Source organism: Streptomyces coeruleorubidus, from assembly GCF_008705135.1.
Taxonomy (GTDB): domain Bacteria; phylum Actinomycetota; class Actinomycetes; order Streptomycetales; family Streptomycetaceae; genus Streptomyces; species Streptomyces coeruleofuscus.
The window spans coordinates 4,340,530-4,395,936 of sequence record NZ_CP023694.1 but is presented as its reverse complement, the minus strand read 5'-3'; the positions used below and the strand labels follow the sequence as shown (position 1 = coordinate 4,395,936).

Genomic DNA, 55,407 nt, shown 5'->3' with positions numbered 1-55,407 from the left:
TGCCCGGCAGGCGGACGTTTGACGGGTTCTGTTAATTGAGTGGCCTCCGTCAACCGCGGCTTTGTAATTTGTGCCTGCTGGTTGTGCCACTTACAGCGTCGCGTTGTGCCACTTACGCGTCGCGTCGTCCTCACACCCTTACAGTCTTGCGCCCGGGGGAGCCCATGCCGTCCATGCCGTACGCCCTGCGTGCCAGACATGCCGTCCAGGAGACCGTCTCCGGACTGCCCCGCGAGTTCTGGTGGCTGTGGACCAGCACCCTCGTCAACCGGCTCGGTGCCTTCGTCGCCACCTTCATGGCGCTGTACCTGACACTCGACCGGGGCTACTCCGCCACGTACGCCGGCCTGGTCGCCGCCCTGCACGGGCTCGGCGGCGTGATCTCCTCACTGGGCGGTGGCGTGATGACCGACCGGCTGGGGCGGCGGCCGACGCTGCTGATCGCGCAGGCCTCGACCGCCGTGTCCGTCGCGCTCCTCGGGTTCATGCACCACCCGGTCGCGATCGCCGGCGTCGCGTTCCTCGTCGGCATGGCCAGCAACGCGTCCCGGCCCGCCGTGCAGGCGATGATGGCCGACATCGTCCGGCCCGAGGACCGTATCCGCGCCTTCTCCCTCAACTACTGGGCCATCAACCTCGGCTTCGCCGTGTCCTCCATGGCGGCCGGGTTCATCGCCGAGGTCAGCTATCTCGCCGGGTTCCTGATCGAGGCGGGGATGACGATGGTCTGCGCGATCCTCGTCTTCCTGCGGCTGCCGGAGTCCAGGCCCGCCGAGACGGTGAAGACGGCCGCCGCCTCTGAGACGACGGGCGCCGCATCCGAGAAGACGGCCGCGGCCTCCGACAGCTCCGTCAGCCTGGGGACCGTACTGCGCGACGGGCGCTTCATGAGCGTCGTCGGGCTGTCCTTCCTCGTCGCGCTGATCTTCCAGCAGGGGGCGATCGGGCTGCCGGTGGCGATGGGCGAGGCCGGATTCACCCCGGCCGAGTACGGCATGGCGATCGCTGTGAACGGCGTCCTGATCGTCGTGCTCCAGATCCCGGTCACACGGTTCATCGAGCACCGCGACTCCCGCCGGCTGCTCGTCATCTCCTCGCTCCTCGCGGGCTACGGCTTCGGACTCACCGCCTTCGCGGGGTCGGTCGGCGTCATCGCCCTCACGGTGTGCGTGTGGACGCTGGCCGAGATCGTCAACACGCCGACGCAGACGGGTCTCGTCGTGCGGCTGTCCCCGCTCCACGGACGCGGGCGCTACCAGGGGATGTACACCATGTCCTGGTCCGTCGCCGGCCTGGTCGCCCCGCTGATGTCCGGCTTCGTCATCGACCGGTTCGGGGCGGAGTGGCTGTGGGGGCTGTGCGCGGTGGTCGGGACGGTGGCTGGGCTGGGGTACGGGGCGTTGATGCGGCGGGTGCCGGAGGAGGAGCCGGCTGAGCCCAGGGAGTCCGCTGAGCCGACTGAGCCGACTGAATCCGCTGAGTCCTCCGAGCCCAGTGAGCCCGTTGAGCCCGCTGGGCTGGGCCCGCTGCCGGGGCCCTAGGGCAGGTCCCGGAGCGTTCCGCCTCCGCTCCCTGATCCGTGCCCGGGACGTTCCCGATGGTGTGGCGATACGGCGCTTGATGAGCTGTTCCCATGGGAGGAGAAGGCGGCGGCGGCACCGCGATTACGGCCGGAGGGCCAGGCCGCCGCCCATGCCACGACCCAGGCCGTGCTGAACGAGATCGTCGTGCGGGGCACCCCCGGCGTCATCGCCCAGGTCCGCGACCGGCACGGAGTGTGGAACGGCCGGGCCGGTGTCCAAAAGCTCGGTTCGGAGCGGAAGCGGAGTACCCACGAGAGGTTCCGCGTCGCCAGCGTGACCAAGACCTTCACCGCCACCGTGCTGCTCAAGCTCGAAGCCGAAGGGAAGCTGTCGCTGGACGACAGCGTGGCCAAATGGCTGCCGGGAGTGGTGCGCGGCAACGGGTACCGGCCCGGGCACATCACCGTGCGGCACCTGCTCAACCACACGAGCGGGATCTTCGACTACAACATGGACGCCGGCTTCCGGGCCAGGTACGCGGGCGACGAGTTCGACCGGAACCGGTACGCCAGGTGGTCCCCCCGGGAACTGGTGGACATCGCGCTCGCCCACCCGCCGAACTTCCAGCCGGAGCAGGGCAGCAGGCCCGGCCGACCGGGCAGGTGGGACTACTCGGACACCAACTATGTCCTCGCCGGCATGGTCGTAGAGAAGGCCACGGGCGGCAGTTACGCGCACGCGGTCGAGCGCCTCGTCATACGGCCACTCCGTCTGCGCGGCACGAGCGTGCCGGGCACCGCGCCCGGACTGCCCTCACCCCACGCGCGGCACTACTCGACGCTCTTCGAGGACGGGCCGCAGGCAAAGGTGCGCGACGTCACCGAGTTCAGTCCCACGGTCGCCTTCTCCGCAGGGCAGATGATCTCGACCGTGGGTGACGTGAACACCTTCCTGTCCAGCCTGCTGGCCGGTGACCTGCTGCCGCCCGCACAGCAGCGGCAACTGCTCGACGCCGTCCCCGTCGACGGGGACAAGGGCCATGGCGGCCCGCAGGACGTCTACGGCCTCGGCCTACGGCACTTCAAGCTCGCGGAGGGCTGCCGGGCCTGGGGGCACGGCGGCATGATCCCCGGCTCCGCGACCCGCACCCTCGCCTCGGCGGACGGCCGGCAGGTCATGACCATGAACCGCAACGGCGACTGGGGCGAGCAGCGACTGGAGGACGCCGCTGTCGCATCCGAGTTCTGCCGGAGCGCTCCCTGAAGCCGGCTGAACGGCCGACCGACCGCACCGCTCACTTCACGTGACGGTCAACGGCACCGGATGGACCTCGTCGGCCTTGTGCCCCGCGCGTTCGTGGATGCGCTGGACCGCCTCGGCCGACGGGGCCTCGGAGAGGCAGTAGACGACACCCGACTCCGGGTCCGCCCAGGCCGCCTCGAAGTGGACGCTCTCGTCCTTCTCGATGGCGAGGTCAGCGTTGTGCGCCTCGCGCAGCTGCTCTTCCGTGATGCCCTTCATGCTGTGGTGGACATCCATGAACTTGGCCATGACGTCGTACCTCCTTACCAGTGCGTACTCCCATCGTCCGCCCGTACGCGCACGGAGGCGACCACAACGCCGCAGGGCCCCGGTGGCGAAACCACCAGGGCCCTGCGGGTCGTACGAACGTGCCGGCGTCAGCCGCACTGGCAGGGGCTGCCCGACTGGCACCCGCAGCCGCAGCCCGAGCCGCAGCCGCACGCGGCGACCAGGGGCAGGCTCCTGATCTCCACGGGCTGCTCGGTCTCGCGCTCCTGCGTGGGGTCGGGCGTGGTGCTGGGGGATTCGGCCATGGGTCCCTCCTCAAGGCTGGTGCCTGTGCCCATTGGACGCCCGTTCCGCTGGGCGCATCAACGGCGCACAGAGGCGCCCGCGCGCCCCGGCCGATCCCGCCCGGCCCTCTCACGCCGGAGCAGGACCGGGCGTCAGGCGCTCTCCGACCCCGCCACCGCCTGGATCTCCGGCTGCGAGTCCGCCTGGAGCTCGTCGGCGTGCTCACCCGTCACCAGGTACACCACCCGCTTGGCGACCGAGACCGCGTGGTCGGCGAACCGCTCGTAGTAGCGGCCGAGCAGCGTCACGTCCACGGCCGTCTCGATGCCGTGCTTCCAGCGGTCGTCCATCAGGTGCCGGAAGAGGGTGCGGTGCAGCAGGTCCATCTCGTCGTCGTCCTGCTCCAGCTGGAGCGCCAGGTCGACGTCCTTGGTGATGATCACCTCGGCGGCCTTGGCCATCAGGCGCTGGGCGAGCTGGCCCATCTCCAGGATGGTGGCGTGCAGGTCGCTCGGGACCGCGCGGTCCGGGTAGCGCAGGCGCGCGAGCTTCGCCACGTGCTGGGCGAGGTCGCCCGAGCGCTCCAGGTCGGCCGACATGCGCAGCGACGTGACGACGATGCGCAGGTCCGTCGCCACCGGCTGCTGCCGCGCCAGCAGGGCGATGGCGCGGGCCTCCAGGTCGTGCTGGAGCTCGTCGACCTTCTGGTCGGCCTCGATGACGTTCTCGGCCAGCTTCAGGTCGGAGTCGAGCATGGCGGTGGTGGCGCGCCCGATCGCCGAGCCGACCAGCCGGGCCATCTCCACCAGACCGTCGCCGATCGAGTCCAGTTCCTCGTGGTACGCGTCCCGCATCAGGCTTCCCTCTCGTGCGTCTGTGTCGGGGGTTCATGGGCCGGGGCCCACCGAACAACCGGCGGTACGACCGTCGTATGACCAACGGTCCGAACCCCACGCTCCCACGTTCCGGCCCGTACGCGTCCGTTTCCGTCATCCCAAATGAACCAATACTGGCTCCAAGGTGAACTCTGGGCGACGAGTGTTCGAGCTCGCAGCCCGACGGCTGTGGCCCGTGCCCGACCCATGCCTAACCTGGGTGCATGGACGTGAACGCGGCGGTCGCCGCAGCGGCTGCGATCGCCGGAGTGCTCACCGGCGTCATCGCCATGCTGGCGTTCCGCTGGAGCGAGCGCGAACAGAAGCGCCCCACTCGGACCTCCCTGCACACGGATCCCGTGCTGCCACCGGGCGTGGACACCGTCCTGTCGGTCCTCAGGTCCTCCGCCGTCGTGCTCGACGAGGCGGACGCCGTGGTCAAGGCCAGCTCGGCGGCGTACGCCCTCGGCCTGGTCCGCGGCGGCAAGCTCGCCGTCGAGCCGATGCTCCAGATGGCCCGGGACACCCGGCGCGACGGGGAGATACGCCAGGTCGAACTGGACCTGCCGCGGCGCGGGACCGGACGCGGGGAGGCCCTGGCCGTCTCCGCCCGGGTCGCGCCGCTCGGCTCCCGGCTGGTGCTGCTGCTCGTGGAGGACCTCACCGAGGCCCGCCGGATCGAGGCGGTGCGGCGCGACTTCGTCGCCAACGTGAGCCATGAGCTGAAGACGCCCGTCGGCGCCCTGTCCCTGCTGTCCGAGGCCGTCATGGACGCCTCCGAGGACCCCGAGGCCGTCGAGCGGTTCGCCGGGCGCATGCAGATCGAGGCGACCCGGCTCACCAGCCTGGTGCAGGAGCTCATCGACCTGTCGCGGGTGCAGAACGACGACCCGCTGGAGGACGCCGAGCCGGTCCGCGTCGACGAGCTCGTCGCCGAGGCCATCGACCGCTGCCGGCACCAGGCCGGCACCAAAGAGATCACCATGGCCGCGGGCGGCACCGCCGACCTGCATGTGTGGGGCAACCGCGGCCAGCTCGCCGCCGCCCTCGGCAACCTCGTCGAGAACGCGGTCAACTACTCGCCCGCCCGCACCCGCGTCGGCATAGCGGCCCGCAAGGTGAACGCGCCCGGCGGGGAACACATCGAGATCGCCGTCACCGACCAGGGCATCGGCATCTCCGACAAGGACAAGGAGCGCATCTTCGAGCGCTTCTACCGCGTCGACCCGGCCCGCTCCCGTGCCACCGGTGGTACGGGACTGGGGCTGGCCATCGTGAAGCACGTGGCCGCCTCGCACGGCGGGGAGGTCACCGTGTGGAGCGCCGAAAACCAGGGCTCCACCTTCACCCTGCGGCTGCCGGAGGCCGGTGCGGCCCGCGACCGCGCACATCAGCAGCCCGCCCGATCAGAACGCGCAGGAGGCGCGGGCCTCGACGAAGAGGCCGGGCGGTCCACCCCCACATCCCCCGATTCAACCGCGTACGAAACGCTTCCTGCCCCGGAGGTCCTTCCGTGACCCGAGTGCTCGTCGTCGAGGACGAGGAGTCCTTCTCCGACGCCCTGTCGTACATGCTCCGCAAGGAGGGCTTCGAGGTCGCCGTCGCGACCACCGGGCCCGACGGACTCGACGAGTTCGAGCGCAACGGCGCCGACCTCGTCCTCCTCGACCTGATGCTGCCCGGCCTGCCGGGCACCGAGGTCTGCCGCCAGCTGCGCGGCCGCTCCAACGTCCCCGTGATCATGGTGACCGCCAAGGACAGCGAGATCGACAAGGTCGTCGGCCTGGAGATAGGAGCCGACGACTACGTCACCAAGCCCTTCTCCTCCCGCGAGCTGGTCGCCCGGATCCGGGCCGTGCTGCGCCGCAGAGGTGAGCCGGAGGAGGTGACCCCGGCCGCGCTGGAGGCCGGCCCGGTCCGTATGGACGTGGACCGGCACGTGGTCACCGTCGGCGGCACCAAGGTCGACCTGCCGCTGAAGGAGTTCGACCTGCTGGAGATGCTGCTGCGCAACGCCGGCCGCGTGCTGACCCGCATGCAGCTCATCGACCGGGTCTGGGGCGCCGACTACGTCGGTGACACCAAGACCCTCGACGTCCACGTCAAGCGCCTGCGCGCCAAGATCGAGCCGGACCCGGGCGCCCCGCGCTACCTGGTGACGGTCCGCGGCCTGGGCTACAAGTTCGAGCCGTAAGCCGGCCGCGTACGACGAACGCGAAGGGCGGGGCCTCCTGAGAGGTCCCGCCCTTTCGTACGACTGCCTCGCGCGGGCTCAGTGCCCGGCGCCCGCGCCCGCCGAGGCGCTCGCGGAGGCCGCGTCGGTCGGCGTGCCCGGCGACTCCTGGCCGCCCGGCGTCTCGCCCGCGGCGGGGCTCTCGGTGCCGGCCGGCGAACCGGAGGGGCTCCCCGACGGCGAACCGGACGGGGACGCCGAGCCGCCCGGCGCGGCCGGGACCTCGGTCGGGCCCCACTCGGTGAAGTGGTGCTCGGCGGGGACGACGAACGCGCGCAGGCTCACGTCACCGGTCTCGCTGAAGGTGAAGGTGACCTTCTGGGCGTTGCCGTCCTGGGCTGCCTCGCGGCCGCTCGGCAGCACGGCCGTGGCGTTGTCCTTGCCGCCCAGGACCAGGCTGCCGCCGGCCGGGATGCTCAGGCTGCCGCCCTTGGCGGGCTTGAGCTCGGCCTTCTCACCGGTGCCGGGGAGGGTGATGGACTCCAGCGTCTCGGCGGTGCTGCCGGAGTTGAAGAAGGTGGCGGAGATCGCGGCCGGGCCGGTCGACTCGAGGTCGGGCTGCGTGATCACGATCGCGTTCTGGACCTTGATGTTGCCGACGCTCGTCGCCGCGTGGTCCGGCTGGATCTCGAGGGTCTGCGCGTTGTTGCCGGCACCGCACGCGGCGAGCGAGGCAACGGAGAACGCGATGGCGGCAGCGGCGAGGACGCCGCGTCGAAGGCTGCTGCTCACGGCGGCGGCAACTCCTTGACTCGAGAGCGGAGCGGCCGATAAAGCCGCCCTATGTGTCTGTCAGCGGGCCTTAGGTTACCGAGCCGTTCCCGCGTGGCCGCACCCGACCCCCCGGCACCTGCGGCCTCGCTGAGCCACACGTGACTGCTGGGTCACATTGCGGGGTGCTCGTCCGGCATTCACATAAGAGCCTCGGGCGGCACCGCGAAATTTCCGTGAAGGAATGTGCGGACCACCTGGGAATTGATCACCGTGGGGCTCACCCGGCCGCCCGGTGATCAATTCCGGATTCGACCGGAACCCGGCTCGGGCCGCCGAACGGAGTAGCGGAAGTCGATCATACGGAACCGGACATTTGGGGATGTTCGGCCGCTTGGGGGAGGCTCCGGATGTGTGTAACGTACGCGTTTCGCTCGGCCCGGAGAGCCGCTCCGACCTGCGAATACCTTCTTCCACTCCCTGTCCGAAGCACGTTCCTGTTGGACTTGTCAAGCCCCGAGATATGCCCTGACCTGCGAAAACGCCATTCAGAACCCGCAGTTTCCGTGTTACCCTGGATAGCCACGGAAGGGGTACCTGTCACATGACGTTCAAGGTTGGCGACACCGTGGTCTATCCCCATCACGGGGCCGCGCTGATCGAGGCTATCGAAACTCGCCAGATCAAAGGCGTGGACAAGACCTACTTGGTGCTGAAGGTCGCCCAGGGTGACCTGACAGTGCGTGTGCCAGCGGACAATGCGGAGTTCGTCGGCGTGCGTGATGTGGTCGGTCAGGACGGGCTGGACCGGGTCTTCGAGGTGCTGCGCGCACCGTACGCCGAGGAGCCCACGAACTGGTCCCGTCGTTACAAGGCAAACCTGGAGAAGCTCGCCTCGGGCGATGTCATCAAGGTCGCGGAAGTCGTGCGTGACCTGTGGCGTCGTGAGCGCGAGCGCGGACTCTCCGCTGGTGAGAAGCGCATGCTCGCCAAGGCCCGCCAGATTCTGGTGAGCGAACTCGCTCTCGCGGAGAACACCAACGAGGACAAGGCCGAGGCCCTGCTCGACGAGGTTCTCGCCTCCTGAGGCGAAGCCTGTCGCTCAGCACTCAGCAACATCGAAATGCCGCGGTGCCCGATGACGATTCTTCTGTCGCCGGGCGCTGCGGCATGTTCGCATTCGGACGCCGAATGCGCCGTCATCGCCGGATGTGTTATCACTCACGATCCGGTGCTTGGCGTGCCGGGCCCGGGCAGCCGGCTCGACCAGCGTCACGGAAGGGTCCGGTCGAGCGCGTCGCGCCCGGCACTCCTCCAGGCCATACCCACGCCAGGGCAACACACAAACCTGACAGGAACCGATGTCTGACGATTCGCGCCCTTCGCCGTCGGCCACCCCTTCGGCAGCCCGTACGGCGGCCGTGATCCCGGCCGCCGGCCGTGGTGTACGGCTCGGCCCGGGCGCCCCCAAGGCGCTCCGCGCGCTGGGCGGCACACCCATGCTCATCCACGCGGTCCGCGCGATGGCCGCCTCCCGCGCCGTCTCGCTGGTCGTCGTCGTGGCCCCGCCCGACGGCGCCGCCGAGGTCAGGTCGCTGCTCGACGCGCACGCGCTGCCCGAGCGGACCGACTTCCTCGTCGTGCCGGGCGGGCAGACCCGCCAGGAGTCCGTGAAGCTCGGCCTGGACGCGCTGCCGGCCGGCCACGACATCGTGCTGGTGCACGACGCGGCCCGGCCGCTGGTGCCGGTGGACACGGTCGACGCCGTGATCGAGGCCGTACGCGAGGGCGCCCCGGCGGTGGTCCCGGCGCTGCCGCTCGCCGACACCGTCAAGCAGGTCGAGCCGGCCGGGACTCCCGGCGAGCCGGAGCCGGTCGTCGCCACGCCGGAGCGCGCGCGGCTGCGGGCGGTGCAGACGCCGCAGGGCTTCGACCGGGCGACCCTGGTGCGGGCGCACGAGACGGTCACCGGAGACGTCACCGACGACGCCGGCATGGTCGAGCAGCTCGGCCTCACGGTCGTGGCGGTGCCCGGCCACGAGGAGGCGTTCAAGGTGACCCGGCCCCTGGACCTGGTGCTCGCGGAGGCGGTCCTGGCCCGCAGGAGGCTCAACGATGGCTTCTGACGCGATGCCCGGGATGCCGCTGCCCCAGGTCGGCATCGGCACCGACATCCACGCCTTCGAGGAGGGCCGCGAGCTGTGGTGCGCCGGCCTGAAGTGGGAGGGCGAGGGCCCGGGCCTGGCGGGCCACTCCGACGCGGACGTCGTCGCGCACGCCGCGTGCAACGCGCTGTTCTCGGCCGCCGGCCTCGGTGACCTGGGACAGCACTTCGGCACGGGCCGCCCCGAGTGGTCGGGCGCGTCCGGCGTCACGCTGCTGACGGAGGCCGCCCGGATCGTCCGCGAGGCGGGTTTCCGCATCGGCAACATCGCCGTACAGGTCGTGGGCCCGAGGCCGAAGATCGGCAAACGGCGGGACGAGGCGCAGAAGCTCCTGTCGGAGGCGGCGGGAGCACCGGTGTCGGTGTCGGGCGCGACGACGGACGGACTGGGCTTCCCGGGACGCGACGAGGGCCTCATGGCGGTGGCGACGGCGCTGGTCGTACGGGTCGGGTGAACGGCGCTGCCCCACACACCCCCCACGGCCTACTACCCTGGTCCCGTGACTATTCGCCTGTACGACACCAGCGCCCGGCAGATCCGTGACTTCTCCCCGCTCAAGCCGGGTTGCGTCTCGATCTACCTGTGTGGCGCCACCGTGCAGGCGGCACCGCACATCGGGCACATCCGGTCCGGTCTGAACTTCGACATCATGCGCCGCTGGTTCGAGTACCGCGGCTACGACGTCACGTTCGTGCGGAACGTCACCGACATCGACGACAAGATCATCGTCAAGTCGGCCGACCAGGGCCGCCCCTGGTGGGCCATCGGCTACGAGAACGAGCGGGCGTTCAACGACGGCTACCACGCCCTCGGCTGCCTGCCGCCGACCTACGAGCCGCGTGCCACGGGCCACATCACCGAGATGGTCGAGATGATGCGCGGCCTCATCGAGCGCGGGCACGCCTACGAAGCGGACGGCAGCGTCTACTTCGACGTGCGCTCCTTCCCGGGCTACCTGCAGCTGTCGAACCAGGACATCGACGATCTGCGCCAGCCCGACGAGGGCGTCTCCGGCAAGCGCGATCCGCGGGACTTCGCCATGTGGAAGGCGTCCAAGCCGGGTGAGCCGGACTGGGAGACGCCGTGGGGCCGCGGCCGCCCGGGCTGGCACCTGGAGTGCTCGGCCATGGCCCACAAGTACCTCGGCACCGCCTTCGACATCCACGGCGGCGGCCTCGACCTGGTCTTCCCGCACCACGAGAACGAGATCGCCCAGGCCAAGGCCTACGGCGACGACTTCGCGCGGTACTGGGTGCACAACGCCTGGGTCACCATGAGCGGCGAGAAGATGTCGAAGTCGCTCGGCAACAGCGTCCTGGTCAGCGAGATGGTCAAGGCCTGGCGGCCCATCGTGCTGCGCTACTACCTCGGCACCCCGCACTACCGCTCGATGATCGAGTACAGCGAGGAGGCGCTGCGCGAGGCCGAGTCGGCGTTCGCGCGGATCGAGGGCTTCGTGCAGCGCGTGGTGGAGAAGGCGGGCACGGTCGAGCCGGCCGCCGAGGTGCCGCTGGCCTTCGCCGAGGCGATGGACGACGACCTGAGCGTGCCGCAGGCGCTCGCCGTCATCCACACCGCGGTCCGGCAGGGCAACAGCGCGCTGGCCGCCGACGACAAGGAAGCCGCGGTGGCCCGGCTCGCCGAGGTCCGTGCCATGCTCGGCGTCCTCGGGCTCGACCCGCTCGACGCCCACTGGGCCGGGGAGAGCGACCGGGGCGCCGACCTGCACGGCGTGGTCGACAGCCTCGTACGACTCGTCCTCGACCAGCGCGAAGCAGCCCGGGCCCGCAAGGACTGGACGACCGCGGACGCCATCCGCGACCAGCTGAGCCAGTCCGGTCTGGTCATCGAGGACAGCCCGCAAGGGCCGCGCTGGAGCCTCGGACCGCGCTGACCCGGCCGCGATCCGGAAGATCGATTGTGCCGCCCGGGCCTCCGGGCGGCACACTTCATAGACGTACGTACGTACCGCACCCACAGACAGGTAGGTCATGGCAGCCAACAACCGCCGCATGTCCGGCAAGAAGGGCGCGCAGGTCGGCAGTGGCGGCCAGCGGCGCAAGGGTTTGGAGGGCAAGGGCCCCACTCCGCCCGCCGAGATGCGCAAGGGACACAAGAAGAACCGTGTCGCCGGCGCCAAGGCGCGGCAGACCGCGCGCCGTCCCGCGCCCCGGGGACGCGGCGGCAAGTCCACGTCCGAGCTGGTCGTCGGCCGCAACCCGGTCTACGAGGCGCTGCGCGACGGCGTGCCCGCCTCCACGCTGTACGTCCAGCAGTTCATCGACAACGACGAGCGCGTCCGTGAGGCACTCCAGCTCGCCGCCGAGCGCGGCGGGATCAACCTCATGGAGGCCCCCCGCCCCGAGCTCGACCGGATGACGAACGGGCTGAACCACCAGGGGCTCGTGCTCCAGGTCCCGCCGTACGAGTACGCCCACCCGCAGGACCTCGCCGACGCCGCCCTCGGCGACGGCGAGGACCCGCTGATCGTCGCGCTCGACGGTGTCACCGACCCGCGCAACCTGGGCGCGGTCGTCCGCTCCGTCTCCGCCTTCCGCGGGCACGGCGTCGTCGTACCCGAGCGCCGGGCCGCCGGGATGACGGCGGGTGCCTGGAAGACGTCCGCCGGTGCGGCCGCCCGTACGCCCGTCGCCCGCGCCACCAACCTGACGCGCGCGCTGGAGGCGTACAAGAAGGCCGGCATCGTGGTCGTCGGCCTGGCCGCCGACGGCGAGGTCGAACTCGGTGAGCTGGAGGCCCTGGGCGGGCCCGTCGTCATCGTCGTCGGCAGCGAGGGCAAGGGGCTGTCCCGGCTGGTCGGGGAGACCTGCGACCACCGGGTGCGGATCCCGATGCCGGGCGGCGCCGAGTCGCTCAACGCCGGTGTGGCGGCGGGGATCGTGCTGTACGAGGCGGCTCGCCGGCGCAGCTGAACAGGCATCCGCCCACCTCACCCGTACGGGTTAATTCCGGGAGCATCGGGGCGACAAGGTCAAGCTTGACGGGGTCCGGACAGATCCGGCGAGTCAAAGCAGTGTCCTATCCCGACGTCACTCGGTTAGTTGAGTGTGGACACCAGAACACCCCGCACACCCACGGGGGACCGCTCGTCGGGACTCGACGACGCTCCCGCGCTGAGCATGGTGAAGGTGCCGAGCGACCCGGCGCAGGTCATCGTCAATCACGCGAGTTTCCGCGTGCAGTTGGGCGTCTCGACGCGTCGCGTCCAGTCCCCACGGGTCGCACGGCACCTGACCGCCAGCGAGGACACCGCCCGCATCCCCGTCGTCACCGCCGGGGGCGCGGCGGACGGGGCCACCACCCGCCGCCGGCCCGTCGTCTGGAGCGGCAAGTCCGCGCCCGACGACACCGGCGCCCACCGGCTCCTCCAGGCCGTCCGGCACGAGAGCGTCCGCCACCCCGACGAGTCCGCCACGGACGCCGGGGCCACTCAGGTCATCTCCCGCGTGGGCACCGACCCGCAGGGCCCGGGCTACGGCGCCGGGTACCAAGACGGCGGCTACGGCGGCACCGGCTACGAGGGTGACGGCTACCAGGACGACCTCACCCAGACGGTCGAGACCCCTGTCGTAGGCCGACAGCGCACCCACGATCCCGCCGACGGCACCCGGCTGCTGCCGCCCATGCGCACGGTCGGCAGCGCCTACGACGAACCCGCCTACACGGAAGAGGATTTCGAGGACCTCGTCGAGGCGGACGACACCGAACGGTCCGTCAAGCGCCACGGCGACGACCCGGCACGGCACGCCTACTACCCGGGCCGCCGGATGAACCTCGGCGTCGTCCTCCTCCCGCTGCGCGTCTTCCTCGGCTTCATCTCCATCTACGCCGGCATGGGCAAGCTGTGCGACCCCGTCTACTTCGACGGCGGCAAGCGCGGCTCCATGGTCAAGTGGCTCAACACCCTGCACCCCTGGGAAGTCGCCGAGCCGCTGCGCCAGTTCGCCTTCGAGCACCCGGTCGGCACCGGACTGGCCATCGCCTTCGCCCAGGTCATCGTCGGCGTTCTGACGGTCCTCGGCTGCTGGCAGCGCGTCGCCGCCTCCTTCGGCGCCCTGCTGTCGGCCGCGCTGCTGGTCACCGTCAGCTGGAAGAGCGTCCCCGCCTACGAGACCCCCGACATCATCTACCTCGCCGCCTGGTCCCCGCTGATCATCGCCGGCGCCCCCGTCTACTCCGTCGACGGCCGCCTGGCCGGCAGCGCCTGGCGCCGCCTCGGACCCCGCGCCGACATCTGGGACCTGCGCCGCTACGTGCTGCGCCGCGGCGTCCTCGTCACCGCCGTCACCGTCGGTCTCACGCTGCTGGTCGGTTCGCTGCTCGGCGGCGCCGTCCGCGACGCCGACCGGGTCGTCGTCCCCGGACCCGGCGAGGCCCCGCGCAACGAACTGCCCGGCTCCCCGCTCCCGGACGCCCCCGGCAAGCGGCAGGACAAGCGGACCCCGTCGGCCTCCACCTCGCCCACCCAGGGCGCCACGGCCGGCTCGGCCAGCCCCAGCGCGGGCACCACGACCAGGCCGGGTGCCACCCAGGACACCGGCAGCGTCACCGGCGGCTCGCCCAGCCAGACCCAGGGCAGCGCGGGCCAGGCCCCACCCCAGCAGTCCTCCCCGGCCGACCAGGCCCCGAGCACCACCTCAGGCCCGACCTCCGGCGGCACGGCCACCGGCGGCTCCGGCTCGACCGGCGGCTCGGGCGACGGCGGCTCCTCGTCCACGGACCGACCGGGCCTGGTGGGCGGCCTGCTGGGCTAGTCCTCCGACCTGATCGGTGCCCACTCGCCCTGCGCCGGGGGGATGTGACGACACGTCCGACCGGCGCGGCGAGACTGGGTGCGCTCACGGCGCTGGGTGGCCGGCGCGTCGGGGGGTCGGGCCTTGGCGAAGCCGTAATTCGTTTGACCGGGCCACGGGTCGACGCTGCACTGTGGCGGGACACCACGCGTCGTGGTGCCGGTATCCCGAGGAGGCAGCGGCCGCGATGGAGATCCGTTCCACGACCGACAAGGATCTCGACGTCTTCGTCGACACCGTCCATGCCGCGTTCGGGCGCTTCCCCGAAACCCCGGTCGAGGGCGGCGGGCTCTGGTGGTCGGCGCTCGAAATGGACCGCTGCCTGCTCGCCCTGACGGCGGACGGGCGGCCCGTCGGCACCGCCGCCGAGCACCCTTTCGAGCTCACCCTGCCCGGTGAGGCCATCGTCCCGGTCGCCGGGGTGACCGCCGTCGGCGTCCTGCCCTCCCACCGGCGCCAGGGCGTGCTCAGCACGATGATGCGGCACCAGCTCACCGCGTTGCGGGCCCGGGGAGACTTCCTCTCCGTGCTGCTGGCCTCCGAGGCCCCGATCTACGGCAGGTTCGGCTACGGACCGGCGACCTACACGCAGCGGCTGACGGTGCCGCGCCGCCAGGCCGCCCTCGCCGTTCGCCGGGCCCGCACCGCGGCGGGCGCCCCAGTGGCCGGCTCGGACAACGACTCGGTCGAGGTGCTGCGGCGGGCCGAGTGCGGCGAGATCCTGGAAGAGGTCTACGACCGGTATCGCCGCGCCCAGCCCGGCGCGCTGTCCCGGCCGCACCGCTGGTGGGCCCTGCGCGCGGGGCAGCCCCCGATCTCGCCGGAGCCGCGCTACGTCGCCGTCCACCGTGACGCCGACGGTGTCCCGGACGGGTACGCCAGCTACTCGATCGGCGAATCCAACACCCTGACGGTCGACGAGACCATCGCCACCGACGACGCCGTCTTCACGGCCCTGGCCCGGTTCGTACTCGGACACGACCTGGTCAGTCAGGTCGTGTTCAAGCACGTCCCGCCCGGGCACCCGCTGCGCTGGCAGCTCGCGGACTTCCGCGCCGGCCAGGTGAGCGACGACATGGACTGGCTCTGGGTACGGCTCCTCGACATCCCGCAGGCGCTGACCGCACGTGGCTGGTTCACGGACGGCGAACTCGTCCTCGACGTCGACGACCCGTTCCTCGGCGAACACGGCCGCTACCTGCTGACCGTCCGGGAGGGCAAGGCCGACTGCATCCCGACGGACCGGGAGCCCGACCTGTCCCTGGACGTGCGCGACCTGGGCTCGGTCTACCTCGGCGGCACCGCCCCGAGCACGCTCGTGCGCGCCGGACACATCCGGGCCCACCATCCGAGCGCGGCCACCCTCGCCGACGCCCTCTTCCGCGCCGACCGTCCCCCGCACTGCCTGCACTGGTTCTGACCGCGCGTTCGCCGGCGCTGTACACGTCCCGTCAGGGGCGTGGGGCGCTACGGCTCTCAGCGCCCCAACGCGGCCAGTTCCTTCGCGGCCTCCGTCAGATCCTTCGCCGTGTCGATCGCACGCCAATACGACCCCTGGGGGATCGTGAAGCCGGCCAGCTTCCGCTCGCGGGCCAGCCGGGGGAACGTCGTGCGCTCGTGGTCCCCGCGGTCCGGCAGCAGCCCCGCGAACTCGGGGGAGAAGACATACACGCCCGCGTTGATCTCGAAGGTCGACGGCGGGGCCTCGATGAAGTCCGTGATACGGCCGAAGCCGTCCGTCTTCACCGCGCCCCACGGCAGGCGCGGCCGGGCCAGGGCCAGCGTCGCGAGGGCGTCCCGCTCGGTGTGGAAGTCCGCCATGTCACGCAGGGAGAACCGGGTCCAGATGTCGCCGTTCGTGGCGTACCAGGGTTGGTCCGGGCGAGGCAGATGTGCGGCGGCGTACTTGAGGCCGCCGCCGCGGCCGAGGGGCTCGGACTCCACGACCGTGGTGACGGAGACCGGCAGATCGGCCGTCTGCAGCCACTTCTGGAGCACCTCGGCGAGGTGGCCGCAGGAGACCACCACGTCCGTCACGCCCTCCTCGGCGAGCCAGGACAGCTGATGGCCGATGATCGGAGTCCCCGTCCCGGGGATCTCGACCATCGGCTTGGGCCGGTCGTCGGTGTACGGACGCAGCCGGGAGCCCTGGCCTCCGGCCAGAACGACGGCTTGAACGGGGCGGGACGCGGCGCTCGGATCGCTCATGAGACCGAACTGTACGTGGCGTCCCGCCCGGTACCGCGGCGGACGAAGATTCCCGCGTCGATCGCTGCCGGCTTCCCACCCCTCTCGTTCGGCAGGGCCGTCTGCTCAGCCGTGCGCGGCTGCGACGCCCGTGGCGAAGGCGGTGTCGCAGACGGGGCGGGCGTAGGACTGGGCGCGCGTCGGGCCGTAGACCCGGACGGCGGCCTGGCCGAGGGCGCGGGCGATGGACGCGCAGTGCTTCGCCAGCGACGGGCGGCCGTTGACGGCCTGCTGGAGGTGGGTGAGGGCGACGCCCGGGTTCTCCTCCTGGAGCTCGGTCAGCAGCCTGTCGCGCAGGACGTCCTGCGGGGCGCGCTCGGCGGCCCGCGGCGTGCCGGCGGATGTGCTGGTGTCCGCTGCGGTGAGCACCGGGTCGGAGGGGCTTCCCGACCAGTTGACTCGGGTGACCGCGAGGGTCCCGGAGAGCACCAGGACGACGGGCAGGACGAAAGCGAGGGTGCGGCCGATCCGGCGGGCGGGGCCCCGGCCGCGTCGCGTCTGTTGGTTAGTGGAGTGCTTCACGCGTGTGAGGGTAGCGCGGGGTAATGGTTTGTAGACATTGAGTCACCGGTTCGGGGGATGAGAGAGTGCCCTTTTTTGGGTAAGGCGTTGACGCACACCGCTCGAAACGTCCGGTCTGCCGGGGTATTTGTCGACAACGAGAAGGGCCCCGCAGCGCGCTGCGGGGCCCTTCTCGTCAACTTGGGTGATTCACCCGGGGTTGTGTGTTTGCCGAGGGGTCAGTCGGACAGGCGCTCGCCCGTGGAGGTCGAGAACACGTGCGTCTCGCCGGAGCGCGGGACGATGTGCAGCGTGCTGCCCTTCTCCGGGACGTCACGGCCGCTGACGCGGACGACGAGGTCCTTGGAGTCGTCGCCGACCTTCGCGGTGCCGTAGACGTAGGCGTCGGCGCCGAGCTCCTCGACGACGTTGACGGTGACCGCGAGGCCCAGCTCGGCGTCCGGGCCGGCCACGTCGAAGTGCTCGGGGCGGACGCCGACGGTGACGGTCTTGTCGGTGGTGGCGGCGAGCGCGTCGCGCTGCACCGGCACGACCGACTTGCCGAACTTCACGCCGCCGTCGGTCACCGGGACCTCGACGAGGTTCATCGCCGGGGAGCCGATGAAGCCGGCCACGAAGAGGTTGGCGGGCTTGTCGTACATGTTGCGCGGGGTGTCGATCTGCTGGAGCAGACCGTCCTTGAGGACCGCCACGCGGTCGCCCATCGTCATGGCCTCGACCTGGTCGTGGGTGACGTAGACGGTGGTGATGCCGAGGCGGCGCTGGAGCGAGGCGATCTGCGTACGCGTGGACACACGGAGCTTGGCGTCCAGGTTGGACAGCGGCTCGTCCATGAGGAACACCTGCGGCTCACGCACGATGGCGCGGCCCATGGCGACACGCTGGCGCTGACCACCGGAGAGGGCCTTCGGCTTGCGGTCCAGGTACTCCGTGAGGTCGAGGATCTTCGCGGCCTCCTCGACCTTCTGCCGGATCTCCGCCTTGTTGACGCCGGCGATCTTGAGCGCGAAGCCCATGTTGTCGGCGACGGTCATGTGCGGGTAGAGCGCGTAGTTCTGGAACACCATGGCGATGTCCCGGTCCTTGGGCGGCAGGTGCGTGACGTCGCGGTCGCCGATGCGGATGGCGCCGGCGTTGACGTCCTCGAGCCCCGCGAGCATCCGGAGCGAGGTGGACTTGCCGCAGCCGGACGGGCCGACGAGGACGAGGAACTCGCCGTCCTCGATGTCGATCTCCAGCGCGTCAACAGCGGGCTTGGTGGAACCCGGGTAGATCCGGGTCGCCTTGTCGAACGAGACAGTGGCCATGATGAGTGAACCCCTTCTACCGGCAGGAACGTGCCGGACGATCCGAGTAGGAAGGCGGTGCCACGACGGGTGTTCCGTTGTGGTGTAGTCCACGCGTGTGAACTGGCTCAGGACGGTACCTGGCGTTCACCTGTCTGTCAGTACCTCCGGGCCTGTGAACTTCGCGGAAATTTTCGAAGGGGCTTCAGGGCTGCCCGTACCGGTCCGCCAGCGCCGCCGCCGCCCGCGCCACGGCCTGACGCAGTCCGGGCGGCCCGAGAACCTCCGCCTCCGGACCCAGCCGGAGCAGGTCCCCGACCGCCACTGCCTCCGCCTCCACGGGCAGTTCCACCTCCACCCAGTCGTCCGCGTCCGGCGCACCCGCGCTCTGAAGGGCCCGTGCGCCCGCCGCCCCGAACTGCATCGGCAGCAGCCGCTGTCCCCGCGGTGAGAGACGCAACCGGGCGACACCCTGATGCAGGGCGGCCTCCAGCCGCCGGGACGACTCCTCCCAGTAGGCGGCCAGGTCGAAGCCGGCCGGACGGTCGAAGAGCTCCCCGGTCTCCTCCACGGTCAGCAGGCGGGACACCCGGTACGTCCGCACGGTCTCCTCCGCCAGGGCGACCAGGTACCAGATGCCGCCCTTCAGGACGAGCCCCAGCGGCCGCACGTCCCGGCGTACCTCGCCCCGCCACCGCCGGTAGTGCACGCGCAGCACCCGCCGCTCCCACACGGCTGCCGCCACCGGCTCCAGACACGGCACCGGATCGGCCTCCCGGAACCACGCCGGCGCGTCCAGATGGAACCGCTCCTGTACCCGCCGCGCCTGCCCGGCCAACTCGGCCGGCAGCGCGGCCTGCACCTTCAGCTGGGCACTGGCCAGCACCGCCCCCAGCCCCAGATCCCGCGCCGGACCGGGCATCCCGGCGAGGAACAACGACGCGGCCTCGGCGTCGGTCAGTCCGGTCAGCCGGGTCCGGTAGCCGTCCATCAGCCGGTAGCCGCCCTCCGGCCCGCGATCCGCACACACCGGTACACCCGCCGCGCCCAGCGCCTCGACGTCCCGGTAGACCGTGCGCACGGACACCTCCAGCTCGGCGGCGAGCTCGGGCGCGGTCATCCGCCCGCGGTTCTGGAGCAGCAGGAGCAGGGAGAGGAGCCGGTCGGCGCGCATGGTGGCCATTGTCCGGCGTACCTTCCCTGTACCTGACAGGAGATGTCAGGTACAGGGAAGAGAGTGGTGGCTCCAGACGGCCCGCACGGCCATCGGCTGATCGAGAGGACCCACCCATGCCCGCCACACGCACCACTACCGGACACTTCACCTTCGCCGACTGGCAGGAGCACGTGATCGGCCCGGGCGAGGAAGCGAACCCCCGGCTCGCCCACGCCTCCGTCCGGAACACCTTCAGCGGCGGCATCGAGGCGGCCGGGACGATCTGCGAGTACACCATCGTCTACGTCACCCAGAAGACCGGTTCCTTCGCCGGCATCGAGCTGATCACCGGCCGGCTCGACGGGCGGGAGGGGAGCTTCGCCGTGGAGGAGCGGGGGTGGTTCGGCGAGGACGGGGCGGTGCACTGCACGTTCGAGGTGGTGCGGGGATCCGGGAGCGGGGAGCTGGCCGGACTGCGGGGGAAGGGCGGCTTCACCGCGCACCACGGGGAGACGACCGTGGCGTACCGCTTCGAGTACGAGGTGGAGTGAGACCGGGCGGAGCGGAACTTCGTGGCTCGGGGTAACGGGCTCTGTGTACAGTGGTGCCGCCTTCGCGTACGGCGTTGTAGTACGCGGTGCCTCCTTAGCTCAGCTGGCCAGAGCAACGCACTTGTAATGCGTAGGTCGTCGGTTCGAATCCGACAGGGGGCTCCGGTGGAAGCCCGGGTCAGATCGTCTCTGGCCCGGGCTTTTTTCTGTTCTGGACGTCGCTGAGGGCGTCGGTGCTGTCCACCCACTGGTCGATCGCGCCGGTGTCGGGCAGACAGCGGAGTGCCGGGTCCGTGATGTGGGCGCGGAGTGCCGCCGTGAAGCGTTCCGCGTGGAGGACCTGGAACGGGCGGCTGTGGTACGGGCGGGTGGTGGGGTCGACGGGGGCCGTGAGCGCGAGGTCGTTGTGGTGCGTCGCGATGGCCTCGTAGGCGTGTTTGAGGTGGTGCTCGCGGGTGGGCCAGTCGGGGGCCGCCAGCGCCGCCGTCAGGGTGGGGGTGAGCGCCGCGCCCCGGGGGGTCGCCGTGAAGGCGGTGCCGAGCCACTTGCTGTAGGGCGGGTAGCGGCGGTGCATGAGGAGGCTCAGGCGCATCAGGTCGCGGATCAGGCGGGCGGCCACGATCGCCGAGCCGAGTTCGTCGCCCACCTCGCCGCAGCGGCCTACGAAGGCCTCCTCCTGGGAGACGCGTTTCCACTGGCAGGCCAGGACGTACAGCCAGATCTCGTGCGGGTACCAGCTCAGGGCGGTGCGGGCCGGGGCGAGTCGGCCGAGGCCGTCGTGGAAGACGGCGCCCGCGGTGACCTCGGCCAGGCGCTGGGTGGGCGTGGCCAGCCAGTCCGCCGGGGTGATGCCCTGGGCCGGGTCGAAGCCGAGCTGGTCCGTGAACCAGGTGGCGGGGTCCGTGATGTCGACGCGGTGGTGCACCGGGCCGTCGGTGCCGGTCATGACGCGGATGTCGGTGCCCGGGTCGTCGCCGGTGCGGGCGAAGTGGGTGGGGTGGCCGAGGAAGGTCTTCGGGAGGCGGTGGGAGAGGAGGGCGCTGAGGCGGGGGCCGTGGGTCTCGGTGTCCTCGGGGCGCAGGAAGAGCTGGAGGCGTGGGCCCCACTCGTGGTCGGCCGAGCGCGGGGTGTCGTAGCCGAGTACCTCGGAGCCGCTGCCGAGGCGGGCGGCGGAGTGGGGGATGCCCGGGAGGGCCTCGTCCAGGAGGGGGCGTACGGCCTCGGTGTAGAAGCGGCGGGAGAGCTCCAGGCCGGGGAGGAAGGAGGGCATGGGTCAGGCGGTGTGGGCGCGCAGGCGGCGGGCGATCTCGAGCTGGTCGTCGTCCAGGGGGCGGCCGTCCTCTATGTCCCACAGGGCGTTCTGGAGGAGGCGGCCGAGGGTCCAGGCGCGTGCGCGGGGGCGGTCCAGGGCGAGGACGTCGGTCATGGCGTCGAAGCGCCAGAGGATGTCGTCGGGGTCGTAGCGGTTGTCGATGGCCGGCCACAGTTCGAAGCCGGGGTCGCCGGCGAGGGGCTTGGGGTCGATGGCGAGCCAGGGCGCGCGGTCGGAGGCGAGGACGTTCTCGTCGTGGAGGTCCCAGTGGAGGAGCCGGTCGCCCGGTTCGTCGACGACCTCGCGTACGGCGGCGGCGCAGTCGGCGACGAGGCGGCGTGCCTCGCGGTCGGGGATGCGGTCGAGTGCCCGCGGTGTGCGGTCCAGCATGGCCCGGGCGATGTCGCCGAGGTGGCGCATGCCGGGCGGGGCGGGGAAGGAGGTGAGGTGGGCGAGGAGTTCGGCGATGGTGACGACGGCCTGGCGGGTGTCCGGGACGTGGGACAGCATGCGGGTCTCGTCGAGGCGTTCCAGCAGCATCGTGCCGGTGGGCTCGTCGTGGTCGAGGAGACGGACGGCTCCGTCGCCGTCCCAGGCGCGCAGCGCGACCGGTTCGCCTTCGCTCTCCTCGTCGAGGAGCTGGAGCTTGAGGACCGCGGGGCCGCCGTCGGCGCGGACGACCGGGAGGACCAGGGCGGACACGCCGTGCATGGGCGGTCCGTCGGGCTCGAGTTCCCAGTGGTCGAGGAAGCCGGCCGCCAGGTCCGGCAGTTCCTCGATGAAGGCGCGGCCCGCCTCGCCGTTGTACTTCTCCTGTGATGCCGCCAGTTCCCCGGGAATGTCGATCACTTTCGGCACCGTAGTGGGGCGGGCCGGGCGGGTCATGTGAATTAACCCGGGCCGGGTCGGGGCCGTGACCGGGCCCGGGCGGCGTCTCGGCTTTCTCGCGGGCGTTGTGTCGTACCTGTGTGCGAGCATTTCGCCAACGACCACTGATCCAGGGGGGATTGCCATGTCGGACACGGACGCCTGCCCGAGAACGAGACAGAGACACAGATGGCGAGTGAGACGGGGGCGAGCCGGTGCGTCCGCCGTCGTCGTCTCGCTGTTCGCCTCACTGCTGAGCCTGACGGGGGCGGGCTCGGTCCAGGCCGCCGCCGAACCGGAGTGCGCGCCGCTCGCCCTCGCGCCGTTCGGGGATCCTGGCGACGCCGTCGGCAAGGCCACCGTCCCGGCCCAGAGCAGCGCCTGCTTCACGGTGACGGCCGGCTCGGCCGGTCTGCATCTGGTGACCCTGGACGACAGTCAGAACAATGCCTACGCGCAGATGCTCGACGCCGACGGCGCCGAGGTCGACTGCTTCGACGACGAGTACCGCGCCGAGGGCTGGTGCCAGGTGCCCGCAGCCGGTACGTACACCGTCAAGGTCGTCAACAGCGGCTGGGTCGACGACGAGCAGACCGAGCTCACCGTCGTCCCGCTCGGCTCGGGCACCCGCGGCTGCGCCGAGCCGGTCGGCACCGGCTGGGACCGGCCGGCGGTGATCCGGAGCGCGGCGAGCCCGCTGGCCGTGGACTGCCAGGCCTTCGAGGGCCGGCCCGGTGAGCGGATCCGGCTGACGGTCGGCACCAAGGTGTACGGCGAGTCGGTCGCCTGGATCACCGACGCGACGGGCGCCCGCATCTGCGAGCACTTCCCGGAGGACGGCGAGGACAGCTGCGTCCTGCCCGGCGACGGCCCCTACCGGGTGCTGTCGAGCGTCTCCCGCGCGGAGAGCGGCTTCCCCGCCGAGTACGCGCTCCAGGTGCGCCGCCTGAACGACCCGCAGGGCTGCGCGACCGCGTCGGTCCTGCCCTACGGCCCGATCGAGCCGCGGGACTTCGGCACGGACGCCTGCTACACCTTCTCCGCCGCGAAGGCCGGGCCGTACACCGTGCACTCCGTGGACGAGGACCGGTCGGCCGGGGCGGTCCGGGTGTACGACGCCGGTGGCAGGACCGTGTGCGAGTCCGGCACCGACCCGTGCCGGGTCCGTGAGGCGGGCACCTACACGGCGGTGCTCGGCACCAACGCCTTCGCCCCGTCCCGTGACCGGCTGGTGGTGTTCGACCGTGCCTCCGACGCCGGCTGCGCCGCGATCGAAACCGGCCTGTACAAGGGGAAGCTGAGCACCGTCGGGCAGTACGACTGCCTGACCCTGCCCGTGCCGAAGGGCGGCCGGATCGCCGCACTCACCTCGCAGACCTCCGCCGGGCTGACCCCCGAGGTGGAGGTCCTGGACCGCGACGGCACCCCGCAGTGCGACGGGGAAGCGCTCCAGGGCGGTGACTGCGCGCTCACCGGTGAGGCGCCGTTCCGCGCCCTGGTGCACACCGAGGACAGCGGCGACACGGCCACGGGCCCGTACGCGGTCGCCTTCCACCGCACCGACGTCGCCGAGGGCTGCCCCGTCCTGCCCGCGGGCAGTTTCGCCGCGGGCGGTGCGAAGGCCACGCTGACCACAGGCGACGGCGTCTTCTCGCACTGCCTGGGTATTCCGGCCGGCGCGCACTCGAACACCGAGCTGCTCCAGCTGACCGCGACCTCGGGGACCGCGCCGGCCGGGTTCTCGGTGCTGGACTCCGACGGCAAGCGGGTCTGCGAGCGCTACGCCACGACCGACGGCTGGTCGGTCTGCTCCCTGACCCCGGGCAAGGCCCACACGGTGCTGGTGACCGGCCGGGACGCGGCCGCCACGTACTCCCTGACCCGGCGTGACGTCACCGCGAGCGCCTCCGCCGCGGGCTGTGCGAAGACCCCGGCGGTGAAGGTCGGCGGGGCCTCCCTGAAGGGCGCGTCCGGAGCGCCGGGCACCATCACCTGCCACCAGGTGACCACGGGCGCGGCGACCGACGTCGTGCACGTCAATGTGCGGGACGCGCTCGGCACCGCCAACAGCGCGGTCGTCGCCGGGGACGGCCGCGTGGAGTGCTCCTTCCGCAACTCGCCCTGCGCGGTGAGCGGTTCGACCACCCACCAGGTTCTCGTGCAGACGCCGACCCGTCTGAAGGCGGCTCCCGAGTACCGCCTGGACGCCCTGCGCGTCGCGACCGCCGACGGGCCCGCCGCCGAGTGCGCCAAGGTGCCGTCCGTGGCGTTCGGGTACGGGCCGGTCACCGGCACGCTGGACGAGTCGCGCACCGCGATGTGCGCGGCGCTGCCCACCGCCGGGTTCGACCGGTTCGAGACCGACATCAAGGACACGACCGGCGCCGCCACCACGGCGGTACCCGTGCTGTACAATACGTCCACCTGGACGAACGGCTGCACGCACTTCATTCCGGAGGGCTACGACTGCGCTGTGCTGGGCTCGTCCTCCGCGAGTACGCCGTCGCTGTTCCTGCTCGGCCTGCCCGAGAAGGCGGCCGGCACCGCCTACAGCGCCAAGCTCACCTGCACCTCCACGCCGTGCGGCACGGAGAAGACGGACGTCACCGCCGTCAGCCCCGACACCGGGGCGGCGGGCACCAAGGTGAAGCTCACGGTCACCGGCACCGCGCTGGGGCCGGACGTCAGGGTCCAGCTCCGCCAGGCCGGAAAGACGATCGACGCGGAGACGGAGTCGGTCTCCCCGGACAACCGGACGGTGACCGCGACCGCCGACCTGACGGGCGCGGCGACCGGCACCTGGAACATCAGCGTGTACACGCGCGGCTCGGAGTTCCAGCGCGGCACCTTCACCGTCACCCCCCAGCCCGCGCTGGAGAACACGGCCGCCCCGAAGGTGACCGGCACGCCCAAGGTGGGCGCCAAGGTCACCGCCGCGCCGGGCACCTGGTCGGCGGCCCCGTCCTCGTACACGTACCAGTGGAAGGCGGAGGGCACGGCGATCGGCGGCGCGACCGCGTCGGCGTACACGATCCCCGCGGCGCAGGCCGGCAAGAAGCTCTCCGTGACCGTGACGGCGGTCAAGGCGGGCTGGCGCAGCGGGTCCGCGTCCTCGGCGGCGGTGACCGTGGCCAAGGGCGACGCGCCCAAGGCGACCAAGCCGCCGGTGATCAGCGGGACGGCGAAGGTCGGCCGGACGCTGAAGGCGTCCACCGGGACGTGGAGCCCGGCCGCGACCTCGTACGGGTACCAGTGGTACGCGAACGGCACGGCGATCAGCGGGGCGACCAAGTCCTCGCTGGTGCTGAAGGCGGCGCAGCAGGGCAAGAAGATCACCGTGAAGGTGATCGCGCACCGCACCGGGCACAAGGACGGCTCGGCGCTCAGCGCGGCGACGAAGGCGGTCGCCCGCTGATCCGTCCCGGCCGGCCCCTTGGAAGAGGAGGTGTCACGGCTCCAGGACGACCTTTCCGATCGTCCCCCGGCTCTCCAGCGCCCGGTGCGCGGCCGCGGCCTCGCGCAGCGGGAAGCGCTGTACGGCCGGGGTGAGCCGGCCGGCGGCGGCCTCGGTCAGGGCGCGCAGTTCGAGGGTGCGCACCGGGTCGGGGCCGCCGGCCTTCCCGAGCATCACGGGGCCGAGGACCTGCTCGGAGACGCCGTCGACGAGGTAGGGCTCGCCGTCGTGGATGCCCTCGGCGGACCAGCCGAAGACGACGTGCTTGCCGCCGGGGCCGAGCAGGGCGACGGCCTCGCGGGCCACGTCGCCGCCTACGCCGTCGAAGACCACGGTCGCGGCCCGGCCGCCGAGGTGGGCGCGGACCTTCGCGGGCCAGGCCGGGTCCTTGTAGTCGACGGCGAGGTCGGCGCCGCCCGCCTGCACGCGGGCGACCTTCTCCGGCCCGCCCGCGAGGCCGATGACGGTGGCGCCGGCGTTCTTGGCGTACTGCACGAGGAGCGTGCCGATGCCGCCGGCCGCGGCGGGGACGACGGCCACCGAGTCGGGGCCCAGCTCGGCGAACTGGAGGATCCCCATCGTCGTACGGCCCGTGCCGATCATGGCGACGGTCTCGGCGAAGTCCAGGCTTTCCGGGATCTCGTGCAGCCGTTCGGCTTCGGTGACGGCCAGTTCGGCGTAGCCGCCGGGGACGAAGCCGAGGTGGGCGACGACCCGCTTGCCGAGCCACAGGTCCGCGACGCCCTCGCCCAGGGACTCGACGACGCCGGCGACCTCGCGGCCGGGGATGGTGGGCAGGGGAGTCGGCTCGGGCGCCGGTCCCTGTGCGCCCTCGCGCAGGGCGGTGTCCAGGAGGTGGACGCCCGCCGCCCGTACGGCGACACGGACCTGGCCGGGGCCCGGCCGGGGGTCCTCGACCTGCTCGTAGGTGAGGTTCTCGGCCGGGCCGAAGGCGTGCAGGCGGATGGCGTGCATGGCGGCTCCTCATGTCGTGGTGGTCTGGGCCCAGCCTCCAACCTCAAGCTTGCTTGAGGTCAAGCTCCCGTCGGCCGAGCGCCAACGACACCGCCGTCAGGGCGCTGTTGAAGGAGACCTCCGACAGCACGCCCGGGGCCGCGACCTGGTCACCGGCGAGGTAGACACCGTCGCCCCGGTCCACGGCGGACCGGTCGCGCCAGCTCGTGCCGGGCAGGTCGACCGCGCCCGTACGGCCGTTCGCGACGGCCACGCGCCGCCAGGTGACGCGCTCGCGCCAGGCCGGGAAGCCCAGGTCGAGGAGCTGCTCGGCGCGGGCGGTGCCGTCGGCCTTGGACTCGTGCGGGGCGATGGGGATCTGACCCTGGATGAGCTGCTCGCCGGCCGGGGCGAGGCTGCGGTCCTGGGCGGTGAACCGTTCGAGCCAGCCCGGCGCGTCGAGGTCGGACACCGCGAACGCGTCCCCGCGCCGCGTCCGTACGGCGAGGTCGACGAGGACGGTACGGCCGCTCGGCCAGGTCAGGGAGTCGTCACCGAGCAGGCGCCGGGCGGCGTCGAGGGACGTGGCGACGACGACCGGCGTGTCGGTGGGGAGGGTGTCGACCCGGGACAGGGTCTCCATCCGGACGCCCAGGTTCCAGGCGCGGGCGGCCATCCGGTCGATGAGGCTGGCCCAGCCGCCGCGCGGGTAGTGCGCTTCGGGCGGCAGCTTGGTGGCGCGGCGCAGGCGCTCCTGCACGAACGCGGCCGACAGGGAACCGGGGTCGTGGTGGAAGAGGGCGACGGCCGAGTAGTGGGCGGCGGCCCGGGCGCCCTCCTCTCCCGCGATGCCGGTCGCCCAGGTCAGGAAGTCGACGTCCACGGGCGCCTGTTCGGCGGTCCGGCGCAGCAGCTTCAGCATCGGGAAGGGCGGGGTGCGGCGCAGCACGCCATGGTGCCGCAGCCGTAGCCGGGCGGCCTCCAGGGGCGGGATCGGGGCGAGCGGCCCGATGAGGTCGCGCTGCTTGAGCCAGGACCAGTGCGGGCCGCCGTTGTAGAGGGCGTGCGGGCCCTCGTTCGTGCGGTAGGGGCCCTCGGCGGTGCGGGCCCGGCCGCCGAGCGTGTGGTGGGCTTCATGGACGGTGACCTTGGCGCCCGCCTCGGCAGCGGTGATGGCGGCGGTCAGTCCGGCGAAGCCGCCGCCGATGACGGTGATGCGGTGCATGGCTGAGGGTCTCCCTGCGCTCGACGACACTCTTCTGGGAGTACGACCGGCCGAGGGGCCCGGAATGTGACATCGCCCGTTGCCTCGCAGGTCAGGGGCTGTTGTCAGTGGTGTGGTGCAGCATGGGCGCATGGCGAGGAGCGCGGCGGGCGGTACGGGTGCGGGCGGTACGCGGGTGAAGGCCGCGCGGAGACCGGAGATCCGGCTGCCGGCGCTGGAGCCGTTCCCGGGCGGCGAGCTGGAACCGGACGGGGACTACGACGGGCTGGAGTTCAGGGACGCGGATTTCGCGGGGCAGGACGGGTCGGGCTCCCGCTTCCTGGACTGCGCCCTGACGGAGTGTGCGCTGGACGAGGTCCGGCTGCGGCACGCCTCCGTCCTGGACTCGACCCTCACGAGTGTCCGGGGCGTCGGCACCAACCTCGCCGAGGCGACGCTGCGCGACGTCGAGCTGATCGACGCCCGCCTCGGCGGCACGCAGATGCACGCGGCGGTGCTTGAGCGGGTGCTGATCCGCGGCGGCAAGATCGACTATCTGAACCTGCGCATGGCCCGGCTCAGAGACGTCGTCTTCGAGGGCTGCGTCCTCGTCGAGCCGGACTTCGGCGGCGCCCGCCTGGAGCGCGTGGAGTTCGTGGACTGCGCGCTGACGGGCGCCGACCTCCACGCGGCGACCCTCAAGGACGTCGACCTGCGCGGGGCCGCGTCTCTGGAGATCAGCCGGGGGCTGGACCGGCTGGCCGGGGCGGTGATCAGCACGACCCAGCTCCTGGACCTGGCACCGGTGCTGGCGGCGCAGTGGGGGATCAGGGTGGAGGACTGATCACCCGCTCACCTCCCGTACCAGCCCCAGGTTCCGGCCCGTTCCGGGCAGTCGTAGGACTGGTGCAGCGCGATCAGGGCGTTGATCAGGCGGGGGTCCACCTCGTGGCTCAGCAACTGGTAGTCCTCGGCCACCGCGCGGAAGACGAGATGGGCGCGGCGCGATGTGTCGCGCCAGATGACGCTGCGCGGCGGTCCAAACCCGTCGCCGTCTCCCGCCACTAGAGCCCAGACCAACAGCAGCAGGTACACCGGAAAACCCACAGGCCACCACAGCGCCCACCACACCAGCCGGCCCTGGTACCCCTGGAGGGCTGGGCCGGCCACCGGCTCGACGGTCCAGCGCTCGCGGCCCCAGCGGAAGGCGCGGCGGGGCCGCAGCGTGATCCGCCCGAGCGGCGCGCCGTGGGGATCCAGCACGTGGTACACCGCCGGGCGCCCGCTCAGCCGGGAACCCAGGGCCTGCTCCGTGACCACGCGGGCGACCGGCGCCCCGTCCTCGGCGCGCAGATGGAAGGCCCGCAGCGAGCGTAGCCGGTCGGGAGCGGGACTGTCGGGGTCACGGCACAGCCGGACGGAGGTGCCCTGCCCCGGTCCGTCGCCGCTGACGACGGCCGGCGGGTGCACCCTGTAGTCCAGCCCGTAGGTCACACGCCCCTGCGTCATGCTCCCGCTCTCCCCGTGTCAGGTACTGATCACGGACAAGGGTGTCACCGGGGTCGTCGGCGCCCGTCAGCGCCCGTCAGGGAATCCTGGGAAAACGCGCCTGGAGCGTCCAGATCGCCGGATTCTCGGCGAGGTCGTCGTGCAGGTCGGTGAGATCGGCGATCAGGTCGTGCAGGAAGTCCCGGGCTTCTCGGCGCAGTTCGGTGTGGGAGACGGTGAGCGGGGGCTCCTCCGCGGGCATCCAGTCGGCCTCGATGTCCACCCACCCGAAGCGGCGCTCGAACAGCATCCGGTCGGTCGACTCGGTGAAGTCGAGCTCCGCCCGCTGCGGCCGGGACGCACGTGAGCCCGCCGGATCCCGGTCGATCCGCTCCACGATGTCGCACAGCGCCCACGCGAAGTCGAGCACCGGCACCCATCCCCAGGCTGTGGACACCTCGTGGTCGGTCTTGGTGTCCGCCAGGTAGACGTCACCGCAGAACAGGTCGTGCCGCAGGACGCGGACGTCCGCGCGGCGGTAGTCGGTCTGCGGCGGGTCGGGGAAGCGGTTGGAGAGGGCGTAGCCGATGTCGAGCACGGATGTGATGGTGTCACGCGCCCTCAGGGCCTGCCTGACCAACCCCCGCCTGCTCGGCGGCGTCTGGCACGCACTCCCCCAAGTTCTCGGCTGCGCTCGAACAGGGGGGACCCCCATGCCGCGTTGCCGAACCGCCCACGTGGCTCCGCCACGAGGGCGCTCCGGCGCCTTGCGATCGCACGCACCAGACGCCGCCGAGCCCGCCCTCCGGGCGGACGGCGGGGGTTCGTCAGGCAGGCCCTAGGATCGCGATCGTGGCCCGATCTGTACGTCTTGTCCCCGCGCTGACCGCCGTCCCCGTCGCCCTCGCCCTCACCGCGTGCGGCGGGGTCCACGGCACCCCGGGCGGCTCCGGCGTACGCGACCCCTACTTCCCGAAGGCCGGCAACGGCGGCTACGACGTCACCCACTACGGCCTGCGCCTCGACTACGACCGGGACGCCCACCACCTCACCGGCACGGCCACCGTCACCGCCCGGGCCACCAAGGCCCTCTCCGCCTTCAACCTCGACCTGGTCGGCCTGGACGTCGGGAAGGTAACCGTCGGCGGCGAGACCGCCCGCTGGAACCGAGCCGGGCAGGAGCTCACCGTCCGGCCGGGCGAGGACATCGACCGGGACGAGACGTTCCGGGTGACGGTCCACTACTCGGGGGCGCCCGAGACCGTCACCGACCCGGACGGCTCACAGGAGGGCTGGCTGCGCACCTCGGACGGGGCGCTCGCGCTCGGCGAGCCGACCGGGTCGATGGCGTGGTTCCCGGGCAACCACCACCCCTCCGACAAGGCGTCGTACGACCTGACGGTGACCGTGCCGCAGGGGCTGCGGGCCGTCTCCAACGGGGAGTTGCGGAGCGAGAGGACAGAGCGGGGCCGTACGACGTTCGTGTGGCGCACCGCCGAGCCGATGGCGAGCTACCTCGCCACACTCGCGATCGGCGACTTCGGGATCAGCCGGTCCACCGCCCGGGACGGGCTGCCCGTGTACACGGCCGTCGACCCGGCGGAGAAGGAGGGGAGCCGCGCGGTGCTCGCACGCATCCCCGAGGTCCTGCGCTGGGCGGAGCGGCGGTTCGGCCCGTACCCCTTCTCCTCCACCGGCGTCATCGTCGACCGCGCGGCCGACATCGGCTACGCCCTGGAGACCCAGAGCCGTCCCGTCTTCCCCGGCGCACCTGACATGACCCTCCTCGTCCACGAACTCGCCCACCAGTGGTACGGCGACTCCGTGTCGCCGGAGAGCTGGCGGGACATGTGGCTCAACGAGGGCTTCGCGACGTACACGGAGTGGCTCTGGGAGGAGGACCACGGCGACGAGACGGCGCAGGAGACGTTCGACGCGCTGTACGACCACGGGGAGAAGACCTACGAGGACCTCTGGTCCTTCCCGCCCGCGAAACCCGTGGACGCCGCGCACATCTCCAGAGCCCCCGTCTACCGGCGCGGCGCCATGGTCCTCCACAAGATCCGCCGGACCGTCGGCGACGAGGCGTTCGGCGACATCCTCCGCGGATGGGCGGCGGACCGTCGCCACGGGAACGCCGACACGGCGGACTTCACGGCGTACGTCGAGGAGCAGGCGCCCGGGAAGGACTTCGACGGTATCTGGGAGGACTGGCTGTACGGGGAGGGGAAGCCGGAGCGGGCCTGAGGGCGTGCCCGTGCCGGGGGTCGCGGGGCAGGCGGGACTTTGCGACACCCCCTAGGTCGCGGTGAGTTCCTTGCGGAGCACCGCACACGGGCGCTTCAGCTGCCGGTCCTCGCGATGGTCGATGACCTCGTAGCCGAGGGCGGTCCAGAAGGCCATGGCCTTCTGGTTGCTGTCGAGGACGGCGAGGCGTGCGGCGGTGCGGTGCGCCGCGCGGAAGCGGTCCTCCACGAGTGTGGCCAGGCGGCGGCCGTGGCCCTGGCCGTGCAGGCCGGCGTCCACCAGCAGGAGGCCGATCCACGGGTCCGGGTCGGCGGGGTCGGGGTGATGGGCGAGCGTGATCGCGATCCCGGTCAGATGGCCGAAGCTGCGGGCGAGCAGGACGTCGGTGCCGGGCTGGGCCCATTCCTCCGACAGGGCGTGTGCCACCTGCTCCGGGCGGATGTCGTGCGGGTCGGGGAAGTCGCCGGTGAGGGTGTGGAACGCGTGGTTGGACGCGTAGAGGGCCGTGAGTTCCGCGAGGAGGGGTTCGGGGAGGGGCCGGCCGGGGGGAGGCGGGAGCAGGAGGTCGAGGATCACGCCGGGAACGTATCGCGGGCGGGGCGGGGACGGGGAAACCCCCGGGCCGTTGGACCGGCGCCGGGGGCTTCTGCCACAGGTGTGGGCGTCCGTCAGACGTTCACGCCGAAGTCCTGGGCGATGCCGACCAGGCCCGAGGCGTAGCCCTGGCCGACCGCGCGGAACTTCCACTCCGCGCCGTTGCGGTACAGCTCGCCGAAGACCATGGCCGTCTCCGTGGCCGCGTCCTCCGACAGGTCGTAGCGGGCGATCTCGGCGCCGCCGGCCTGGTTGACGATGCGGATGTAGGCGTTGCGCACCTGGCCGAAGTTCTGCGAGCGGTTCTCGGCGTCGTAGATGGACACCGGGAAGACGATCTTGTCGACGTCGGCCGGGAGGGCGGCGAGGTTGACGTTGATCGCCTCGTCGTCGCCGGCGCCCTCACCCGTGCGGTTGTCGCCGGTGTGGACGATCGTGTTGTCCGGGGTCTGCTTGTTGTTGAAGAACACGAAGTGGGCGTCCGAGTAGACCTTGCCCTGCGTGTTGACCGCGATCGCGGACGCGTCGAGGTCGAAGTCCGTGCCGGTGGTGGTGCGGACGTCCCAGCCGAGGCCCACGGTGACAGCGGTCAGGCCCGGAGCCTCCTTGGTGAGCGAGACGTTGCCACCCTTGGACAGGCTTACAGCCATTGTTGGGAGTCCCTTCCCTCGTTTACGTACGGCAAAGAAGCTACAGCTACCCCCATGAACGTGGAGAGGGGTACGCGAGGTTCCAGCTCCTTTACTTTCTTTACGCGCGATTATTCGGATGACGTGGACGGGACAGGAGCGGGAACATGGACGGCATGTCTGGTCCCCACGTCATCCGCGGCTCCGTCTCCCTGCCCGAGGCCGAGCTCATGTGGCGTTTCTCGCGGTCCTCGGGGCCCGGCGGACAGCACGTCAACACCAGTGACTCGAAGGTCGAGCTCAGCTTCGACCTGGCGAGGACCGAGGCGCTGCCCGAGGTGTGGAAGCAGCGGGCCCTGGAGCGGCTGGCCGGTCGCCTGGTCGACGGCGTCGTCACCGTACGTTCCTCCGAGCACCGGTCCCAGTGGCGCAACCGCGAGACCGCCGCCGTACGCCTCGCCGCGCTCCTGGCCGAGGCCACCGCGCCGCCGCCCAAGCCCCGCAGGCCGACCCGGATCCCCCGGGGGATCAACGAGCGGCGGCTGCGGGAGAAGAAGCAGCGCTCGGAGACCAAGCGCGGCCGCAACGGCCAGAACTGGGGCTAGGCCAGCTTGAGCACCCCTACCGTCTGGCCCCCGCTGGTCTCCCCGTTCGTCTGGAAGCCGAGCCCCAGGTAGAAGCCCTCCGGGCCGTCGGGGCCGGGATGCCAGGTGACGTAGAACTGCTTGGTGCCGCGCCGGCGGAGTTCCTCCGCGACGGACTCGACGGCGAAACGGCCGTAGCCCCGGCCCTGCTCCCCGGCCGCGATGTTCAGCCGCCACAAGCCCGAGCGCAGCACGCTGCCGTCCTCGTACCAGTCGATGTCGAGGAAGGCCATGAGGAAGCCCACCGGGCGGTCGCCGTCGACGATCAGGCGGGGCCAGGCGACACCGGGATGCACATAGGCCTCGGCGAGGGACTTCACGACCGGAGCGACCGCGTGTTCCTGGTCGGGGCGGACGCGGATGCCGAGCGCGGCGTCGAGGTTCCCGGCGGTGATCTCTTCGAGGCGAGGGCCCGTCGTTGTCATGCGCGCACCCTAGGCGCACCGATCACCCCGGGCCACCGGGTTTCCGCCTCACTTCAAGTGCCGGTACCGCCCCCGGAAGTAGGTCAGCGGCCCGCCGTCGGCGCTCGGGACGCGGGCCGTCAGGACGCGGCCGATGACCAGGGTGTGGTCGCCGGCGCGCACCCGTTGCTCGGTGCGGCACTCCAGTACGGCGAGGGCGCCGCCGACCAGGGGCGCGTCGGTGTACTCGCCGCGGGTGTAGGGGATGTCCGCGAAGAGCAGGCGGTCGCTGACGCGGCCCTTCATGGCGAAGCGGCCCGCGATGTGCCGCTGGCTCTCGGAGAGGACCGAGACCGCCCACAGCTCCTGCTCCTCGAGCAGCTCGTCCATGCGGGAGCCCTCGCGCAGGCTCACCAGCACCAGGGGCGGGTCCAGCGACACCGACATGAAGGCCGTGGCCGTCATGCCCACGTCCTCGCTGACCGGCGCCGAGGGGTCGTCCGGGTCGAGCGGCGGCTCCTGCGCGGTCACCAGGACCACGCCCGAGGCCAGCCGGGACATGGCGGCGCGGAACTCGTCGTTGCTCACCCCCTCAGCATGCCCGGAGGCGGGCGGCGGAATGATCGCGGACGTGGCGGTGGGAGTCTTCGGCACATCCGAAACGCTAATCTCCGTCCCGGGCGCCCCGCATCGGGCTCCCGCCCGATCACGGTCCTAGGACTCGCGACGGATTCCCGACGGCTTCTCACGGACTCCCGACGCTCCCCAGGGACCTCCGACGGACCCGGGGCGAAATATATGTGCGCAACCTGACAAAGTTTGCGTTCGGTAGACGCACGTGAAGAACGCAGAAACTCCACTCAATTGTTCAGGTTTGCCTGTGACTTGAGTCACAAGGGGCAGGAATTGTTGACCCTGTGTACCGAGTGGGCAGCGCGCTGTGATTCAGTGGCTGGGAAGCTGCCAGGACGATACGCCGATGAGAACCCTTGATTCGCTGCGAGGTCTCGGGGGGAGGGCGAGCATGGAGACCGAGTCGGAGCCCTACGTCCGCCTTGCGTCCCTGCGACAACTGCACCAGGTCATGGCCGACATGAACACGGCCCGCAGCCTGGCGGACACCCTGCAGACCGTCGCGGAGGGCGTGGTCGCCGCCCTCGGGTACGAGCTGGCGTGCGTGAACCTCGTACGGCCCGACGGCGATCTCGTCGTCGCCGCCTTCGCCGGGAACCCGGCCGCCGAGGCCCTCATCACCGGCCGTGTCGGCTCCCGCGAGTCCTGGGAGCGCCGCCTCGGCATGGGCGAGCACTGGGGCGACCTGGTGTTCATACCGCACACCGAGGGCTGGGTCCTCGACGACGACGACGTCCCGCAGTGGTACACCGACGGCCCCGCCCCCCGCTTCGAGGACGAGTGGCACCCGGCCGACCGGCTCTTCGCGCCGATGTACGCGCCCGGCCCGCAGGGCAACGCGGCCTGCGGCGAGCTGATCGGCGTGCTGTCCGTGGACCGGCCGCGCAACGGCCGCCGCCCCGGTGCCTGGGGCCGCGAGGCGCTCCAGATGTACGCCTTCCAGGCCGCCATCGCGATCAGCAACGCCCGGCTGCGCGCCAACATGCAGCGGGCGCTCGTCCGGCTGGAACGCGAGCAGCAGGCGCTGCGGGCCAGTGAGGAAAGCTTCAGGCAGGCCTTCGAGTACGCCCCGTCCGGCATGGCCATCGCCGAGATGGGCGGCGACCAGCACGGCCGGATCCTGCGCACGAACGACGCCCTGTGCCGGCTGCTCGGCCGGCCCGCGTCCGCGATGCGCCGCTACTCGTTCTCCGACCTGGTTCACCCCGAGGACATAGGCACGCTCCTGCGCACGTCCGCCGAGGGCGGCCGCGCCGAGCTCCGCCTCGGCCGCCGGGACGGCACCTACGTCTGGGTCAGCCTGCGCAACAGCGTGGTCGCGGACGCCGCCGACGGCCCGCGCTTCCTCCTCACCCACGTCGAGGACATCGAGGAGCGCAAGCGCCGCGAGCTCCAGCTCGCCCACCGCGCCTCCCACGACTCGCTCACGGGCCTGCCGAACTCCGCCGAGCTGCGCTCCCGCCTGTCCGCCCGGCTGTGCCAGCGCGCGGCGGCCCCGCACCCCGGCGTCGTCGAGTCCCACGACGCGGCCTACGGCCACCCCGCCTTCGACGCGATCGGCCACGCGTTCGACTTCGGGCCGAGCACCGAGCCGTTCGACGCCTACGACCACCATGTGCACACCGTCGCCCCGGACGGCGACCACGACGACGGCACCAAGGGCCTCGCCGTCCTCTTCTGTGACCTCGACGGCTTCAAGTCGATCAACGACCGGTTCGGGCACAACGCGGGTGACGCGGTTCTCATCGAGGTCGCCCGCCGGCTGAGCAACGGCGTCCGCGACGGCGACACCGTCGCCCGGCTCGGTGGTGACGAATTCGTCATCCTCGCCGACGGGCTCGGCCGCGCCGACGCGCAGGACCTCGCGGTCCGTCTGCGGAACGAGATCATCCAGCCCATCCGCGCCGAGGGGCGGGCCGTCCGGGTCGGCGCCAGCTTCGGCATCGGATGGGCACACTGTGGAATGACGGCGGACGAAGTGTTGAAATCCGCTGACGAGCGGATGTACGTCGAGAAACGATCTCGTCCCAAACAACACAGACGCGCGGGCTGAGCCCCAGGTCAGCGAGTGGATGCGGTCTGAGTCACCCGTTTGGGTCACTGGGAGCGGGTAGGCTCGCTCTCTCACGACCCGTACCGCATGCACCGCACCTGACTGAGGAGACCAAGGGATGACGCCCGGCAACAACGGCGCGAGCACGCCCGAGGACGACGACCCGTTCGGTTATCTCTACGCCGACGGGCAGGCCAACGGGGCCCAGCCGCCGTCCGGGGGCTACGGCTACCCGAACTCGGTCAACCGGGTGCGGGCGGTCGGCACACGCCAGTACGGCCAGCAGCCGCAGCACGCGCAGACGGCGCCCTACGGGCAGGTCCCGCAGCAGCAGGGCGGCTACAACCAGCCGAACGCGCACTACGCGGCACCGGAGACGCTGCCCGGCGGTGCCCCCACCACCCAGCAGCAGATGCAGGGCGGCGGCGGTGGCCGGGGCGGCCGTGGCCCGAACACCAAGGGCCTCCTGATCGGCGCGATAGCCGTGGTCGCCGCGGTCGTCATCGGCATCAGCGTGGCCATGCTGGGCGGCGACAAGGACAAGGACGACACCGGCAACGAGGCGGGCACGGCCCCGACCCAGTCCCAGGAGTCGAAGCCGAGCCCTTCGACCAGCAAGGCCGGAGCGGCCAAGCAGGATCTCCCGGAGACCGACGCGAAGGCCCTGCGGCTCAGCCCCGGCATGACGACGGCGTCCGACTTCAAGGGCGCGAAGGCCGACGGCGGGGTCTATGTGACGGGCTTCAACCAGGTCGGTGCCAAGGTGACCTGGACGGTCGACGGTATCGAGAAGGCTGGCAGCTACCGGCTCAACGTTTACTACGGCGTCCCCGGCACCGACGCCGACGCGACTGTGGTGGTCAACGGCAAGGCCAACACCCAGCCCCTGGACATGGGCAACTTCGGGAACACCCCCAAGGGCAACTGGGAGCAGGGCTGGAAGAGCACCTGGGCCATCGTTAACCTGACCAAGGGCACCAACACCATCGAGCTCGCCTGCAACGAGGGCAACAAGTGCGATGCGGTGCTCGACCAGTTCTCCCTGGCCCCGCCCAAGGGCTGACACGATCGGCGCTTCACCACGGCGGCCGTCCTCCCGCACGACGCGGGAGGACGGCCGCCGTCGTTCTGGCGCGACGGGCTCAGGTCACGCGACCCGGCCCCACTCCAGGCAACGCGTCGCCGCGTACCTCTTCTTGCCACCCCAGTTCACCTCGTGCCAGCGGTTCTCGGTGGGCGAGCTGCTGGTGCACTTGTAGTTGCCGCCGTCCACCGCGCTGCACCCGGCGACCCAGCACTTCACGATCTTCCCCTTCTTGAGGGTGCCGACCTTCCGGGACGTGGTGCTGGGCTTCTCGCGGATGGTGACGTCCCTGACGTCACTCCAGCCACCGCCCCAGTCCTGCGCGACCGCCGGGCCCGTGACGACCGAGGCGGCTGCCGGAGCGGCCGTGGCCGCCGAGTTCATGGTGGCGACGAGACCCACGGAGGCAATGCCGGCCATGGCAAGCCTTGCGATCTTGTTCAACGGTAGTTCCCCCAACAAAAGGTCGATCTTGGTCGCTTGTGATCCTAGGCGACAAGGGCGGTATAACTAAGCGATTTCGAGCGGGTGTTCGTCAGGCCGCCGACGCCTCGCCGGTCACCGTCACCCGCCCCAGCAGCTCCTCGTACGTCGCCCGGTCGAACTCGCCCGCCACGGGTGCCAGGACCGTCGCTGCCGACAGCGCCACCGCCCGGATCAGACGATCCGGCCACGTGAGGTTTTCGACCAGGCCCGACAGCAGGCCCGCGACCGCCGAGTCGCCCGCGCCCGTCGGGTTGCCTCGGGCGGAGGTCGGTGGGGTGGCTCGCCAGCGGCCCTCTCGGGTGGCGGCGAGGAGGCCCTCGGGGCCCAGGGACGCCACCACCGCGCCCGCGCCCCGGCGGCGGGCGTCCTGTGTGGCGCGCAGGGGCTCGTGGGAACCGGTGAGTTCCGCCAGTTCGTCGGCGTTCGGCTTGATGATGTCCGGGCGGGCCGCTACGCCCCGGCGCAGGGCTTCGCCGCTCGTGTCCAGGAGGACCGGGACTCCGGCGGTACGGGCGGTACGGACCAGGCCGGCGTACGCACCGACCGGCACGCCGGGGGGCAGGCTGCCGCACAGGGCCACTGCCGAGGCGGACGGGAGCAGGTCCTCGTAGGCCTCTTGGAAGGCCGACCACTCGGTGGGTGTGACCATCGGGCCCGGTTCGTTGAGCTGCGTCGTGTCGCCGGTCTGCTCGTCGACCACGGCGATCGTGCGGCGGGTCGAGCCCGAGACCGGGACCAGCGCGTCCGCCACGCCCGGCACCGCCGCGAGCAGCTCCTGCACGACCTGTCCCATCGCCCCGCCCGTGAAACCGGTCACCGTCGCCTCGTGCCCGAGGGCGGCCAGGACCCGGGCCACGTTGACGCCCTTGCCGCCGGGGCGTTCCGTCACCTCGGAGACGCGGTGGGAGGCGTGCGGCCTGAGGGACCGTACGCGGTACGTGATGTCGAGAGCGGTGTTCAGCGTGACCGTGAGGATCACCTGGGCCGACCTCCCCCCGGACGCGCTTATTCCGTGAACGTTCCCTGATCATGCCAAAGAGACGGCGGTCGGCCCAGTCCTGGAGTCGGCCACCGTCTCCCGACTGGGGGATGGATCAGCCCAGTTGGGGACCGACCACCCATTCACCCCGGCGCATCACGCCCTTGAGGTCGTATGCGGAGTCCATCAGCAGCAGGTCGGCGTACTTCCCGGGCTCCAGTGAGCCGATCGTGTCGGTCATGCCGAGCAGGCGGGCGGGGGTCGCCGAGAGCGCCTGCACCGCGTCCTCGACGGACAGGCCGTCGACCGTGACCGCCCGCTTGAAGGCGCGGTCCAGGGTGAGGGTGGAGCCGGCGATCGTGCCGTCCGTCAGCAGGCGGGCCACGCCGTCCGCGACCTCCACTTCCAGCGGGCCGAGCCAGTAGCGTCCGTCGCCGAAACCGGCCGCGTCCATCGCGTCCGTGATGAACGCCACCCGGTCCGCGCCCGCGCGGTGGAACGCCAGCTGGAGTGCGGCGGGGTGCAGATGCGTGCCGTCGTCGATCAGCTCGATGGTGATCCGGTCGTCCTCCAGGAGCGCGGCGATCGGGCCGGGGGAGCGGTGGCCGAGCTGCGGCATCGCGTTGAACAGGTGGGTGGCGACCGTCGCGCCCGCGTCGATCGCCTCGACCGTCTGCTCGTACGTCGCGTCGGTGTGGCCGATCGCCGCGATCACGCCGTGTTCGGCCAGCAGGCGAACGGAGTCGATGCCGCCGGGCAGCTCGGTGGCCAGCGTGACCATCTTCGCCCTGCCCCGGGCCGCGTCGATCAGCTTGCGGACCTCCGCCGGATCCGGGTCGCGCAGCAGTTCCTCGGAGTGCGCGCCCTTGCGGCAGGGGGAGATGAACGGTCCCTCGAAGTGGATTCCGGCGATCTCGCCCTGCTCGGCCAGCTCGCTCAGCAGGCCCGCGCGCTCGGTGAGGAAGTCCATGTCGCCGGTGACGGTCGAGGCGACCAGGGTGGTCGTGCCGTGCAGGCGGTGGGTGTGGATGCCCTTGAGGACGTCCTCGACCGACCCGGAGGTGAAGGAGGCTCCGCCGCCGCCGTGGTTGTGGATGTCGACGAAGCCGGGGAGTACGTAGTGGCCGGTTACGTCGATGACCTGGGCGCTTTCGGGGGCCACTCCTGTGATGCGGGTGCCGTCGATGGTCACCTGGCCGTTTTCGACGGTTCCTGTGGGGAGGACGACGGTTGCGCCGGTGAGGACCGTGGGGTGTCCGGCCGTTGCGGGGTGCGGGTGGTTTGTGGCTGGTCGCGCAGTTCCCCGCGCCCCTGGGGGCGTTGCCATCAGGTGGTTACCTCCGAACGGTCGGTCGGCAGCAGAAGATCCCAGGCCAGCAGGCCCGCCCCCAGACAACCGGCGCTGTCCCCCAGCGCCGCGGGGACGATCGACGGCTGTTTCTGGAAGGTGATGCGGCGACGGATGGCTTCCCGTAGCGGCGTGAACAACGTCTCCCCCGCCTCCGCCAGCCCGCCGCCGATGATCAGGGTGCGCGGATCCAGCAGAGTCAGGGCCGTGACCAGGCCGTCGGCCAGGGCGTCGACCGCCTCCTGCCAGACCGCCCGCGCCTTCGGGTCGCCGGAGTCCACCGCCTTCGCGCAGTCCGCCGCGTCCGCGCCCGGGTCGCCGGAGGCCGTCGCCCAGGCCTCGCTCACGGCCGCCGCCGAGGCGAAGCGCTCCAGGCAGCCGCGCTGCCCGCAGGGGCACTCGGCTCCGCCCGGGCGTACGACGATGTGGCCGATCTCGCCCGCGAAGCCGTGCGCGCCCGCCTCGACCCGGCCGTCGGTGCCGATGGCGCCCGCGATGCCGGTGCCCAGTGCCACGAACAGGAAGCGGTCGGCGCCCCGGCCCGCGCCGACCCGGCCCTCGGCGAGGCCGCCGGTGCGCACGTCGTGGCCGAGGGCGACCGGGACGCCCAGCCGCTCCGCCAGCAGGTCGCGCAGGGGGACGTCGCGCCAGCCGAGGTTCGCGGCGTAGGCGGCGACGCCCCGCGCCTCGTCGACGATGCCGGGGACGGCCACGCCGGCGGCGGCCGCGGGCGTGCCGAAGTGCTCGGCGCCGTACGCGCGCAGCTCGGCGGCGAAGTCGAGGATGCCCGCGACCACGGCGTCCGGTCCGTGCTCGCGTCCGGTGGGGCGGCGGGCCCGGTGCAGCAGCTCGCCCTCCGGTCCGGCCAGGGCGGCCTTCATTCCGGTGCCGCCCACGTCGAGGGCGATGACATGTCTCACGGGGACAGTGTGACCCGGGGACCCGCGAGAGGTCTAGTCCACTCACGTGGTGTAGACCTTATTCCGATTATCGAAAGCTTTCGTTGGCGGTTCACGCCAGGGTTGGGGAAGAACAGCGGTGCAGCGGCGGCGGATGGCAGGAACGATCGCGGTGGTGTCCGCACTGGGCATGACGGCGGTCATCGGCGGCTGTGGCGTGACGGGCGGCTCCGCCGACGTGACCCTGAAGCTGGTTGCCGCCGACTACGGCGACAGTGCGGCCAACAGCTCCAAGAAGTACTGGGACAAGCTGGTGGAGGAGTACGAGGCCGACAACCCCGGGGTGAAGATCGACGTCAGCGTCTACTCCTGGAACGACGTCGACCGCAAGGTCAGGGAGATGGTCGCCGCCGGTGACCCGCCGGACATGGCGCAGATCGGCGCGTACGCCGACTACGCGGCGCAGAACCAGCTCTACAAGGCCGACGACCTGCTCTCCATACCCGTGCAGGCCGACTTCGTCGGGCAGCTGGCCTCCGCGGGACAGGTCAAGGGCGTGCAGTACGGCATGCCGTTCGCCTCCTCCACGCGCGTGCTCTTCTACAACAAGTCCCTCTTCGCCAAGGCCGGCATCACCCCGCCCAAGACCTGGGACGACCTGGCCGACGACGCCGAGGCGCTCAAGGACGAAGGCGTGAAGTATCCCTACGCCCTGCCCCTCGGCCCGGAGGAGGCCCAGGCCGAGACGATGCAGTGGATGCTCAGCGGCGGGGGCGGCTACGCCGACACCGTCGGAAGCTACGGCATCGACTCCCCGGAGAACATCGACACCTTCACCTGGCTGAAGAACGAACTGGTCGCCAAGGACCTGACCGGGCCGGTCGCGCCCGGCGAGCTGAACCGGGCCGCCGCGTTCTCCGCCTTCGCCGAGGGCGAGGTCGGCATGCTCAACGGCCACCCGTCCCTCATGAAGATCGCCGCCAAGCGGGGCGTCGAGTACGGCATGGTGCCGACGCCGGGCAAGGAGGGCCCGAGCAAGTCCACGCTCGGCGTCGCCGACTGGATGACGGCCTTCCGGAAGAACGGCCACCGCGACCAGGTCGGCGACTTCCTCGACTTCGTCTACAGCGAGAAGAACGTGCTGGCCTTCTCCCGCGAGTACGACCTGCTGCCGGTCACCAGCTCCGCGTCCGCGACCATGGCCGCCTCCGGCCGGGACCGGCACCTCAAGCCGTTCCTGGAGGAGCTGGTGGCCTCCGAGCTCTACCCGGTCGGCAAGACCTCCTGGGCCGACGTCAGCGCCCAGGTCAAGAAGCAGATCGGCAAGGCCGTCGCCCCCACCGGCAGCCCCTCGGGCGTCCTGGGCCACCTCCAGGCGGCGGCGACCCGGGCGGAGAGCGCGGAGTAGTCCCGCTGTCGGTGGCGGGCGTTACGGTGCCTGGCATGGACGAGGACACGGGTGACGAGCGGCTCGGGCGCAGGGAGCGGGACATCCTCGCGCTCGAACGCCGCGGTTTCTCCGGGCCCGGCGCGAAGGAACGGGCCGTACGGGAGGAGCTGGGCCTCGCCCCCGTGCGCTACTACCAGCTCCTCAACGCGCTGCTGGACGATCCCCGGGCCCTGGCCCACGACCCGGTGACGGTGAACCGGCTGAGGCGGATACGGGAGACGCGCCGGGCGGAGCGCTAGGCCTTGGCCTAGGGACCTCAGCCGAGCCGGTCCGCCAGTGCGCGCAGCAGGCGTACGACACCCTCCGGGCCGTCCACCACCACGTCCGCCCGTTCCCTCAGCTCGGTCACCTCGTCGCTGCCGCTGCACACCAGCAGGCCCGGGGTGCCGTCCGAGCGGAGCTTGTCGACGGCCGAGTAGGCGGGCAGGTCGCCCAGGTCGTCGCCCGCGAAGAGGACGGATCCGGCGCCGATCTCCCGGGCGAATCCGGTGAGGGCGGCGCCCTTGTCCATGCCGGGCGGGCGGAGTTCGAGGACCAGGCGGCCGGGTTCCACGATGAGGCCGTGGCGGCCGGCCAGGCCCGCGAGCGGTTCGCGCAGGGAGTCCAGCGCGGCCTGCGGGTCGGCGGCCCGGCGGGTGTGCACGGCCACCGCCCGGCCCTTGTCCTCGATCCAGGTCCCCTGCGACGCGCCGAACCGGTCGAGGAGCTCGGGCAGCTCGGTGCGGACCGCGGCGACGCCGGGATGCGGCTCGGGGGCGCTGACCTCGCCGGTCCGGGCGTCCCAGCGCTCGGCGCCGTAGTGACCGAGGACCACGAGGTGCTCCAGGCCCGGGACGTCCGCGAAGCCGCCGTTGCGCACCGCGACCTCGGCCGGCCGCCCGGTGATCACCGCCACGGCGGCCACCTTCGGCGCGAGCGCGGCCAGCGCGGGTACGGCTTCCGGGTGAGCCCGGGCCTGCTCGGGGTCGGCCACGATCGGCGCGAGCGTCCCGTCGAAGTCGAGGCCGATCAGGGCCTTGCCCGGGTGGGCGAGGAGGACGTCCAGACCTTCCTGGCCGGCTTTCGTGGCGGGCGCCGGCAGTGCGGAGTCCGTGGGACCGGTCATCGGCGATCAGCCCCTCAGTGCGTCGAGCTGGTCCAGGAACCACTGCGCCGGCGGCAGCGCGGTCGCCGCCGCGGACAGCCGCTTGCTGCGTTCGGCGCGTTCCTCCGGGCCCATCGAGAGCGCCTCGTGCAGGGCCGCCGCCGTCCCCGTCACGTCGTACGGGTTCACCACGATCGCGTCCTCGCCCAGTTCCTCGAACGCCCCGGCCTCCCGCGACAGCACCAGCGCGCAGCCCGCGTCGGAGACGACCGGGACCTCCTTGGCGACGAGGTTCATGCCGTCCCGGATGGGGTTGACGAGCGCCACGTCGGCCAGCCGGTACGCGGCCAGGGAGCGGGCGAAGTCGTCCTTGAGGTTGAGTACGACCGGGGTCCACCCCGGCGTCCCGTACTCGGCGTTGATCTCCTCCGAGACCCGCCGCACCTCGGCCGTGTAGTCCCGGTAGACCGCGAGGTCCTGCCGTGACGGATACGCGAAGGCCACGTGCACCACGCGCTCGCGCCACTCGGCGTGGGTCTCGAGGAGCCGGCGGTAGGCCAGCAGGCCGCGCACGATGTTCTTCGACAGCTCGGTGCGGTCGACCCGGACGATGGTGCGGCGGCCCTCGCCGATCTCCTCCCGGAGTGCGGCCATCCGCTCCTCGACGTCCGCCTCGTGCGACCGCTTGCGCAGGAAGTCCGCGTCGGCCCCCAGGCCGTGCACGCCGATCCGCGTGCCGCCGAGCCCGCCGGCGAACTGCTCGGCGCACGCGGTGAACGCGTCCGCCCAGCGCTGTGTGAGGAAGCCCAGCCGGTCCGCGCCCAGCATGCCGCGCAGCACCTGCCCGGCCACGTCGTCCGGCAGCATCCGGAAGTACTCGGGCGGCGCCCACGGCGTGTGCGAGAAGTGGCCGATCCTGAGGTCCGGCCGCAGCTCGCGGAGCATGCCCGGCACCAGCGTCAGGTGGTAGTCCTGCACCACCACCGCCGCGCCCTGCGCCGCCTCCTCGGCCAGCGCCTCGGCGAACGCCCGGTTGTACGTCTCGTACGACGTCCACTGGCGCCGGAACTCCGCGTCGAAGACCGGCTCCAGCGGCGTCTGGTAGAGCATGTGGTGGACGAACCACAGCGCCGAGTTCGCGATGCCGTTGTAGGCGTCCGCGTGCACGTCGGCCGGGATGTCCAGCATCCGCACGCCGTCCTCGCCGACGCCCCGCCGGACCGCCTCCCGGTCGCCGTCGGACAGCGCCGAGCACACCCACAGCGCGTCCGCGTCCGAGCCGATCGCGGACAGCCCCGAGACCAGCCCGCCGCCGCCCCGCTTGGCGTCCAGCGAACCGTCCTCGCCCACCGTGTAGGAGACCGGGCCACGGTTGGAGGCCACCAGCACCTGTGCAGCACCGTACGTTGAAGCCATAGCCCTCAACCTAGCCCGGCCCGGAAACGCTCAAACGTACGGACCTGACCCACCCGGCCGAAAACGGCCCCGGTCAGGCCGCCCTCCGCGCCTGGTACTCGGCGATCTCCGCCATCGGCGGACGTTCCTCGGTGTCCACGGAGTAGGTGCGCGGCTCGAAGCCGTCACCGCCCCGCTCGAACTGCGTCAGGGACGGCCGGATCAGATGCCCGCGGGCCAGCCGCAACTGGGCCGTGCGGTAGATCGCGGCGGCCATCCGGCCCAGCGCCTGCCCGTCCTGGTGCCGGTGCTTGCGCACGCCGATGTCCACCTGGGCGAGGGCGTCCAGGCCCACCAGATGCAGGGCGTCGACCAGCATGCCCAGCTCGACGCCGTACCCGACAGGGAACGGCAGCTGCTCCAGCAGCGAGCGGCGGGCCGCGTACTCGCCGCCGAGCGGCTGCACGAAGCCGGCAAGCTGCGGCCAGTGCATGTTGAGCAGCGGGCGGGCCATCAGCTCCGTGACCCGGCCGCCCTGCCCGGCCGCGCCGCCGAGCGGACGGTCGTACATGCCCTTCACCAGGTCGATGTCCGGGTCGGTGAGCAGCGGGCCCACGATCCCGGAGACGAAGTCGGACGAGAAGTCCCTCAGGTCCGCGTCGATGAAGCAGACGATGTCCCCGCTGGTGACCAGGAGGGACCGCCACAGCACCTCGCCCTTGCCGGGCACGGCCGGGACGCGCGGGAGGATCTCGTCGCGGTGCACCACCGTCGCGCCCGCGGCGGCGGCCACCTCCGACGTACGGTCGGTCGACCCCGAGTCGACGACGACGAGCTCGTCGACGAGCGGCACCTGCCGCATCAGGTCGTGGCGGATGACGGCGGCGATGTCGCCGACCGTCTCCTCCTCGTTCAGCGCGGGCAGCACGACGCTGACCGTCCGGCCCGTGCGCTGCTTGGCGGCGAGGATCTGGTGGAGCGGGCGATCGGTCGCGGACCAGGAACGGGTGCTCAGCCAGCGCTCGACTTCTTCCAGCACCGTGGCGGCTCCTCTGCGTACTCTCGGCGGGACGGACTGTGAGCCATCTCGCGGTTCGGACGACTATCTCAACTGTCCTGGTCGTCGGTTACAGTCTTGAACAACGCGGATGACCATCGCATGTCCGGGGTCAGCCGTTGTTTACAACCGAATACAGCTCATCCAGAGGGGCAGAGGGATACGGCCCGATGAAGCCCCGGCAACCCTCCAGCCGATACTCGTAGGTCACTGTCGACCGCTCCGCGAGGTCCCGGCTCGGGAAGGTGCCAAATCCGTCTCACGGCGAGATGCGTCGTGAGGAAGATGAGGAAGGGCCTCGCCTCACATGGCTGTGCAGACTGTTGCAAGCACCACTGACTCCACCGTAGACCTCGGTCCCGCCGCGGCGCTGAGCTGCCGCGAGTGCGGTCACCGCGTACCCCTCGGCCCGGTCTTCGCGTGCGAGGAGTGTTTCGGCCCGCTGGAGATCGCCTACGACTTCTCGGCCTACGACACCGAGGAGCTCCGCAAGCGGATCGAAGCGGGACCCGCGAACATCTGGCGCTACGCCCCGCTGCTGCCGGTTCCGGCCGACGTGGCGACCAAGCCGAACATCAACCCGGGCTGGACCCAGCTCGTCAAGGCCGACAACCTCGCGCGCGAGCTGGGTGTCGACGCCGGCAAGCTCTTCATCAAGGACGACTCCGGCAACCCGACGCACTCCTTCAAGGACCGTGTCGTCGCCCAGGCCCTGGAGGCCGCCCGCGCCTTCGGCTTCACCACGCTGTCCTGCTCCTCCACCGGCAACCTCGCCGGCGCCGTGGGTGCCGCGGCGGCCCGCGCCGGCTTCCGCTCCTGTGTGTTCATCCCGCACGACCTGGAGCAGGGCAAGGTCGTCATGGCCGCGGTCTACGGCGGCGAGCTCGTCGGCATCCAGGGCAACTACGACGACGTGAACCGCTTCTGCTCCGAGCTGATCGGCGACCCGGCGGGCGAGGGCTGGGGCTTCGTCAACGTCAACCTGCGGCCGTACTACGCCGAGGGCTCCAAGACCCTGGCGTACGAGATCTGCGAGCAGCTCGGCTGGCGGCTGCCCGACCAGATCGTCGTGCCGATCGCCTCCGGCTCGCAGCTCACGAAGATCGACAAGGGTCTTCAGGAGCTGATCAAGCTCGGACTGGTCGAGGACAAGCCGTACAAGATCTTCGGCGCGCAGGCCGAGGGCTGCTCGCCGGTGTCGACGGCCTACAAGGCCGGCCACGACGTCGTGCGCCCCCAGAAGCCGGACACGATCGCCAAGTCGCTGGCGATCGGCAACCCGGCGGACGGGCCGTACGTGCTCGACATCGCGCGGCGTACGGGCGGTGCGGTGGAGGACGTGAACGACGAGCAGGTCGTCGACGCGATCAAGATCCTCGCCCGGACCGAGGGCATCTTCGCGGAGACCGCCGGTGGTGTGACCGTGGGCGTGGCGAAGAAGCTGATCGAGAACGGGGTGCTCGACCCGTCGTTGACGACCGTGGTGCTGAACACGGGCGACGGTCTGAAGACGCTGGACGCGGTGGCCGGGACCGGGCTCACTGCGACCATTCGGCCGAGCCTGGACTCCTTCCGGGAGGCTGGGCTCGTCTGACCGTCGTTCGCTGCGGGCCGGTGGGGGCTGGTCGCGCCCACGCGGCGGAGCCGCACATCGACACAGCCCCGCGCCCCTGAGGCCTGAATCCCACCGGAGGTTTTGAAGTCATGAGCGTCACCGTTCGCATCCCCACCATCCTGCGTACCTACACCGGCGGCCAGGCCGAGGTCGCCGCCGAGGGGGCGACCCTCGGCGAGGTCATCGCCGACCTGGAGAAGAACCACACCGGGATCGCCGCCCGGGTGCTGGACGACCAGGGCAAGCTGCGCCGTTTTGTCAACGTGTACGTCAATGACGACGACGTGCGGTTCGAGCAGGGCCTGAAGACGGCGACGCCGGACGGTGCCGGGGTGTCGATCATTCCCGCCGTCGCGGGTGGCTGAACCGGTCGACCGGCTTGATTATTACCTTCGGTAACGGCGGTTACTGAGAGCTCATCGAATTGCCCCCTCCGTGAGAGAAGCGGAGGGGGCAATTCTGTGTGATTGAGCGCGGTACAGTTGGGGAACGCAGCGCCGATCTCCTGATCGGAAGCCCTTAATTCCTGCCGCGCGCCCGACAAGATGTAGCCAAAGTGTGTGCGTCTTTCGCGGCTTTTGTTCCTTTTGTGTGGCCCGACTTGCCCTGAAGTCGGGCGAATTCTCCCCACATTCCGGATCCTGCGCGTCCAGAATTCTCGTCCGATTGACCTGTTGCAGACGGCAGTTGGACAGATACATTCAGCCGCGGTCGACGCGTTCCGGCGCACGCCCCCAACCGTGGGGGGTGAGGTCTGACCCGGGTCCGCGAAGTGTGGATCTGTGCAAGGGCCAGTAATAGGGGAGTTAGGCATGGCTCAGGGCACCGTCAAGTGGTTCAACGCGGAGAAGGGGTACGGCTTCATCGCGGTCGACGGTGGTGCGGATGTTTTCGTCCACTACAGCGCGATCCAGATGGACGGCTACCGCACCCTGGAGGAGGGCCAGCGGGTCGAGTTCGAGATCTCGCAGGGCCAGAAGGGACCGCAGGCCGACATGGTTCGCGTCTCTGCCTGAACGCGCACCACGACCAGCGCAAGCGACCGGTCTTCTCTGAAGGGCCCGCACCCCCCGGGGTGCGGGCCCTTCGGCCTGTCCGGGGCGGGTAGCCGGGGCGACGGGCGCTCTTCGGGTCGACCTCCCGCCGAGGCCCGCCGCGCCCGAAGGTGCCTCGGAGTCCGCCGCCCAGGTGCAGGGGTGTGAGTTGTTGCCCCGCGTTCTCGTCCGGACCGGCTCGCGCGGGCATCACGGCCGCCGTGGGCCGTCGGTCCAGGCGTTTCCCGGCCCGCCCGCTTCGGTTTCGCCGCCGCGTTGGGCCGTAGGCCAGGCCTTTTCCCGGCTCGCCCGGTCCGCCGTGGCGCTGTCGACGGCCTGTGGCCGAGCCCGGCGCGCCCTGTTCGCCGGGGGCTGAGCGCCCCGCCCGAACCGTGGGAGCCGCTTGCACTCGCCATGCCCGAGTGCTAATCATTGCGTTAGCACTCTGAAGGTGAGAGTGACAACGTAAGGACCGGGTCGGTGAGGCCCGCAGGCCAGGTGGGAAGGAACCACGGGGTCAGCGAGCCGTCCGTCGCGGGCGCGGGCGCGGTCCGAAGTAATCACCCCCAGTCCTGGAGGGACCACTTCACATGGCCAAGATCATCGCGTTCGACGAGGAGGCGCGGCGCGGCCTCGAGCGCGGCATGAACCAGCTCGCGGACGCCGTCAAGGTGACGCTCGGCCCCAAGGGCCGCAACGTCGTCCTCGAGAAGAAGTGGGGCGCCCCCACGATCACCAACGATGGTGTCTCCATCGCCAAGGAGATCGAACTCGAGGACCCGTACGAGAAGATCGGCGCCGAGCTGGTCAAGGAAGTCGCCAAGAAGACGGACGACGTCGCCGGTGACGGTACGACCACCGCGACCGTTCTCGCCCAGGCCCTGGTCAAGGAAGGCCTGCGCAACGTAGCCGCCGGCGCCAACCCGATGGCGCTCAAGCGCGGTATCGAGCGCGCCGTCGAGGCCGTCTCCGCCGCCCTGCTGGAGCAGGCGAAGGACGTCGAGACCAAGGAGCAGATCGCCTCCACGGCCTCCATCTCCGCCGCCGACACCCAGATCGGCGAGCTCATCGCCGAGGCCATGGACAAGGTCGGCAAGGAAGGCGTCATCACCGTCGAGGAGTCCCAGACCTTCGGTCTGGAGCTGGAGCTCACCGAGGGTATGCGCTTCGACAAGGGCTACATCTCGGCGTACTTCGCGACCGACATGGAGCGTATGGAGGCCGTCCTCGACGACCCGTACATCCTGATCGCGAACTCCAAGATCTCCAACGTCAAGGACCTGCTCCCGCTCCTGGAGAAGGTCATGCAGTCGGGCAAGCCGCTGCTGATCATCGCCGAGGACGTCGAGGGCGAGGCCCTGTCGACCCTGGTCGTCAACAAGATCCGCGGCACCTTCAAGTCCGTCGCCGTCAAGGCCCCGGGCTTCGGTGACCGTCGCAAGGCGATGCTCCAGGACATCGGCATCCTCACCGGCGGCGAGGTGATCTCCGAGGAGGTCGGCCTCAAGCTGGAGAACGCCACGATCGACCTCCTGGGCAAGGCCCGCAAGGTCGTCATCACCAAGGACGAGACCACCATCGTCGACGGTGCCGGCTCCGCCGACCAGGTCCAGGGCCGGGTCAACCAGATCCGCGCCGAGATCGAGAACAGCGACTCGGACTACGACCGCGAGAAGCTCCAGGAGCGCCTGGCGAAGCTGGCCGGCGGCGTGGCCGTCATCAAGGCCGGTGCCGCCACCGAGGTGGAGCTCAAGGAGCGCAAGCACCGCATCGAGGACGCCGTGCGCAACGCCAAGGCGGCCGTCGAGGAGGGCATCGTCGCCGGTGGTGGCGTGGCCCTGCTCCAGGCCTCCCAGGTGTTCGAGAAGCTGGAGCTCGAGGGTGACGAGGCGACCGGCGCCAACGCCGTGAAGCTCGCCCTGGAGGCCCCGCTGAAGCAGATCGCCGTCAACGGTGGTCTCGAGGGCGGCGTCGTCGTGGAGAAGGTCCGCAACCTCCAGGTCGGCCACGGCCTGAACGCCGCGACCGGTGAGTATGTCGACATGATCGCCGAGGGCATCATCGACCCGGCGAAGGTGACCCGTTCCGCTCTGCAGAACGCCGCCTCCATCGCCGCGCTGTTCCTCACCACCGAGGCCGTCATCGCCGACAAGCCGGAGAAGTCCGCCGCGCCCGCCGGCGGCGGCATGCCGGGCGGTGACATGGACTTCTGATCGACCCGGTCGATCAACGTCCTTGCCGAGGGCGGCACTTCCTGTTCCTACAGGGGGTGCCGCCCTCGGGCGTGTCCTGGATCACAGCGCCGACGGGATGGGGCGGGCGGGTCCGGATGGTTGGACAGTACGTCCTATGCGTATGCACATACTGTCCGGTATCCGAAGAGGAGCCCCCCACGTGACCGTCGACGCCTCCGCCGCCTCCCGCGCCGCCGAAATCCTGTCCCGGCCCATATCGCTGGGCGGCCTGACCGTCCCGAACCGGATCGCGATGGCGCCGATGACCCGCATGTTCTCCCCGGGCGGCGTCCCCGGCGACGACGTCGTCTCGTACTACTCCCGCCGCGCCGCCGCCGGCGTCGGCCTGATCGTCACCGAGGGCACCTACGTCGGCCACGAGTCGGCCGGGCAGAGCGACCGCGTGCCGCGGTTCCACGGCGAGGAGCAGCTCGCGGGCTGGGCGAAGGTCGCCGAGGCGGTGCACGCCGCGGGCGGCACGATCGTGCCGCAGCTCTGGCACATCGGCATGGTCCGCAACCAGGGCGAGCCCCCGGTCGCGGACGCCCCGGCCGTCGGCCCCTCCGGCCTGCGCATCGGCGCCGACGAGCCCACCGGCAAGGCCATGACCCAGGCCGACATCGACGCCGTCATCGGCGCGTTCGCCGAGGCCGCGGCCGCCGCCGAGCGCATCGGCTTCGACGGCGTGGAGATCCACGGCGCCCACGGCTACCTGCTCGACCAGTTCTTCTGGGAGGGCACCAACCGCCGCTCCGACGCCTACGGCGGCGACCCGGCCGCCCGCACCCGGTTCTCGGCGGAGATCGTCGCGGCCGTCCGAGAGACCGTCTCCGCGGACTTCCCCGTCATCTTCCGCTACTCGCAGTGGAAGCAGGACGCCTACGACGCCCGCCTCGCCGAGACGCCCGAGGAACTGGAGGCCATCCTGACCCCGCTCGCCGCAGCCGGCGTCGACGCCTTCCACGCCTCCACCCGCCGCTACTGGCTGCCCGAGTTCGACGACTCCGACCTCAACCTCGCCGGCTGGACCAAGAAGATCACCGGCAAGCCCGCCATCACCGTCGGCTCGGTCGGCCTGAACGGCGACTTCATCAAGGCCTTCCAGGGCGAGGGCGCCGAGCTCGGCGACCTCGACAACCTCCTGGACCGCTTCGAGCGCGACGAGTTCGACATGGTCGCCGTCGGCCGCGCCCTGCTCCAGGACCCGCAGTGGGCGCGGAAGGTCCTGTCCGGCCGCTTCGAGGAGCTGGCGCCTTACGACGCGGCGGCGCTGAAGACGCTCAGCTGACCCCGCGGGATCCGCACCCGGGGTGCCCTGGATTCGCTTGCGTCAGTCAAGGACACTGACCGAGCGCCTGTTCATCGGCCACCCCGTGAGGAGACCCAGAGATGACGACGACCGAGTCCCACCCCCCGACCGGCGCCTCAGCCGGGCAGCCCGCACCGGTGGTGAGCACCGCCGCCGGAGCCGTACGCGGCCGCAGGGAGGAGGGCCTCGCCGTCTTCCGCGGCATCCCCTTCGCCGCACCCCCCGTGGGCGAGGCCCGCTTCATGGCACCGCGCCCCGCCCACGCCTGGGACGGCATACGGGACGCGTACGCCTTCGGCCCGCCGCCCCCGCAGGACCTCGGCATCCTCGGCGGTCCGGGACTGCTCGACGTGCCCGAGGGCGACGAGTGGCTCACGGTCAACGTCTGGACCCCCGAACCGGACCCGGGCGCCCGCCGTCCGGTGATGGTGTGGATCTACGGCGGCGCCTACAAGCTCGGCCACTCCGGCAGCCCCGGCTACGACGCCCGGCGCATCGCGGCCGACGGTGATCTCGTGGTCGTGTCCCTCAACTACCGCGTCGGCATGGAGGGCTTCGCCCACATCGAGGGGGCGCCCGCCAACCGCGGCCTGCTCGACCAGCTGGCCGCCCTCGAATGGGTCCGGGACAACATCGAGGCGTTCGGCGGCGACCCCGGCCAGGTCACGGTCTTCGGCGAGTCGGCGGGCGCGGGTTCGGCCGCCTCACTGCTGGCCATGCCGAGGGCGGCTGGCCTGTTCCGGCGGGTGATCGCGCAGAGCGTGCCGGGCACGTTCTTCTCGGACGCCCTGGCCCGTGACATCGGTGCCGCTCTCGCCGCCGAGATGGGGCTGCGCCCCACGGTCGCCGACCTGGCGGCCATCGCCCCGCGCGAACTGACCTCGGCGGGTGAGTCGCTGAGCGGCAAGATGCTCCAGTACGTCGACCGCTGGGGCCAGGCGGCGCCGACGGTGACGCCCTTCTCGCCGGTCGTCGACGGCGAGGTCCTGCCGGTCACGCCCTGGCAGGCCCTGGCGGCCGGTGCGGCCAAGGACATCGACCTGCTCGTCGGCCACAACCGCGACGAGTACCGCCTCTTCGTCGCCATGGCGGGCCGACTCGGCCAGATCTCCGAGGAGAGGGCGACAGCGGCCCTCCGCCTCTTCGCCCCCGGCCCCGACGGCGAACAGGCCTACCGCACGGCCTTCCCCGACGCCTTGCCCGGCGAACTCTACGAACGCGTCCAGACGGACTGGCTGTTCAACATGCCCTCCCTGCACCTGGCCGAGGCGCAGCGCGCGGGCGGTGGCCGCGCGCACGTCTACGAACTGACCTGGCCGGCCCCGGGCAACGGCGGCGCGCTGGGCGCCTGCCACGGCCTGGACATCCCCCTGCTCTTCGGCACGTTCGGGGCGGACCTGGGCCTTCTGCTGTTCGGGGGCACGCAGCCGTCCGCCGAGGCCGAGGCGCTGTCGTCCCGTTTCCGTCAGTCCTGGACGGCGTTCGCGAGGACGGGGGACCCGGGCTGGCCGGTGTACGACGGCGAGCGGCGGCTCGTGCAGGTGCTGGACGCGAAGCCTGAGGCGAGGGCGTACCCGGAGGAGGCGTCGCGGCGGCTGTGGGAGGGCTACGACTTCTCCGCCCTGCCCCTCCTGTGAGCTACAGGTTGCCCATCGGCTCGATGTCGACCCTGACCGGCGTGCCCCACACGCGCAGCACCTCGTAGTCGGTGAACTCGTGCACCAGCCGGTACGCCATGGCCGCCCGGGGAGCCTTGCGCTGGGCGGCGATGTACAGTTCGGCCTCGCGGCGGTCCCGGCGCGGGGTGCCGCACAGCTGCCAGGTCTGGCCGTTCCACAGCTCCGGCAGCCAGCGCTGCTGGGGCTGCGGGCGGTCGCCGCTGACGCCGTAGCGGGACTGGACCGGCTCGGTGGGCCGGTGATGCGGGGCGGGGCCGTTGAACTCCGCGCGGCGGGCGGCCCGGCGCCGGGTCTCGCACAGCAGGCACAGGTCGGGGGCGGCCTCGTCGACCGGGCCGTTCGGATGCTCGGGGCAGCGTGTGCTGGGCGCCGCGTTCGAGACGCTTTCCTCCAGCAGGTCCAGGGCGCGCTTCAGATCCGCCTTGACCTCGTGCAGTTTGGCGTCCGGGGTGTCGGAGGTGAGTGCCTCCCCGTGCTCGCCGAGGAGACGGAGGGCACGGCCTAGCGCGGTGAGCTGGGCGTGGTTCATGGCTCCTATTGTCGTCAGTCGCCGTAGTCCTTGAGTTTCTCGGTGTCCAGGGTGATGTTCACGGGGGCGGGGAGCTCGACGGTGGCGCCCCAGGGGTGGGGGGAGATCTGCTGGTAGCGGCCGTCCTTCGGCTCGCTGAAGACCGTGAGAGAGTGGTTGTCGCGGTCGATGAGGAGATACACGGGGATCTCCGCCTCCGCATAGCCGATGGGCTTCGTCGGCGCCGTCGGGGAGCCGGTCGAGGTAGGCGGCGATGGCGGCTTCGCGGGGTGGGAGGTGTGCGAAGTCGTGCGGAGAGCGGGGGAGTTGGTCAGGGGTGGAGCGCTTGCCGTAGCCGGGGTTCGCCATTGGGTGCGCGGACGGGGAGGCAGCACTAAGCTGGGTCTCAGCCATGGGATCGAACTTGTCCTTCGATGCCGTTGGTTAAGCCCCCGCAGGTGTTGGCGCACCGGGCGGGGGCTGTTGCTTGTGCACGAACGTTAGAGGTCTGTCACTGTCCGTGGCAAGCCGAACGCGTCAAGTCAACACGCGGGGTGGGAGGGCGGGTTGAGGCCCTCTACCCGTTCCTTGAAAAGAGAGCTCGAAGCCCGGATCCCGGGGCTCAGGCGGTGCCGTCCTTGAGGTTTGCGACGAACTGCTCCTTGACGGTGGCCGGGTCGTCCTCCAGGCGCCCGGTGCCGACGCCTTCGAAGTGGACGTTGTATATCGTGGCGGACGCACATGAGCGTGCCAGGGACAGGAGTTCGGGGGACATGAGCGCGTCCGGGACAGCTGTGGAGGCCGACGGCGGCAGCGGGACGGGCAGTTCACGGCCGGCCCTGTCCGGCGTGCGCAAGGCCGCCGG

Annotated in this window: 55 protein-coding genes, 1 tRNA gene and 1 riboswitch (1 of these 57 only partly in view); of the genes, 28 read left to right on the top strand and 28 right to left on the bottom strand. The window is 71.3% G+C overall.

Translation table 11 applies throughout. The features are described from left to right. The first annotated feature begins 173 nt into the window (after positions 1-173). The gene (locus tag CP976_RS20220; RefSeq protein WP_229875782.1) at positions 174-1,541 is read left to right on the top strand and encodes an MDR family MFS transporter; all 1,368 of its coding nucleotides are present in this window, start codon (positions 174-176) and stop codon (positions 1,539-1,541) included. Positions 1,542-1,709: 168 nt separating this feature from the next. Then, a complete protein-coding gene (locus tag CP976_RS20215) occupies positions 1,710-2,786 on the top strand; it encodes a serine hydrolase domain-containing protein (protein WP_229875726.1) in 1,077 nt (358 codons plus the stop codon). A 36-nt stretch (positions 2,787-2,822) separates the two neighbouring features. Here the strand turns inward: CP976_RS20215 and CP976_RS20210 are convergent, their stop codons facing one another. From CP976_RS20210 to phoU, 3 genes are all read right to left on the bottom strand, one after another. Continuing rightward, entirely contained in the window at positions 2,823-3,074 is a 252-nt protein-coding gene (locus CP976_RS20210) for an SCO4226 family nickel-binding protein (protein WP_150481653.1), read from the bottom strand. A 128-nt stretch (positions 3,075-3,202) separates the two neighbouring features. Next, positions 3,203-3,358 carry a hypothetical protein gene (locus tag CP976_RS42960; protein ID WP_167407414.1) on the bottom strand — a complete coding sequence of 52 codons (156 nt, stop codon included), beginning with the start codon at positions 3,356-3,358 and terminating at the stop codon, positions 3,203-3,205. A 132-nt stretch (positions 3,359-3,490) separates the two neighbouring features. After that, a complete protein-coding gene (gene phoU, locus CP976_RS20205) occupies positions 3,491-4,192 on the bottom strand; it encodes a phosphate signaling complex protein PhoU (protein WP_086845439.1) in 702 nt (233 codons plus the stop codon). A gap of 245 nt (positions 4,193-4,437) precedes the next feature. Between phoU and phoR the strand changes: the two genes are divergently transcribed. Continuing rightward, positions 4,438-5,730: a two-component system sensor histidine kinase PhoR gene (gene phoR, locus CP976_RS20200; RefSeq protein WP_150481652.1), complete on the top strand. Its 1,293-nt coding sequence runs from the start codon at positions 4,438-4,440 to the stop codon at positions 5,728-5,730. Beyond that, on the top strand, positions 5,727-6,407 hold the full coding sequence (phoP, locus tag CP976_RS20195) for a two-component system response regulator PhoP (protein WP_004929857.1): 681 nt from the start codon (positions 5,727-5,729) through the stop codon (positions 6,405-6,407). The genes phoR and phoP overlap by 4 nt, the downstream gene beginning before the upstream one ends. 78 nt (positions 6,408-6,485) lie before the next feature. On the opposite strand, the gene CP976_RS20190 is transcribed toward phoP, so the two are convergent. Further along, positions 6,486-7,178, bottom strand: coding sequence for a copper chaperone PCu(A)C domain-containing protein (locus CP976_RS20190; protein WP_150481651.1), 693 nt, complete (start codon positions 7,176-7,178; stop codon positions 6,486-6,488). 583 nt (positions 7,179-7,761) lie between these two features. Here CP976_RS20190 and CP976_RS20180 point away from each other — a divergent pair. From CP976_RS20180 to CP976_RS20150, 7 genes are all read left to right on the top strand, one after another. Further along, positions 7,762-8,244 (top strand): CarD family transcriptional regulator, encoded by a 483-nt coding sequence (locus CP976_RS20180; protein WP_003953493.1) that lies wholly within the window; start codon positions 7,762-7,764, stop codon positions 8,242-8,244. 274 nt (positions 8,245-8,518) lie between these two features. Then, positions 8,519-9,283 (top strand): 2-C-methyl-D-erythritol 4-phosphate cytidylyltransferase, encoded by a 765-nt coding sequence (gene ispD / locus CP976_RS20175; RefSeq protein WP_150481650.1) that lies wholly within the window; start codon positions 8,519-8,521, stop codon positions 9,281-9,283. After that, the gene (gene ispF / locus CP976_RS20170) at positions 9,273-9,776 is read left to right on the top strand and encodes a 2-C-methyl-D-erythritol 2,4-cyclodiphosphate synthase (protein WP_150481649.1); all 504 of its coding nucleotides are present in this window, start codon (positions 9,273-9,275) and stop codon (positions 9,774-9,776) included. Before ispD ends, ispF begins: the two co-directional genes overlap by 11 nt. Before the next feature lie 45 nt (positions 9,777-9,821). Continuing rightward, positions 9,822-11,216, top strand: a complete 1,395-nt coding sequence (gene cysS, locus CP976_RS20165) for a cysteine--tRNA ligase (protein ID WP_150481648.1) — start codon at positions 9,822-9,824, stop codon at positions 11,214-11,216. 97 nt (positions 11,217-11,313) lie between these two features. Next, complete coding sequence (gene rlmB / locus CP976_RS20160) at positions 11,314-12,255, top strand: 23S rRNA (guanosine(2251)-2'-O)-methyltransferase RlmB (RefSeq protein WP_150481647.1); 942 nt, start codon at positions 11,314-11,316, stop codon at positions 12,253-12,255. Between the two features lie 135 nt (positions 12,256-12,390). Further along, positions 12,391-14,097, top strand: coding sequence for a DoxX family membrane protein (locus CP976_RS20155; RefSeq protein ID WP_150485420.1), 1,707 nt, complete (start codon positions 12,391-12,393; stop codon positions 14,095-14,097). A gap of 226 nt (positions 14,098-14,323) precedes the next feature. After that, on the top strand, positions 14,324-15,556 hold the full coding sequence (locus tag CP976_RS20150) for a GNAT family N-acetyltransferase (RefSeq protein WP_150481646.1): 1,233 nt from the start codon (positions 14,324-14,326) through the stop codon (positions 15,554-15,556). A 56-nt stretch (positions 15,557-15,612) separates the two neighbouring features. On the opposite strand, the gene CP976_RS20145 is transcribed toward CP976_RS20150, so the two are convergent. The 4 genes from CP976_RS20145 to CP976_RS20130 all read right to left on the bottom strand — a co-directional run bounded on the left by CP976_RS20145 (position 15,613) and on the right by CP976_RS20130 (position 19,365). Next, on the bottom strand, positions 15,613-16,344 hold the full coding sequence (locus tag CP976_RS20145; protein WP_150481645.1) for a nucleotidyltransferase family protein: 732 nt from the start codon (positions 16,342-16,344) through the stop codon (positions 15,613-15,615). 105 nt (positions 16,345-16,449) lie between these two features. After that, the gene (locus CP976_RS20140) at positions 16,450-16,905 is read right to left on the bottom strand and encodes a hypothetical protein (protein ID WP_150481644.1); all 456 of its coding nucleotides are present in this window, start codon (positions 16,903-16,905) and stop codon (positions 16,450-16,452) included. Positions 16,906-17,123: 218 nt separating this feature from the next. Continuing rightward, complete coding sequence (locus CP976_RS20135) at positions 17,124-18,212, bottom strand: ABC transporter ATP-binding protein (protein WP_086845418.1); 1,089 nt, start codon at positions 18,210-18,212, stop codon at positions 17,124-17,126. A 184-nt stretch (positions 18,213-18,396) separates the two neighbouring features. Continuing rightward, complete coding sequence (locus tag CP976_RS20130) at positions 18,397-19,365, bottom strand: helix-turn-helix transcriptional regulator (protein WP_190146930.1); 969 nt, start codon at positions 19,363-19,365, stop codon at positions 18,397-18,399. Positions 19,366-19,481: 116 nt separating this feature from the next. Between CP976_RS20130 and CP976_RS20125 the strand changes: the two genes are divergently transcribed. Together CP976_RS20125 and CP976_RS20120 are read left to right on the top strand one after the other, a co-directional pair. Continuing rightward, entirely contained in the window at positions 19,482-19,898 is a 417-nt protein-coding gene (locus tag CP976_RS20125; protein WP_150481642.1) for a DUF3224 domain-containing protein, read from the top strand. 88 nt (positions 19,899-19,986) lie between these two features. Next, positions 19,987-20,060 (top strand) — tRNA-Thr (locus tag CP976_RS20120). A gap of 16 nt (positions 20,061-20,076) precedes the next feature. Here the strand turns inward: CP976_RS20120 and CP976_RS20115 are convergent. Then, positions 20,077-21,168 (bottom strand): DUF4037 domain-containing protein, encoded by a 1,092-nt coding sequence (locus tag CP976_RS20115; protein ID WP_150481641.1) that lies wholly within the window; start codon positions 21,166-21,168, stop codon positions 20,077-20,079. 3 nt (positions 21,169-21,171) lie between these two features. Further along, positions 21,172-22,095: an aminoglycoside phosphotransferase family protein gene (locus CP976_RS20110; protein ID WP_150481640.1), complete on the bottom strand. Its 924-nt coding sequence runs from the start codon at positions 22,093-22,095 to the stop codon at positions 21,172-21,174. 127 nt (positions 22,096-22,222) lie between these two features. Between CP976_RS20110 and CP976_RS20105 the strand changes: the two genes are divergently transcribed. Continuing rightward, entirely contained in the window at positions 22,223-25,492 is a 3,270-nt protein-coding gene (locus CP976_RS20105) for a Tat pathway signal protein (protein ID WP_425282096.1), read from the top strand. 33 nt (positions 25,493-25,525) lie between these two features. Here the strand turns inward: CP976_RS20105 and CP976_RS20100 are convergent, their stop codons facing one another. After that, a complete protein-coding gene (locus CP976_RS20100) occupies positions 25,526-26,506 on the bottom strand; it encodes a zinc-binding dehydrogenase (protein WP_150481638.1) in 981 nt (326 codons plus the stop codon). 43 nt (positions 26,507-26,549) lie between these two features. Further along, positions 26,550-27,710: an FAD-dependent oxidoreductase gene (locus CP976_RS20095; RefSeq protein WP_150481637.1), complete on the bottom strand. Its 1,161-nt coding sequence runs from the start codon at positions 27,708-27,710 to the stop codon at positions 26,550-26,552. A gap of 130 nt (positions 27,711-27,840) precedes the next feature. On the opposite strand from CP976_RS20095, the gene CP976_RS20090 reads away from it, so the two are divergent. Then, positions 27,841-28,533, top strand: a complete 693-nt coding sequence (locus tag CP976_RS20090; protein WP_167537375.1) for a pentapeptide repeat-containing protein — start codon at positions 27,841-27,843, stop codon at positions 28,531-28,533. A gap of 8 nt (positions 28,534-28,541) precedes the next feature. Here the strand turns inward: CP976_RS20090 and CP976_RS20085 are convergent, their stop codons facing one another. Together CP976_RS20085 and CP976_RS20080 are read right to left on the bottom strand one after the other, a co-directional pair. Next, positions 28,542-29,198 (bottom strand): hypothetical protein, encoded by a 657-nt coding sequence (locus CP976_RS20085; protein WP_150481635.1) that lies wholly within the window; start codon positions 29,196-29,198, stop codon positions 28,542-28,544. Positions 29,199-29,274: 76 nt separating this feature from the next. Then, positions 29,275-29,775, bottom strand: a complete 501-nt coding sequence (locus CP976_RS20080) for a hypothetical protein (RefSeq protein WP_150481634.1) — start codon at positions 29,773-29,775, stop codon at positions 29,275-29,277. A 254-nt stretch (positions 29,776-30,029) separates the two neighbouring features. Between CP976_RS20080 and CP976_RS20075 the strand changes: the two genes are divergently transcribed. Continuing rightward, positions 30,030-31,424, top strand: a complete 1,395-nt coding sequence (locus CP976_RS20075; RefSeq protein ID WP_150481633.1) for a M1 family metallopeptidase — start codon at positions 30,030-30,032, stop codon at positions 31,422-31,424. A 51-nt stretch (positions 31,425-31,475) separates the two neighbouring features. On the opposite strand, the gene CP976_RS20070 is transcribed toward CP976_RS20075, so the two are convergent. Further along, the gene (locus CP976_RS20070; protein WP_150481632.1) at positions 31,476-32,000 is read right to left on the bottom strand and encodes a GNAT family N-acetyltransferase; all 525 of its coding nucleotides are present in this window, start codon (positions 31,998-32,000) and stop codon (positions 31,476-31,478) included. A gap of 92 nt (positions 32,001-32,092) precedes the next feature. After that, a complete protein-coding gene (locus tag CP976_RS20065) occupies positions 32,093-32,668 on the bottom strand; it encodes a TerD family protein (protein ID WP_086851133.1) in 576 nt (191 codons plus the stop codon). Between the two features lie 146 nt (positions 32,669-32,814). Between CP976_RS20065 and arfB the strand changes: the two genes are divergently transcribed. Further along, positions 32,815-33,252, top strand: a complete 438-nt coding sequence (gene arfB, locus CP976_RS20060) for an alternative ribosome rescue aminoacyl-tRNA hydrolase ArfB (RefSeq protein WP_086851135.1) — start codon at positions 32,815-32,817, stop codon at positions 33,250-33,252. On the opposite strand, the gene CP976_RS20055 is transcribed toward arfB, so the two are convergent. Then, complete coding sequence (locus tag CP976_RS20055; protein WP_150481631.1) at positions 33,249-33,716, bottom strand: GNAT family N-acetyltransferase; 468 nt, start codon at positions 33,714-33,716, stop codon at positions 33,249-33,251. The two genes, arfB and CP976_RS20055, sit on opposite strands and share 4 nt — an antisense overlap. 48 nt (positions 33,717-33,764) lie before the next feature. After that, positions 33,765-34,349: a flavin reductase family protein gene (locus tag CP976_RS20050; protein WP_150481630.1), complete on the bottom strand. Its 585-nt coding sequence runs from the start codon at positions 34,347-34,349 to the stop codon at positions 33,765-33,767. Positions 34,350-34,719: 370 nt separating this feature from the next. Here CP976_RS20050 and cdgB point away from each other — a divergent pair, with 370 nt between their 5' ends. Continuing rightward, positions 34,720-36,381, top strand: a complete 1,662-nt coding sequence (gene cdgB / locus CP976_RS20045) for a diguanylate cyclase CdgB (protein ID WP_150481629.1) — start codon at positions 34,720-34,722, stop codon at positions 36,379-36,381. Positions 36,382-36,499: 118 nt separating this feature from the next. After that, on the top strand, positions 36,500-37,444 hold the full coding sequence (locus tag CP976_RS20040) for a carbohydrate-binding protein (RefSeq protein ID WP_150481628.1): 945 nt from the start codon (positions 36,500-36,502) through the stop codon (positions 37,442-37,444). Positions 37,445-37,528: 84 nt separating this feature from the next. On the opposite strand, the gene CP976_RS20035 is transcribed toward CP976_RS20040, so the two are convergent. From CP976_RS20035 to CP976_RS20020, 4 genes are all read right to left on the bottom strand, one after another. Beyond that, positions 37,529-37,909 carry a hypothetical protein gene (locus CP976_RS20035; RefSeq protein ID WP_167537374.1) on the bottom strand — a complete coding sequence of 127 codons (381 nt, stop codon included), beginning with the start codon at positions 37,907-37,909 and terminating at the stop codon, positions 37,529-37,531. A 91-nt stretch (positions 37,910-38,000) separates the two neighbouring features. Beyond that, entirely contained in the window at positions 38,001-38,930 is a 930-nt protein-coding gene (locus tag CP976_RS20030; RefSeq protein WP_150481626.1) for a 1-phosphofructokinase family hexose kinase, read from the bottom strand. A 115-nt stretch (positions 38,931-39,045) separates the two neighbouring features. After that, positions 39,046-40,257 (bottom strand): N-acetylglucosamine-6-phosphate deacetylase, encoded by a 1,212-nt coding sequence (gene nagA, locus CP976_RS20025; protein WP_150481625.1) that lies wholly within the window; start codon positions 40,255-40,257, stop codon positions 39,046-39,048. Further along, positions 40,257-41,198 carry an ROK family protein gene (locus CP976_RS20020; RefSeq protein ID WP_150481624.1) on the bottom strand — a complete coding sequence of 314 codons (942 nt, stop codon included), beginning with the start codon at positions 41,196-41,198 and terminating at the stop codon, positions 40,257-40,259. Before CP976_RS20020 ends, nagA begins: the two co-directional genes overlap by 1 nt. A 133-nt stretch (positions 41,199-41,331) precedes the next feature. On the opposite strand from CP976_RS20020, the gene CP976_RS20015 reads away from it, so the two are divergent. Together CP976_RS20015 and CP976_RS20010 are read left to right on the top strand one after the other, a co-directional pair. Further along, entirely contained in the window at positions 41,332-42,585 is a 1,254-nt protein-coding gene (locus tag CP976_RS20015) for an ABC transporter substrate-binding protein (protein ID WP_150481623.1), read from the top strand. 35 nt (positions 42,586-42,620) lie between these two features. Further along, positions 42,621-42,866, top strand: a complete 246-nt coding sequence (locus CP976_RS20010) for a DUF3263 domain-containing protein (protein WP_150481622.1) — start codon at positions 42,621-42,623, stop codon at positions 42,864-42,866. A gap of 17 nt (positions 42,867-42,883) precedes the next feature. On the opposite strand, the gene otsB is transcribed toward CP976_RS20010, so the two are convergent. From otsB to CP976_RS19995, 3 genes are all read right to left on the bottom strand, one after another. Further along, the gene (gene otsB, locus CP976_RS20005) at positions 42,884-43,732 is read right to left on the bottom strand and encodes a trehalose-phosphatase (RefSeq protein ID WP_150481621.1); all 849 of its coding nucleotides are present in this window, start codon (positions 43,730-43,732) and stop codon (positions 42,884-42,886) included. Positions 43,733-43,738: 6 nt separating this feature from the next. Beyond that, positions 43,739-45,127 carry an alpha,alpha-trehalose-phosphate synthase (UDP-forming) gene (locus CP976_RS20000; protein ID WP_150481620.1) on the bottom strand — a complete coding sequence of 463 codons (1,389 nt, stop codon included), beginning with the start codon at positions 45,125-45,127 and terminating at the stop codon, positions 43,739-43,741. A gap of 73 nt (positions 45,128-45,200) precedes the next feature. Continuing rightward, positions 45,201-46,145 carry a glucosyl-3-phosphoglycerate synthase gene (locus CP976_RS19995; RefSeq protein WP_150481619.1) on the bottom strand — a complete coding sequence of 315 codons (945 nt, stop codon included), beginning with the start codon at positions 46,143-46,145 and terminating at the stop codon, positions 45,201-45,203. Between the two features lie 155 nt (positions 46,146-46,300). Beyond that, positions 46,301-46,455: riboswitch (SAM riboswitch) on the top strand. 15 nt (positions 46,456-46,470) lie between these two features. On the opposite strand from CP976_RS19995, the gene thrC reads away from it, so the two are divergent. The 6 genes from thrC (at position 46,471) to CP976_RS19965 (ending at position 53,992) form a co-directional block, all read left to right on the top strand. After that, positions 46,471-47,757: a threonine synthase gene (gene thrC / locus CP976_RS19990; protein WP_150481618.1), complete on the top strand. Its 1,287-nt coding sequence runs from the start codon at positions 46,471-46,473 to the stop codon at positions 47,755-47,757. A 110-nt stretch (positions 47,758-47,867) separates the two neighbouring features. Further along, positions 47,868-48,143: a MoaD/ThiS family protein gene (locus tag CP976_RS19985; RefSeq protein WP_150481617.1), complete on the top strand. Its 276-nt coding sequence runs from the start codon at positions 47,868-47,870 to the stop codon at positions 48,141-48,143. Positions 48,144-48,590: 447 nt separating this feature from the next. Further along, the gene (locus CP976_RS19980; RefSeq protein WP_010035953.1) at positions 48,591-48,794 is read left to right on the top strand and encodes a cold-shock protein; all 204 of its coding nucleotides are present in this window, start codon (positions 48,591-48,593) and stop codon (positions 48,792-48,794) included. A 608-nt stretch (positions 48,795-49,402) separates the two neighbouring features. Next, the gene (gene groL, locus CP976_RS19975) at positions 49,403-51,025 is read left to right on the top strand and encodes a chaperonin GroEL (RefSeq protein WP_086851161.1); all 1,623 of its coding nucleotides are present in this window, start codon (positions 49,403-49,405) and stop codon (positions 51,023-51,025) included. 181 nt (positions 51,026-51,206) lie between these two features. Further along, on the top strand, positions 51,207-52,334 hold the full coding sequence (locus tag CP976_RS19970) for an NADH:flavin oxidoreductase (protein WP_150481616.1): 1,128 nt from the start codon (positions 51,207-51,209) through the stop codon (positions 52,332-52,334). A gap of 101 nt (positions 52,335-52,435) precedes the next feature. Beyond that, positions 52,436-53,992 carry a carboxylesterase/lipase family protein gene (locus tag CP976_RS19965; RefSeq protein ID WP_150481615.1) on the top strand — a complete coding sequence of 519 codons (1,557 nt, stop codon included), beginning with the start codon at positions 52,436-52,438 and terminating at the stop codon, positions 53,990-53,992. Position 53,993: 1 nt separating this feature from the next. Here CP976_RS19965 and CP976_RS19960 read toward each other — a convergent pair whose 3' ends face one another. The 3 genes from CP976_RS19960 to CP976_RS42955 form a co-directional block, all read right to left on the bottom strand. Continuing rightward, positions 53,994-54,563 carry a hypothetical protein gene (locus CP976_RS19960; RefSeq protein WP_150485419.1) on the bottom strand — a complete coding sequence of 190 codons (570 nt, stop codon included), beginning with the start codon at positions 54,561-54,563 and terminating at the stop codon, positions 53,994-53,996. Between the two features lie 14 nt (positions 54,564-54,577). Then, the gene (locus CP976_RS43765; RefSeq protein ID WP_229875784.1) at positions 54,578-54,745 is read right to left on the bottom strand and encodes a hypothetical protein; all 168 of its coding nucleotides are present in this window, start codon (positions 54,743-54,745) and stop codon (positions 54,578-54,580) included. Between the two features lie 419 nt (positions 54,746-55,164). Next, positions 55,165-55,317 (bottom strand): hypothetical protein, encoded by a 153-nt coding sequence (locus CP976_RS42955; RefSeq protein WP_167537373.1) that lies wholly within the window; start codon positions 55,315-55,317, stop codon positions 55,165-55,167. On the opposite strand from CP976_RS42955, the gene CP976_RS19950 reads away from it, so the two are divergent. Then, positions 55,316-55,407, top strand: the 5' end (the start) of a protein-coding gene (locus CP976_RS19950; protein WP_150481614.1) for a MerC domain-containing protein. 553 nt of this gene lie beyond the right edge of the window; the window shows 92 of its 645 coding nt (coding positions 1-92); the start codon lies at positions 55,316-55,318; its stop codon lies off the right edge, out of view. The genes CP976_RS42955 and CP976_RS19950 overlap by 2 nt on opposite strands.

Excerpts from the sequence above, each read along its gene's own strand:
- phoR (WP_150481652.1), top strand. The coding sequence starts at position 4,438 with ATGGACGTGAACGCGGCGGTCGCCGCAGCGGCTGCGATCGCCGGAGTG.
- CP976_RS20065 (WP_086851133.1), bottom strand. The coding sequence starts at position 32,668 with ATGGCTGTAAGCCTGTCCAAGGGTGGCAACGTCTCGCTCACCAAGGAG.
- CP976_RS20105 (WP_425282096.1), top strand. The coding sequence starts at position 22,223 with ATGTCGGACACGGACGCCTGCCCGAGAACGAGACAGAGACACAGATGG.
- nagA (WP_150481625.1), bottom strand. The coding sequence starts at position 40,257 with ATGGCAACGCCCCCAGGGGCGCGGGGAACTGCGCGACCAGCCACAAAC.
- otsB (WP_150481621.1), bottom strand. The coding sequence starts at position 43,732 with ATGACCGGTCCCACGGACTCCGCACTGCCGGCGCCCGCCACGAAAGCC.
- CP976_RS42955 (WP_167537373.1), bottom strand. The coding sequence starts at position 55,317 with ATGTCCCCCGAACTCCTGTCCCTGGCACGCTCATGTGCGTCCGCCACG.
- CP976_RS19980 (WP_010035953.1), top strand. The coding sequence starts at position 48,591 with ATGGCTCAGGGCACCGTCAAGTGGTTCAACGCGGAGAAGGGGTACGGC.
- ispF (WP_150481649.1), top strand. The coding sequence starts at position 9,273 with ATGGCTTCTGACGCGATGCCCGGGATGCCGCTGCCCCAGGTCGGCATC.
- CP976_RS20100 (WP_150481638.1), bottom strand. The coding sequence starts at position 26,506 with ATGCACGCCATCCGCCTGCACGCCTTCGGCCCGGCCGAGAACCTCACC.
- CP976_RS19965 (WP_150481615.1), top strand. The coding sequence starts at position 52,436 with ATGACGACGACCGAGTCCCACCCCCCGACCGGCGCCTCAGCCGGGCAG.
- CP976_RS20055 (WP_150481631.1), bottom strand. The coding sequence starts at position 33,716 with ATGACAACGACGGGCCCTCGCCTCGAAGAGATCACCGCCGGGAACCTC.
- CP976_RS20150 (WP_150481646.1), top strand. The coding sequence starts at position 14,324 with ATGGAGATCCGTTCCACGACCGACAAGGATCTCGACGTCTTCGTCGAC.
- CP976_RS20180 (WP_003953493.1), top strand. The coding sequence starts at position 7,762 with ATGACGTTCAAGGTTGGCGACACCGTGGTCTATCCCCATCACGGGGCC.
- groL (WP_086851161.1), top strand. The coding sequence starts at position 49,403 with ATGGCCAAGATCATCGCGTTCGACGAGGAGGCGCGGCGCGGCCTCGAG.
- CP976_RS20135 (WP_086845418.1), bottom strand. The coding sequence starts at position 18,212 with ATGGCCACTGTCTCGTTCGACAAGGCGACCCGGATCTACCCGGGTTCC.
- arfB (WP_086851135.1), top strand. The coding sequence starts at position 32,815 with ATGGACGGCATGTCTGGTCCCCACGTCATCCGCGGCTCCGTCTCCCTG.
- CP976_RS42960 (WP_167407414.1), bottom strand. The coding sequence starts at position 3,358 with ATGGCCGAATCCCCCAGCACCACGCCCGACCCCACGCAGGAGCGCGAG.
- CP976_RS20130 (WP_190146930.1), bottom strand. The coding sequence starts at position 19,365 with ATGCGCGCCGACCGGCTCCTCTCCCTGCTCCTGCTGCTCCAGAACCGC.
- CP976_RS20125 (WP_150481642.1), top strand. The coding sequence starts at position 19,482 with ATGCCCGCCACACGCACCACTACCGGACACTTCACCTTCGCCGACTGG.
- CP976_RS20095 (WP_150481637.1), bottom strand. The coding sequence starts at position 27,710 with ATGCACCGCATCACCGTCATCGGCGGCGGCTTCGCCGGACTGACCGCC.
- rlmB (WP_150481647.1), top strand. The coding sequence starts at position 11,314 with ATGGCAGCCAACAACCGCCGCATGTCCGGCAAGAAGGGCGCGCAGGTC.
- CP976_RS20220 (WP_229875782.1), top strand. The coding sequence starts at position 174 with ATGCCGTACGCCCTGCGTGCCAGACATGCCGTCCAGGAGACCGTCTCC.
- cdgB (WP_150481629.1), top strand. The coding sequence starts at position 34,720 with ATGGAGACCGAGTCGGAGCCCTACGTCCGCCTTGCGTCCCTGCGACAA.
- ispD (WP_150481650.1), top strand. The coding sequence starts at position 8,519 with ATGTCTGACGATTCGCGCCCTTCGCCGTCGGCCACCCCTTCGGCAGCC.
- CP976_RS20210 (WP_150481653.1), bottom strand. The coding sequence starts at position 3,074 with ATGGCCAAGTTCATGGATGTCCACCACAGCATGAAGGGCATCACGGAA.
- CP976_RS20000 (WP_150481620.1), bottom strand. The coding sequence starts at position 45,127 with ATGGCTTCAACGTACGGTGCTGCACAGGTGCTGGTGGCCTCCAACCGT.
- CP976_RS19960 (WP_150485419.1), bottom strand. The coding sequence starts at position 54,563 with ATGAACCACGCCCAGCTCACCGCGCTAGGCCGTGCCCTCCGTCTCCTC.
- CP976_RS20040 (WP_150481628.1), top strand. The coding sequence starts at position 36,500 with ATGACGCCCGGCAACAACGGCGCGAGCACGCCCGAGGACGACGACCCG.
- CP976_RS19985 (WP_150481617.1), top strand. The coding sequence starts at position 47,868 with ATGAGCGTCACCGTTCGCATCCCCACCATCCTGCGTACCTACACCGGC.
- CP976_RS20145 (WP_150481645.1), bottom strand. The coding sequence starts at position 16,344 with ATGAGCGATCCGAGCGCCGCGTCCCGCCCCGTTCAAGCCGTCGTTCTG.
- CP976_RS20115 (WP_150481641.1), bottom strand. The coding sequence starts at position 21,168 with ATGCCCTCCTTCCTCCCCGGCCTGGAGCTCTCCCGCCGCTTCTACACC.
- thrC (WP_150481618.1), top strand. The coding sequence starts at position 46,471 with ATGGCTGTGCAGACTGTTGCAAGCACCACTGACTCCACCGTAGACCTC.
- CP976_RS20085 (WP_150481635.1), bottom strand. The coding sequence starts at position 29,198 with ATGACGCAGGGGCGTGTGACCTACGGGCTGGACTACAGGGTGCACCCG.
- CP976_RS20110 (WP_150481640.1), bottom strand. The coding sequence starts at position 22,095 with ATGACCCGCCCGGCCCGCCCCACTACGGTGCCGAAAGTGATCGACATT.
- CP976_RS20015 (WP_150481623.1), top strand. The coding sequence starts at position 41,332 with ATGGCAGGAACGATCGCGGTGGTGTCCGCACTGGGCATGACGGCGGTC.
- phoU (WP_086845439.1), bottom strand. The coding sequence starts at position 4,192 with ATGCGGGACGCGTACCACGAGGAACTGGACTCGATCGGCGACGGTCTG.
- CP976_RS20090 (WP_167537375.1), top strand. The coding sequence starts at position 27,841 with ATGGCGAGGAGCGCGGCGGGCGGTACGGGTGCGGGCGGTACGCGGGTG.
- CP976_RS20010 (WP_150481622.1), top strand. The coding sequence starts at position 42,621 with ATGGACGAGGACACGGGTGACGAGCGGCTCGGGCGCAGGGAGCGGGAC.